The following is a 57276-nucleotide window of genomic DNA, read 5'->3' on the forward strand; positions in this document are numbered from 1 at the left end:
CCTTCGCAAAAATGTCGAAGTCCTTGAATTCATGCCCCTGGACCTTGAAGGAAAACACCCGCTGGCCGGCGCCGGTAATACCTTCGTAGGTCTCCGCAAAGTAGAGCTTCGCGAGATACTTGCCATTGGGAACCTTAGAAGAGAAAGCCGTCATCCCCCAATGCTCGCTTGTGAATAAGCCCGGCTCCTTTGTTCCCGTCGCTCCCGTGGCCGACCCAGCGCCGGCGGCGGCACCCGCAGTGGCAGAAGGCATCTTGCTCTTCCAGATCGTGTTGCCAGTCAGCTTATCGAGCGCCACGATTAATGCGTCTGGGCCGCCCGGCGTGCAGATGACGTGATCGCCATCGACGAGCGGCGATTCCCGGTAGCTCCACATCGGAACCGCTCCACCAAAATCCTCGGTCAAACTGCGCTGCCAGACGATTTCCCCGTCCTTGGCCTTCAGGCAAGCCAAGCGTCCTCCCAAGCCGAGGACATAGAGCCGGTCGCCGTCGACTGTTGGCGTGCAACCGGGGCCTTCCTTCGCCTGCGGCCAGCGCTGCTGGAACGCGGCTCCCAGAGACTGCGCCCACAGTTCCTTCCCCTCCTTTTCGGAAATCGCCCAGACGACTTCTTGATCGCCGCGGTTGCTCATGCCGAAAACATGTCCGCCGGCAATCGAGGGTGCGCTGTCGCCTCCACCTAGCCCCTTGATTCGCCAAGCAAGCGGCGGCCCTTCGGCCGGCCATTCTTGGAGCAGGTCTTTCTCCTTCGACATCGCATTCCGGTCAGGACCTTGCCATTGCGGCCAGTCGGCGGCGACAACCGCATTCCAGCGAGGGCTGGCGGCCAGCGCGGTCGCTGTTAAGACCAACACATGCAAAGATTCGCCAATACGACGGCAACGTGGACGCAACTTGAGGATCTTCATGATTGAACTCCAACGGCGTGAGGAGGATAGATGGCAAAGTCTCGAAACTGTGCTTCCAGTTCAGCGTGCGACTGGTTGCGGGAGGAGGGCCGGGTAAAGGTCACCCTTCACCGAAACCGCAGACGTGTAGAATGGAGAAAAGTCCATCGCACCAGGCCGTCATCTGAAAGAAAATCGTTCTCGACCCAGATTTTACGGGTTCGCGCGGCCAGACGATATGACAATTCTCGAAGATCCTTGAACAATCCTCCAAATCGGTCGATGCGCCGTGGATAAGGACTCAAACGGCTCTATGATGGCGAAAGAAGGATGATCAACCAATCGCAGAAAAGGCTGACCCGATGCGGCTTCAACAAGACGAACTTGCAGCGCGGATTTCGCAGGCGGTGTCAAACGACGGCGTGTTCGAGGTACAGCCCGGCCTCCATTTGAGCAGGTTTTCACAACCTACAGGACCCGTGTATGCGTCTCTCCCTCCATCGTTCTGTGTCATTGCTCAAGGCGCCAAGGATGTCCTGCTCGGCGCTAACTCGTTCCGTTACGACCCGGCTCACTATCTGATTACGACGGTGGAGTTACCACTGGCCGGGACGGTTGTCGAAGCTTCACGGCAATTCCCGTACCTGAGTTTGCGACTCGTGCTCGACTCCACGGTGGTGACGTCGATGATGGTCGAGTCGGGCGATATTAGTCAGAGCGGCGGCGATGGCGGTGTGACTGCGGTTGGCGTCAGTCCATTGGATGCGGATCTTTTGGATGCCTCGTTGCGCCTCGCACGGCTCGCTGCAGTTCCGAACGACTACCGCGTGGTGGCTCCGCTTGTGACCCGCGAGATCGTCTATCGGCTGCTAATTGGTCCTCAGTGCAACCGACTTCGCCATCTTGCAAAGTTCGGCGGCCAGGCTCACCGAATCGCGCGCGCGATTCAGACCATTCGAGAGAGTTTTAACCAGCCACTGCGAATTGAGGACTTGGCGCGGATCCTCCATATGAGCGGGTCTGGGTTCCATGCGCATTTCAAGGCCGTGACCGCAATGAGTCCGCTGCAGTTTCAGAAACAATTGCGTCTCCAAGAGGCACGACGGCTGATGATCAGTGAGCAACTCGACGCGGGGCAGGCAGGCTTCCGAGTTGGCTATGATGACGCCTCGCAATTCAATCGTGAGTACAAACGCCAATTTGGCGAGCCGCCAATGCGCGACATCGGACGCCTTCGCGAGCAAGTAGTGTTGCAATGAAACCGGTTACATCGTGTAAGGACTTAGTGCTGGCACAGAATTCGCCACGGAATCGTTGCGGCCGGCACTCAAGGGCGTAAAATGGGGAAGTTCGCCAGAATTCCTACACGCCCGGTCGACAACACCCGCCTTGGGTCGGAAAAGGGGGAAAGTCCCCGGCGGTTCTCGGATATGCTCCAAGTTGGCAAGAAACGGCAAGATCGCGCTTTTAATCGCGCCGCCGGCGCGGTCTATCCCGCCAGCCGCGCGATCCGATTGAACGGGATCACGTCCGGCACCTCGTCTTGGCATCGGTATTGCATGACATAGGCGTCTTCGGGAGTGTCGTCGTAAAACTCGCGAAGCACCGAGACGGCCTTGAAGCCGCTGTTGCGGAAAAAAAGCTGGGCCGACAGATTTGTCTCGCGGACCTCGAGCAGAATTCGGCTGCGGCGCTGCTGGGAGAGCTTGCCGACCAGCTTGCCGATCATCTGCGTGCCGACTCCCTGCCGGCGGACGTGGCCTGCCACCGCGAAATTCAGAATATGCAGCCGGTTCTTGTGCAGCTCGTAGATCATGAAACCCACGACCTGATCGTCCAGCTCGGCTACCATGCCGATGCAGTTGCGCTGCCGCAAACAACGGACAAAATCCTCTTCGGACCAGGGGAATTCGAAGCTCTCGGTTTCAATCGCCAGGGCCTCGATCATGTCGCGCCGGATCATCCAGCGGATATGGATGCGGACTTCCGATTTGGATTGGGAACTCACAGCGGCCTCCTTCCTTGTAGGCACGTTGCTTGATGCACTCCAACGGCGTCGAATCCGACGCGGGGGGATACGGTAACAAATGCCGCCCTCCCTGCCAAGACGAACTGACGACCGCGGCAAATCGCGGGTTTTTCTGGACCCGGCAACGATTGCGATCAAACTTTGGGCCGCTGGCTCGACGCCGGCGCGGTCACGACCGAGCTTCGGCCGCGAGTCATCCTCGGCGGACCAGGGGCGAAAACGTCGCGGCGCGTCCGTTTTTCCCAATATGCGAACCCCAGGCTGGCCGCGATGATCGCAATGCCCACGACGCTCGGCGCGAGCCACAGCCACCAAAGGACGCCGCCCAGCCCGGCGATCCAATAGGGCCAACGCACCAACGCCTCACGAAATCCAGGGCGACCGACAAGCCAAAACGCGGCTGCAACCGCGATAGCGCCGACGAGCGCGATCAGCAGGCGCGTCGCCAGACCGTCCACCGATTCCGCCGAATACGTGACCACCAGCAGACCGTCTGAACCGGTGACGGAAAACATGGCCGCTCCGAGATCCTCGTCTTCAACCACCTTCCAAATATCGGTTGCCTCATCGGCCACTCGCTGCTTTCCAGAGCGATCATCGAAAAGGGGTTGCGTTCCCAGCTTGCGGGCCAATTTGGCCTCTGCCTCGTCGACCGAATGGAGCACAGCATTGGCGGCTGGATCGGCCATAGCCGCAGTGTTGCGCGCCCGCTCTCGCTCGACGGCGGCGCGGGCGGCCAAATATCGCCGCGCCCAGGGCGCAAATATCTCCGCGATCGGTTGCACCGTCTCATCCGACAACACGGAGGCAGCCGAATCGAGCAGGCTTGACGCGGCTTCCAATTGAATGATTTCCCATTCGAGCGGCGAAACGGATTTAACGCGTCGTTGGCCTTCCTTTGCGACGGCGCCGGGTGACCCGGCTAGGGTCCAAAGCGTTTGATCGACCGAATAGCCGAGCAGCGATGGGGCGCGATACGTCCGTGTCGCCGACTCGAACTCGCCGGCCGGTCGATCGACGAGGAAGACAATTTCAATCCGCTGCGGCAGCTTGCCGCCGCCGGCCGAAACGCTCCATCGATTCCCTGCGATCCGTTTCAATACGGCCGGTGCGTCATTCGCTCGCACCTGGAGCAGATGATCCTCGGGCGGCATCTCGAGCAGGCAACCGGTCGCTCCTGCCGATTCCAGGTCGAACGCGGCAGTGCCAAAGCCGGTTTGGTCGCTCAACGACGTCACGCGGATGTCCGCCAATCGGACTCGTGGTCGTTCGATCGCTTTTTCGATCGATTTCAGCGTCGCCTCGAAGCTATCGCCGATCACCTGACAGGTGCGATAAACTTCCATTCGGGGCGAATTCGGGATGAAGCTTCCCGGCAAGGGTTCGACGTTCAACCCGCGCTGTTCCCAAGCGAGCTGCTGCTCGTTGGAATTCGTGGGCAGCAGAACAAATCTTCGCAATGGTCCGAGGCCGACCGGCCGAATGTCGGGCACCCGAAGACGCTGCCCCGCGGCTACGGCGACCGGCCCGCTCAAGCGAATGTGCTGGGTGCCGATGAGCGGCTCGGCCGGCCTCAGAACGAGCTGCTTGCGGCTCTCGCCCGGCACGTCCACCATTTCGCTCGCCATCGTGGGGCTGATTTCCGTCGCGGCACTCCACTGTGCTGGAAGATCGAAGCGCAGAGCGTCCAGCACTCCGCCGGAAATCTTGAGATCGAGATCGACCGCCGCTGTCCAGGTATCCCCCCCGCGGCGCATCGTTGTCCGCTCGACTCCGGCGATGTGTGGTGCATTTGGCGTGATCTGCATCGCGACCGGCGCCGCGGTCGGCTTTCCCGCAAGACAAGTCACAACCCGCTGGACTGCGAGCGCGCTGGCATCGAGCAAGCCATCACTGAGCGCGCGCTCGATGGCTTGCTGCGAATCCTTCTCGCTTTGCTCGCTGAGTCCCGAACGATTGCTCAGCGTCGCCAGCACCTCGGAGTTTCGGAACGTTAGAATCGTCCTGGCATCAAGATTGCATCCGTCGGCGCGGAGGTCGGGGAGCTGCACGATCTTTCCGATTGGATACGGCATCCAGCCGCGAACCAGCAGCCGATAGCGCTCGGCCGGGGGCCCCGGCAAAAACAACGTGACGCCGCCGAGCACGCCGCGCGACCAGCGGAGCGGGCGATCCGCGGCTCCGTCGCGAAGCAGGGCACTTTCCACGTTGAACTGCCGCGGAGCGGAAAGGTGGAGTTGATAGATCGAGCCCCCTTGGACTGTCAAATCGGTCATCCAAGTGGCGCGGATCCGGTCATGTTCGAGCGAAGCCGTTAGCTCGTCGCTCGATGTCAACTGCGGCTGGCGCGGGTGAATCGCGAGGTTGCAGCTCGTCTCGCCCTCGGGAAGCTGAAACGCCAATTGAGGTTTGCTCTCCGCCGCGCCCCACGCCGACAGAAAGTCACTGACTGGAATCGACTTGATCGCGCCGATTTGCTTTTCGTTCGTTTCGAGCGGCGATTCAATCGAAACCGCCAATCGCCGACTGAGAATTCGAGCGCCGACGACGTCGAGCTTGGGCAAACGCAGATTGCCGATGCCTGATGTGTCGGTCAACAGAAATGACACTTTGAATGCGACTTGATCCACGATCGGCGTCGCCAACCCCAAGTAGATCGTCGTGTGCAAGTCTCCGGGTTCCGATCGCACTTGTGCGATGGGAGACCCGCCCTCCAACGGCAAACGGCGGAGCCGCGGATCAGCGAGCAATTGCACCTGCAGCAACTTTCCTTCGGCGACGCGAAAACTAAACCGCGTCTCGAGCACGACGGACCCGGGCCGAATTCTCAGCCACAGAAGTTCATCCACGTCGGCCACCGGCGGCTTCGACTCCGACCGCGCGGCTTCTCCACAGCGAATACTCAGGCGATCGGCCGGCCCCAGTGATCCAGTAATCCGGCCGCTGCGAATGTCGCGCGTGAGATGCCCTTTAGCCGACGGTATCTCGACCCGCACGTCGTTCGGATAATCGAGTTCCAATCGAGAAATCGGCAAGGAAGGAATGGACAGGTCGATATCCGTCACCGAATTGACCGTGCGCGGCGAAGGTCGAAACGTCAACGCCAGATGATGTCGCCCCGGCAGCGGAACCTCGATCGCCAGGCTTCTTTCCGAATTCTTCCATTCAAACTGTATTGCGCCGTCATCCAGCCGCACGCCATCGGGCGCGAGGTTCGTGCCCTCGCCGCCGAACGGGATTTGCACGTTCGCCCGAGGACGAAATGTCTCCAAATCGAAATCGGCAGTCCAGTCCCCTGTCGGCGCCACGGTTTGCTGCGATTCACGCGCTAGTCGGCCGCGATAGGCCGCAGATGCGATTAGCCAATCTTGTTCGGGCGCGGCGGCTCGGCCCGCGCGACGAACTAGCTCGTCATAGAACGGCTCGGGGACGAGGTAGTCATTTCCTTTTGGATGCTGTTGGTCGTCGGTGGGGATCAACACGTCATAAATGGCCGCGTTGGGCGCCGCATCAACCGGCGGGATGGGCTCTGCCGACTTCACGAAGCCTGGCCCGGCGATCGACACCAGCAGCACGATCGCTGCCACTTGCGAAGCCGACGCGCCGACCCGTTGCGCGGGTCTACCGTCCGCCGATTTCAATTGCCAGCGACCGCCGATGGCGAGCAACTCGATCAGCCAGCCACACACGATCCCCATCCAGACTCCGGCGCCGATCGGCGTGAAGCTGTCGGGAACCGTCAACGCGACGACCGTGGCGACCACGAATACGGCGCCCTTGACTTTGAGGCTTAGCCCCTGTTTCCGCGACACAATCAGGGCCGAGAGCAAAAAGAATGCGCAGCCCAGAGCCACGATCGCGTCGTGCCGCACTAACCAAATTCGCTCCGGCCCCGAACCAGCCGATTCCAAGCGATACACGGTCCAGCCAACATGATCGATGGCTTGAGGGTCGATCGCGGCATCTGCCCAGGGAAGCATCAATTCGGGAAGGCCCCAGACTTCCGCCGGCACGAATCTCGATGAATTCCCCGCTGCCGCCGATCGCAATTGCTCGCGAAGAGGCCCGGGAGCAGCGCGACGGCAGACGCTTGGGATCGCAGTCGAGCCAACACCGCCCCAACGCGAGGCGACGCTCCTGGTCGTCAACAGAACGGCGTCGGTAGCGACCAGCAACGTCAAATCGGCGTCGTCCAGGATCGATGCGCCGCGATCGCCACTGGCGTCGGCGGAGGGGAGTAAAGTTTGCGGAAGGATTCCGATGTCGGCCAAAGACGGCTGGTCGATCAGAAACGGGACCGCTTGGTCCTTCTCACGACCAACAATCTCCGTTCGAACCTGTGCCAACACCTCGCCCCAGGTCATGCCGCGCGTCTCGGCGGACGACTGCGGCCGTCTTTGGAGCGCCGAGAGGCGTTCGATGATCTGCTGGGCATGAACCCAAGCTGGACCGCGCTCGGACACGGAACTCGTCAGATTTGTCCAGTCGTCAGTACTAAGCGGATCGAAAACCGCTTGTCCGGCTGGCCGTCCCAGCGGCCCGAATAGCCGCTGGCTCCAGGAAGGCGCTGGGGCGCTGGTCGCGTCGTCGTTGGAATCGCCGCGAATCAACTGAAAGTTCGGCGGCAGCCAAAGGTTTACACGGCGCGACAGTACTGGCAAATCGATCGCCTCAGGAAATTCCGCGGTTTGCGGTGAGACAATCGACAACGGTGGGCTCTCGGCCGCCCATTTCATGACGACCATTGTAAATCGCCGCCCGACCGGCAAGCGGAGTTGAATTCTTCCTGCTATGGCGTCTGATGCCGTGGTCGATGCAAGCGCTCCATCGATCCAGGCCGCGTGGAACATCGTCCCGCGCGGCATCTGAAAAGAAACGTCTGAGCGCCCGCTGTTCTCGATCCACCAGCTTGCCATGTGCTCGCTATGGCCGGCTGTCGAGTAATGCGAATCCAGCCGCGCCATCCAGACCCACGCACCGGGAAGCGATTTTCCCGGGCCGATCGTCAGACTGGGGAGCGGATCCGTCGCAGCGAGAACTGCTTCCTCTTGCGGTTCGTATTGAAACGCGGCCAAGGTCTGCGTCCAGCGATCCGCGGGCGCTGCCGGAGTTACAGCCGGTTTCAGGCGCCGGTTGTCGATCTCGGGGACATGCTCGGCGACCGAACGAATTTCGACCGTCGCATGTTGGGCCGTCGCCTGCACGAATCCGGCCAGGGAAATCGGCGTCGGAGACTCGAGCGGAATCGTCCGCGTCGCTTGAATCTTGAACGGCTGGGAGCGCGGTTGACGCCAGGTCAGTTCCCAAACTTCACCGGCTGGAAACCCCATGCCGGCTTGCGAATCGGCCGACAATCGTCGCGCCGAAATCAGTTCCGCGTTTTCTGGATCTGGATCCTGCCTGTCGCCAAGCATCGTCCAGCGAAGTGCCTCGGATCGAGCCAGTGAGAAATGCACGAGCAGGCGATCGATTGCGGCGGACTGCGGGGCGCAAGTCAGCGTATAGGATTCGGTGAGCGAATCGTCGGCAACCTTCAGGAGAATATGAATTTCCCCGGAGTGCTTCGGTGTTTCCTTTCCAACCTTGACGGCCAACGCGGCCGCCCCCCGGTCCGCGACAAAGACGGTTCCACCAATGCTCGGGCCGAGGAGCGCGGCGTCGGCAGGTTCAAGCCGATCGGGGTCCAGGCGACCCAGGTTTTCCGCTCCGGCAAGCTGCAGCCGATAGGGCGCGGCGGCGCGAATTGCCACGAGCCGCCGTCCGACTTTGACATCCTGAAAATTAAGCAACTGCAAGTCGTCGGCCTTGAGCGTCTCGCCGAGCGGCGATCGCCGCCAGCGTCCCGTCACGGTCAGTCGCAACGAACGATCGGCGCGAACTCCCCTCGTCAGGCTCACGGTCAGTCGCGCGGCGCCGCCAGCCGGCGGATCGACGCTCCAATTTGCCACGTTCCCCGACGGCGCCGATTCGACCGAGTCGATGATCCACGACGGCGGGACGGTCGCAGCCATTGAAAAGCATTCGCCGTTCCGAGCGGTCACGTCGACGTTCGAGCGACCCGTGATGGTCGTACCGCGCACTTCGATCACCGTGCCGCTTTGGATTTCAATCCGATCGGGGCGCCGGGAGAGCGTGATGTTCACGTCGGCGTCGGGCCGAAAGTATTGCAAGGTGATCGCTTCCCCTTGCTCAGGACGCGGCAACGGCTCCTGCTTTGTCTGCCGGCAGCCCGAGGTGCGAAGATCGTTCAATTCGAGCGGTGACGCCGTTAGAAGCGTTGCGGTCCCCTCCTGCCACAACATTTCAGACGTCGCCGGCTGGATCGAGGGAAGCCTCCCACCGCTGGGCAGCGGCGCCACGGCCCCCAGCCGCACGGTCCGGCCGGCGCCGCGCAGCGGCTCCGGCAATTGCAGCACGACGCGCCGGTGGCGCGCGCGCAGCGGATTGAGCAAGCCCAGATCATCAAGGACGAATTGGACCCGCTCGAAGGCCAACTGCAGCAGACCGTGGTCCGTTTCGGGGGTGGTCTCTTCGGACCAGGGAATCTCCGCATCGCCGTAGCGTGCCGTGACCAATGTGAGGGACGAGTCGAGATCAAGGGGAATCTGCCGGATCGGCTCGCCGAGCACATCCAGTTTCAAATCGGCCGATAGCTGCAACCCGCGCGGCGAAAAGTCGTAAATCAGGTTTTGGCGAACGAGCGTGAGCGGACGCCGCTCGTGGACCAGATCGCGTTTGGCAACGCGGAGCATGGACAGATTCTGCCCGCCGAATTCGATCAGCCAGCGGCCAGTCGCCGGATGGCTCGCGGCGGCGGCTTGATTTGGCCGTTCCGCGCCGACCGGCCGATCATCGATCGGAAGCGGCGTGATAATCGCCTGTTCCGTAGTCGGAACGTAGTCCTTCGGCAAGGTGAGCCGAAGCTTATTGCTGGGGCACTGTGGCAGCCGCAGCGCAAAGGCCAGCGCACCTCCAGCTTCAGCTTGGCCGCGTAACGTCCAATTGAACTGCAGCCGGCCCGATTGTCCGACGCGCATCGCCAGCTTGCCGTCAGCGCCGATCCCCCAGGAAGGCGACTTATCGTCATTAAAAGAGTCGCCGGTCGCGGAGCGTCGGGCGGTGGCTGGTGCCGCTGCCGAGGCGCCGGAAATATCATTCGCCGGCTTGGTCGCCGTTTGAAGACTCAAGGATTCCGCGGAACCATCGGCAATCCATCGGGGCGAATCGATGGCTAGGCTGCAAGGATCGAGGGACAGCAGCCCTGCTTCCTTCCGGAAGCTCCGGATTTCGAGCGTCGCGCGTCCGCCGACCAATTCATTTTCAGTCAATTCAGCCTCGTAAACCGCGCGGACGACCTGCGCTTCGGATGGCGATCGATCTTTCGTCGTGGCTCGCTTGGCGCGGTCCAACATCTTCTCGAATTCAACGGCATCGAGCGGCAGGTAGCGGAGATTTCCGCGCGGCCAATCATCGATCCGTGCTTCGGGAACGAACACACGCCGGAAACGCAGCGGTGGTTGTGGCGCGGGCTTGTTTTCATCGGGCGATCGAATCGTCGATTGGGCCGCCGTTTCGCCGAATGCCGACGCGGCCTTCTCGGCCCCCGACGCGGGCTGGTCGACGGCGAGGGCCGCGCTCGGCGATTTGTCGTCGGCATGCGAAACCCCAGTACGGCACCAGGCGACCGCGCCGACGCAAACAATACCGGCTACGGAGATAACAGGACGAAGTCTCATTCTTCCCCGATTTCGCTCTGGTGGTCGCGATACGCGGCCTCGTCGTCAGCGGAGACTTCGACGGCAATCGATGCCGTGGTCGTCGCGGCATCGCGTTCGTCCGACGCCCGATAGGCAAGCCGCTTGGAACTCCGCTCGAGCGTTGGCGAAGCGGGCGCCCGTGCCGTGCTCTCCGTTATGTCGCCGGGCCGCCCGACCAACCGTCGGAGCATAAGAGCCAGCACTGCCAGGCATAGCCCGACGCTCGCCGCCTGAGCCAACAGCACCATCGGATCAGGCCAGATGAGGACCGCGATCAGCAACATGACCGCCGCCGCCAAGATCACGCGAGGCGAGCGCAGCGGAGGAACGTACATCAACGCTAAGCCGGTGAGCAACATCCCCAACGAGGCGGTAAGCAGCAATAGCCAGCGCCGCACGATGACAACCTCGAATCGCGTCTCCGATCCGATGCTGCTGAACAAGTAACGATTCGTGCGCTTGGGGAGTTCGTCGCTAAACTTGGCGGAACCCGCGGAGTTCGCCGCGCCGGTGGAATTGTCCGCCGCCATCAATCCAACCCATTGTTCTAATTGCCGCTGCTCCTTGACGGGAAAACGCTCAAACCCCAAACCATCGTCGCGCCAGGCCCAATTGAACTCGGCAGCGAGGTCGCGCGAGGCGCTGAGCAGGTTTTCATCCACCGGCACCACCAACTGCCAATACGTCCTCCGGACTTTGACCTGATGGTCGAATCGCGGCGTATCGAACGAGAGCCAGCCGTTGGGGGCGCTGCGCGCTTCAAATTGATAGCGAAGTTGTAAAAGATGTTCGCGCCGGACCGCGTCCGTCGGCAGACCGACAACGATCGCGCCCTCCGCATCCATTGTCGGAGCGATTTCCTTTCCGTCCAATGCGGCCTCCACGCCGCTGGCCGCGATCCCCGCGGGAAGCAAGACTCGCAACTGGTCTTCGTCGCTGGTGAAGTTGTACACTGCTCGATCCTGGCGCACATTCTCGGTGAGCCAGCTTTGAATCCACGCGCGATCGATGTAGGTCGCGCCCATGGTCCGCCCTTCATCGAGGCTGAGTGCCAAACGCAGCTCGGGTGCGGCCTCGGGTGCCGCCAAATGCAATGCCGGTTGCGGCCCGGGCGTATTCTTCGCTTCCGTAACACTCCACGGGCCCTCGCGCTGCTCGAGGCGAATTCCAGCGTCCGCGACCAAGCTGGCCGTGTTCGCCGTGACTTGAGCGTCGGTCGGCGTCACCATCGGGATGGCAAGCGAAGTGCTCGATGTTGCCACAAGATTCTGCTGAGGAAGCGTGAAATGAATCTCGAGACGGATCGGACCCGTCGTGAGTTGCTTAAGCGGCAGTTGGACGCTGCGCCTCTCGACGGCCGGTTGCTCTCCCAACTCATGCGCCTCGACCGTTTCGCCGCCAATGCTGAACCTGAGTTTTCGCTCATCGAACAGGCTGCGCGGAACCTCGACCGAAAGCCGGTCCAATGGCTCGTAGCGGACTTGATAATTCAGAATCTGGGTCACTTCGATCTGATGAACCCGCAACGCCACTTCGCTATCCATCTCGACCGTCACAGACTGCGGATGCACCGTGAAGTCCGCGGCGAATTTAGCTCGAGCTTGCTCGGCGCGGTAACTGAGCGGCGCGGTTTGGAATTCAGCCGAGGAAGCAACGCCCGTCGAGCGGCTCAGACCAACGAGATTCTCGGTCTGCGGCGTCAATTCGACGTTGTCGGCCGAAATGACGGTGACTTCCGCCGGACCGAGCACGTCCGCGTGCGGCTCCGGAAGAGTCCATTCGATCGCTTTCATTCCCGAGGCATTGCGGCGGTGAGCTTTAAGCGTCAGTTCCAAATCGCCCGTAGAAGGCTGGGCGAGCGGGATTGAAATCGCGCCCGCTTGCCCCGACGATACCGAGTTGGCGTCGATCAGGTTTTCGGGCTCGATGGAGTCGATTTCCCAACCGGGCAAATCCATCTCGAGCTTGAACAACCGCGCGCCGCGAATCGCGTATTTGAACCGCGCTTCCAAATCGGTCCGCTCCGGCCCGACACGATACGTGTACTGTGGCTCGACGCTCACCCGCGTTTTGCGGGGAACGACTCGCGTCGTCAACGAACTTGGCTGACCGAAATACTCGAACCCCGCCACGACATTCTTGCGCCGCAAGCCGTCGGGCAGTTCATCCACTTGCCGCACGCGCGTCCGTTCGCCCCAGACGAGCTGCCAATCGCCGGAAACCGCCACCGCCAGATTGCCCCACTGCCGGTGCGCGATGGCTTCGGGAATTTCGAACCCGGCCAATTCCAATATCTCGAACCCCTTGGTCACGTCGTAAGCTCGCTCCGTTAGCAATCGGATATCGATCGGCCCTACCGTCTTATGGTCGAGCTTGACCTCGACCAGCGACGCGTTTTGCCCGACCGGTGTGAGCGTGTAGCCGGCCTGCTGCCCGCCGGTCAGTTGCGCCGCTGGCGGGAGTCGAACCCGAAAATGGTCGAACTCCGCTCCAAAGCTCCGCACCGTAAGCGTCGCCTCGCTGCTGACGCTGCGGCCGTCAATCTTGACGAACATTTGCCCGTTGGCTTCGAGGGCTGAAGAAAGGCGAGAGGCTGGCTGATCGGGCGCCCGCCAGGCGAGCCAGAAGTCGCCGCTCACGCCGAGGACCGAAAGCTGGCTCCCAGTTCCGTCGGCTGCGATTTCCGGCAGGGAATCACCTGGCGCGATGGAAGCCGCCACGTTGGCGGTTGGCACGCGCAGCGTGAACTTCGAGGCGGCCGCTCGCGGTAACGCTAACTCCAGGCGGGTCTCGCTTGCGGTCGAAACCAGCGGCACGAGAAACTTCAGAGTCAACGCATGCTCGCCGCGCGGACTGCCGCGCAGCCAGCAGACGTAACCGTCGCCGTTCTGCTCGTACTGTAAGAACTCGTCTCCCGATCCCTTATAGCCGGCCGGCTCGCGCAATGCGCACTTGTTCATCCGCAGTGGGATTCGCACCCATTCGGAATCGAGCAGCAAGATTTTTAGCGCTACGGTCAACTCGGCTCGATCGCCAACCGTCGCGCCGCTGATGCTCATCTGTTCCAAGTTGTAGCGCGGTTTGATCTCAGGGCGATCGAGCTGCTCCTTGAGGCGGTAATACTTGATGAAGTCGTCGTAGGAAAACCCGGGGACCGGAATCAGCCGGTTGTCTTTGTCGCGAATGTAGAAAACTTCCGGTTTGACCTCGCCTACCGAGGCTGGAGCAGCCGGTTCGGCCGGCGGCGGCTGGCTCGCGGCCGGCTTCGCCAGGGGAACCGGCGGCGGTTCGTCGGCCCGAGCTGCGCAACTGGCCGCCAACAGACCAAAGAGCAGAAATACCCAGTTTTTTTTCAAGCAAGATCGCAAAACTGCCGTCCTCTGCTTGGCGCCGATCCGAAAACGGCCGGGGACTGCCTCCCGATTGTTGGGCCCCGTCGAAACCACGGACCACCGCCCATCGGGCGCGCTAATCGAGTCGCCAGAATAGGCGCTGTTCCAACCCTCTAGTCTACCCAGACCGACGCAGTCACGGAAGCGTTATCCCGCTCCATGAAAGATGCGGACAGCAAAGGACTTTCATGCCCACGGCCAGAGTGCGCCGAGCGTCTCACGCTGAATAGCGGTGAGCCGCTCGATTCCTTGGCGGCCGAGCGCGATGAGTTGGGCCAATTCGTATTCGGAGAACGTGGCTTCTTCGCCGGTACCTTGGATTTCGATGAATTGGCCCGCGCCGGTTAGGACGAGGTTCATGTCGAACGCCGCGGCGGAATCTTCGCTATAGTCGAGATCGAGGAGCGGTTCGCCGGCGACGAGGCCGATGCTGACGGCCGCGACGCTCGAGGTCAGGACGCGGGAGAGGAGCGGCGGCGCGTTCGCGGCGAGTGACGAAACTGCCGCGATGCTCGGCGCGGCACCCTCACCCCGGACCTCTCCCAGGGGGAGAGGGAGACGTCGCGCGGCTTCGCCGCTGAAAGAGGATTGCTCCGGCGCGTTGGGCCCTGCCGGCGCTTCGAGGGACACTAGGGCATCGACCAGGGCGATGAACGCGCCGGTGATGCTGGCAGTGCGGGTGCCGCCATCGGCTTCCAGAACGTCGCAGTCGACGAGGATCGAGCGCTCGCCGAGCGCATCGAGATCGGCGACCGCTCGCAGGCTTCGGCCGATGAGCCGCTGGATTTCGGTCGTGCGGCCATCGAGCCGGCCATCGCGCTCGCGCTTTTTTCGCGGGCGGGTGCTGCCGGGGAGCATGTTGTATTCGGCGGTGAGCCAGCCGCGCCCCTTGCCGGCCATCCACTCGGGCACTTTCGGATCGATCGAAGCCGTGCAGAGCACTGTTGTCCCTCCGGCTTGAATTAGCACGCTTCCCGGTGAGGATCGCGTGAAACCGCGCGTGATGCGGATGGGGCGAAGTTCGCCAGGTTGGCGGTTGTCTTTGCGCATGTTGCTCCGGCTTGATGAGTGGTCGTAGTCCTAGGGTGCGTCAAGTCCGCGCTGACGCACCGACGCACCGGTTGTTCATGGTGCGTCAGCGCTGCGCTGGACGCATCCTACGCTTAAACGCCGATCCCGGCTTGCCGTCCCAGGAGCCAGGCCAGGATTCCCTTCTGCACGTGCAAACGGTTGGCGGCTTGCTGCACGACGATGCTTTGTGGGCCGTCGATCACTTCGTCGGTCACCTCCTCGCCGCGGTGGGCGGGAAGGCAGTGCATGAAATAGGTTTCAGGCACTTCGGCCATGAGCGCGGCATTCACTTGATAACCCAAGAAATCGCGGCGCCGCTTGGCGCTCTCCGCCTCCTGCCCCATACTGGCCCAGACGTCGGTGTATACGGCGATCGCCCCGCGGACCGCCTCGGCGGGACTGTCGGTCACGTGAAAATCAAGCCGCGGAATCTGCTTCTTCAACTGCTTGAGATAAGCGGCGTCGAGGCGATATCCGACCGGTGTGGCCATGACGAACCGCATGCCGACTAGCCCGCAGCCTTCAAGCAAGCTGCGGCTCACGTTGTTGCCGTCGCCGATGAAGGCGAGTGTGTGCCCGTTGAGCGATCCGATCAATTCTTTCAGCGTGTAGAGGTCGGCGAGCGCCTGGCAGGGATGCGCGAAATCCGTGAGGCCATTAATTACCGAGCAGGTGCAATACTGTGCCAGCTCGACTACCGTCTCATGCCGCTTCGCCCGCACGACGATCGTATCGACATATTGGCTGAGCACGCGGCCGAAATCGGCGATGCTCTCGCGCGAGCCGAAGCCCGTGTCGTTTCCCAACAGCAAGCTTTGCCCGCCGAGATTGATCATCCCGGCCTCGAAGCTCACGCGGGTGCGCATCGACGGCTTCTCGAAGAGCAGGGCCATCACCCGGCCCGGCAACAGCGGCTCGCGCAGCCCCTGGGCATACTTCGTCTTGAGGTCCTCCGTAATCGCGAAGATTCGCTCGATTTCGCCGGAGGAGAGATCGGTGACGGATATCAGATGACGCATTTTTGTCGAGGTCTAAGGAGTATCTCGAAAGTGAACTCTCGAATCCGAGTTGGTCGTAAAATCAGCGACGATTACTCCCTCTCCCTCTGGGAGAGGGCCGGGGTGAGGGGAAGTTTCAGTCGACTCGCGATTCCCCTCACCCTAACCCTCTCCCAAAGGGAGAGGGAACCAAATCTCACCGCCCGCGGCTTGCTAATTGCCGCTCGCCACTCGTTACTTCCCACTCGACACTTGCTGAAGAACTTCGGCGAGGATGTCACAACCCTCGTGGGCTTGCTCGATGGAAAGGTTCATCGCGGGCAACAGCCGCAGCACCGTCCCTTGCGTACAGTTGATCAACAGCCGGCGCTCCATGCAGGCCTTCACGACCGGCGCCCCTTCGACGGCCAGCTCGATGCCGATCATCACTCCCAACACGCGCACGTCGCGGATGACATCGCACTTCCCGCGGAGCGATTCGAGCCGCGCGCCGAATACTTCGCCAAGCTGCCGAGCATGTTCGAGCAGATTCTCCTGCTCAATCATCTCGATCGCCGCGATGCCGGCCCGAGCCGCGATCGGATTGCCGCCGAAGGTGGCCGCGTGCATTCCCGGGCGGAGGCTGGGAGCGATTTCGGCTGTCGTGAGCAGCGCGCCCCCGGCGATGCCGCCGCAGAGCGCTTTGGCGAGCGTCATGATATCGGGTGTCACGCCGAAATGCTGATAGGCAAACCATTGCCCCGTCCGGCCGCAGCCGGTCTGCACCTCGTCGAAGATCAGCAGCAGGCCATTGTCGGTCGCCAGTTGCCGCAGCCCGGCCAAAAAGCCTTCCGGCGCGATTTGCACGCCTCCCTCACCTTGCACCGGCTCGACCATGATCGCGGTTGTTTCCTTGTCGATCAACCGGCGGACGGCTTCGAGATCGCCAAACGGAGCATACATGAATCCGGCCATCAGCGGGCCGATTCCTTCGTGGTATTTCGGCTGGGCGGTGGCGGAAGTGGCGGCGAGCGTCCGCCCGTGAAAGCCTCCGCGAAAGGTGATGATCTTGTAGCGTTCCTTCGGCGTGTGCAAACGAGCGAGCTTGATGGCCGCTTCGTTCGCTTCGGCTCCGGAGTTGCAGAAGAACGCCTGCCCGCCAAAGCTCCGCTCGGCCAGCGCCTGCGCCCATTGCCCCTGGGCCTCGGTGTACCACGTGTTCGGCACGTGGATCAGCGTGGCCACTTGCTGCTGCACGGCCCGCACGACCGGCTCGGGGCAATGCCCTAGCAAATTGCAGCCCCAGCCGGGAAAGAAATCGAGGTAGCGATTGCCGTCGCTATCCCAGACGTGCGACCCCTCGCCGCGCACCAGCACGACAGGGAACCGCGCGTAATTAGGGACTACGTACTTCCGAAACTGCTCAATCGTTTCTTCACGAACCGATGTGCCGGCGGTAGCCATGGTTTTCTCCGTTCAACTGTCTCTAACCATTTCGGTCCCCACGCCTTGGGTCGTGAAGATCTCCAGCATCAAAGAGTGCCGGAGGCGGCCGTCGATGATGTGAATCTTGCGGACGCCTTTGTCCAGCGTTTCGAGCATCGCCTCGACCTTTGGAATCATCCCCGACTCGATCGCCCCGCCGCGGATCAGTTCGCGAGCCTGAGAAGCTGTAAGTGAATCGATCAGCGTTTCGGGTTCATCCTTTTTTCGCCGCACTCCGTTCACGTCGCTCAGAAAGACGAGCTTTTCGGCACCGAGCGCCTGGGCGACCGCCGTAGCGGCCGTGTCGGCATTGACATTCAGCTTCTCGCCGTCGGCGCTAAGGCACATCGACGGAATCACAGGCACCGTTCCAGCGTAACACAAATTGTCGATTGTCGTGCGGTCTACGCGGGTCACGCGGCCAACGTGCCCCAGATCGATCCGCCGCCCCTCGGGATCCTCAAGCTGAATCCGCTCGCCGAATAGGACGTTCGTCGAGCGAAAATTGAGCGGCATCGCCCGGCCGTTGAACTCCTCGATGCGCGCGGCGATCGTTTCGTTAGTCTCATAGGCCAGCACCTGCTCGACGATGTCGCGGGTGGCGTCGTCGGTGTATCGCCGCCCTTGAATGAACCGGGGCTGCAACCCGGCAGCATCCATCGCACGGCTGATCTTTGCCCCGCCGCCATGGACTACGACCACGCGCATCCCCACCGTCTCCATGAACACCACGTCGAGGAGGAGATGTTGCAGGGCGGTTTCGTTTTCCATGACGCTGCCGCCGAGCTTGATCACGGTGACCTTGTCGCGGAAGCGGCGGATCCAGCCCAGGGCCTCGATCAGCACGTCGGCCTTTTGAATGGCCTTTTTTTGGGTCGTTTCCGGCAAGAATCGGCTCTCCAGGCGTTGCCGGCTGAACCGGCGAGAAAAATCGGGCGTATTAGCGTATGATTGCCGTGGCCCTGAGCGCAGCGTGCGAAGGACAGTGGAAAACATGTCATTCTAAGACCGGCATTTGGTGTGTCAACGCAGAGAGGTCTATTGCAACTGGTTTGCATTTAGGCTAGCCTGGGCTTTATGAGACTTCGCGACCAATCATTACTGCCGAGCCGACGCGGCTTTACGCTCGTCGAGTTGCTGGTCGTCATCGCCATCATCGGCATTCTCATCGCGCTTTTGCTCCCAGCGATCCAGGCCGCCCGCGAGTCGGCTCGCCGGATGCAGTGCAGCAACAATCTGAAGCAGATTGGCCTGTCGATGCACAACCACGAGACGGCGTTACGAGTGTTTCCCTCCGCGTACCAAACCCTTCCCGGCGGCGTAATGGGAATGCCCGATGCGAACGGCGACGCCGGCCCCGGATGGACCGGCCTCTTCCAACTTCTTCCTTATATTGAAGGCGCGAGCACGGAGAAGCAATTCAACCGGAGTCGGCCCTCGTGGGACGCGAGCAATGCCGCCGCGGCCAAGACGGTCATTGCTGCGTACCGCTGCCCTTCGGTGGGCGATCCGTCGCTCACGTACCTTGTGAAAGACAGCGGCGGAAAGCAATTGGCTGAGTTCTCCCGATCGCACTATGTGCTCTGCGCCGGCCGGCACGATATTTGGACTGATCCTCGCCCCGATCTAAGCGGTATCGCCGACGGCGTGTTCTTCCGCAATAGCCGCATTCGGGTCAAGGACATCACCGACGGCACTAGCCACACGATGTTTGCCGCCGAGCAAACTCCGACGCATAGCGATTCAACGTCGGTCGGAATCGTTCCGGGGGCGGCGACTTGTCCGACGCCGCGATACGTGGCCGCCGGTTGCGACGTCGCGGCGCCGCAAATCAATTACCATAGTGGGCCGGGGCTCTTCGAAACTCCGCCGACGATCAAGCCGCCGAACGACGTCTTTCCCGGCTACGTGGACGAGACGCACTCGGATCATCCTGGAGGTTGCAATGTTTTGCTGGGAGACGGCAGCGTGCGGTGGGTCTCCGACTTGATCAATCAATTGGTCTGGGAAGCGATGGCGACTCGCGCTGGTGGGGAGCCGGTCTATGAAACCGAATGAACGACGAAACCGCGGTCGCGCGCTATTGGTTTTTTCATTGCTGCTTTTTGCGCCGCTCGTCTCCGGCTGTGGCAAGCCGCCGCAAGTTCCTGCTGACGCCGGCCAGCTCATCGGATCACTTCGCACGGCCATTTCTGCGCAGAAGAAGGATTGGCTCGACGCCAATGCTAAGCTCGTCGATGAAAAGCACAAGCAAAACAAGCTCACCGACGAGCAGTACGCCGAATTCGAGTCCATCATCGTGCTAGCCCGCGATGGCAATTGGTCGGCCGCCGAGAAGGAAGTGCTCCGGTTCGCCCAGGCGCAACAGCCCGGAAGTTGAGATCAGACGACGCGAATCTTCGACGGCCTACATCTGCCGCCCGCTCGCCCGTCTGCTATAATCCGAGTTTCGCATCCCCTTAAGAACCCGCGCAAAACCGCCGGGGACTGTCCCCATTTTGCGCAGTCCGCGGAGCAAAACTGGGGACTGTCCCCTTCTCCCAGGCGGTTTTCCGCGGGTACTAGACGAAACTCAGCGGATTCCATGTTTCCGACAGTGGCAGTCGTGCTCGCGGCAGGCAAGGGAACTCGGATGAAATCCGAGTTGCCGAAGGTTTTGGTCCGCGTCGCGGGACGGCCGATGATCGAGTATGTGCTCGACGCGCTCGCGGCGGCCGGAGTGCAGAACACGATCGTCGTGATCGGCTACCGCGGCGATCTGGTCCGCGAGGCGCTGGCCCGCCGGCGAGGGATCACGTTCGTCGAGCAGAAGGAACAACTGGGCACCGGCCATGCCGTGATGGCCTGCCGCGAGGCGCTTGAGCCTCACGATGGCGCGGTGCTCGTGGTGACGGGGGACTCGCCGCTGATGCAAAGCACATCGATTGCCGCGTTGCTCGAGGAATTCGAGCGCACGCAGCCGGCCTGCTTGCTCGGCACGGCCCGTCGCTCCGATCCGGCCGGGTTGGGACGAATCGTGCGCGACGCCGCGGGCCAATTCCGCGGCATTGTCGAGGAGCGCGACGCCACGCCCGACGAGCGCCGCATCAATGAAGTGAACATGAGCTGCTATGTTTTCGATTGCCGTGAACTGCTGCATGCTCTTGGCAAAATCGGCCGGCACAACGCCCAGGGGGAATACTACCTTACCGATTGCCCCGGCGTTTTGCTGACCGAAGGAAAGCTGGTCGAGGCACTGCCGGTGCTGCAACCGTGCGAGGCGTTGAGCATTAACACAGTAGACGAGCTGGCGGTCGTCGAGCGAGAATTGATGAAGCATTGCGAAGGAAGAATGATGAAACACGAATGACGAAAACGTAGGGTGCGTCAAGTCCGCGCAGACGCACCGAAACCACTCCCGGCGGTGCGTCTTCGCAAAGCCTTGACGCACCCTAAGGTTACCGCTTGCGACTAATCCATGAATGACCTCAAGATTTTCTCCGGCCGTGCGAATTCCGAGCTGGCGCAGCGCATTTGCGAGTATCTCGGATTGTCGCTCGGCAAAATCTCGACGGGGAATTTCCCGGACGGCGAAATCTCCTGCAAGATCGACGAGGACGTTCGCGGCCGCGACGTGTTCTTGCTCCAGCCCACCTGCCCACCGGTCAACGAGAACCTGATGGAGCTGTTGATCATGATCGACAGCTTCAAGCGGGCCAGCGCCTTCCGCGTCACCGCCGTCGTGCCGTATTACGGCTATGCCCGGCAGGACCGCAAAGACGCCGGCCGCGTGCCGATCACGGCCAAGCTGGTGGCAAACATCATCACCCGGGCCGGGGCCGATCGCGTGCTGGCGATGGACCTGCACGCCGCCCAGATCCAGGGCTTTTTCGACGTTCCCGTGGACCATCTCTATGCCGCCCCGGTGCTCAGCGATTATTTCCAATCGCTCGGCTTCAAGCGCGACGAGATCGTCGTGGTCAGCGCCGACGAAGGAGGCATCAAGCGGGCCCTCGGCCATGCCACTCGGATGGGCGTGCCCCTGGCCGTCGTCGACAAGCGCCGCACGAGCGCCGACGTCACCCGGCAGGAAAACATCATGGGCGCCCCGGTCCGTGGAAAAGTCATCTTTATGTTCGACGACATGATCAGCACGGCCAGCTCGATCTGCGGGGCGGCCAAGGCGCTCGATCTGGCCGGCGCCCGCGAGATTCACGTCGCCGCGACGCACGGTCTCTTGGTCGGCCCGGCAATCGAGCGACTCGAGGAAGCGCCGATCTCCTCGGTGGCCATCACCGACACCATTCCCCTGCGACTCAAGACCGTGCTCCCCAAGATCAAGGTCCTCAGCGTCGCCGCCCTGCTCGGCCAGGCGATCAAGCGCATCCACCGCAACGAATCGGTGAGCGGGCTGTTCGTGTGAGCCGCCGCGTGGCACTGGCCAGCAACGTCGGCCAGTGTCGGCGCCATCACCGCGGCGAGCCGCATGTCGCTTCCTACTATCTTTGCATTCCTACGGTTCTCGCGAACATGACGAACGTGATCCAATGTCCGGGTTGCAGCCAACGTTACCAGGTGGGCATCGAAATGGCCGGCAAACGGCTCAAATGCAAGAAATGCGGAACGATCCTTACGATTCCCGCCGCCGGAACGAAAGAACCCAACGACTCCGAACTTCGCGTCGCCGATCTTCTTGAAGACGATTTGCCGTCGCCCATTTCATCGCCTTCGGCATCCGCGCCGACGGCGCCACCTCGGTCTTCCGAAAACCCCTACGAACCACCGGCCTCCGCAACGCCGGCGCGGCGGCGCAGGTATCGATTGTACGAAAACGTGCCGTGGTATCGAATGAGTTCCACCAATACGATCTTCGTGTTAGTCGGATGGTTCCTATTCCCGCCGCTGCTCTGGTGGACCTGCATCAATCTTGTCACCGGAGACGTGTACTACAATGAAACGCAGGATGGTGAGCTGAAGAAGTGGTCGAAGGCGAATAAAGTGGTCGCCGTGATCCTCCTTTTGCTCAATATTCTGTTTTACGTTCCGTTATTAATTGGACTCGCGTCGCTCGTGATCAGAGGACATCGTTAGGCATCGTTAGTGGATCAGGCAAAGAGCACTCTGTGGGAACGGTGGAAGGAACCCGTAAGCCCAAGCGTTAGAGCATGCTCGGTGATGGATTGAAGTCCACTGCGGCGGGGTCGTCGTCGGTTTGCGGTTGGTCGGAGTGGCTCCATCCCTGGTAGCCCGCGAGCGGGCTTCCTTGCTCGAATTTGTGAACTCCGTCATGCACGGACAACGTGGCCCAGTTCACGTAGGCAAGCAATTGCTGCTCCGAGCCGAAGGTGGCCACAAGTTTTCGCGGCACTCCCGATTTCGATCCGTAGAGGTAGTGCATCTGAATCGGGGAGGTCGAGAAGGTCGGTCAAACGAGGATACTACGTCGGCTCTCGCTAATCGAGGCGAGCCGCTACTGCAAGTCTCGCCAAAGAACCGCTAAAATGCAATCGACATTCCGCACCGCGATCAGAGACGCGTGATCACGAGTCGTGGTGCGACAGCTTGAACCAATCGAAAAATCCCCATGTTGGCCCACCTGCGACTCACGAAACGAGAACGAATCCCCGAACTCATGGACGATCCCGCGCTCGATGAACGCCGCCACATCCAGGCGCTCGACGGGCTCTCGTGACTGAACCGCTTGAGCGCCAGTGCCCACATCGTTTGGCCGTCGCTTGAACGGCTGAGCCGTCGGACCAGTGAGCCGATTCGCGTGCTCGACATCGCGACCGGCGGCGGCGATATCCCGATCGCGCTATGGCGTCGCGCCAAGCGAAGCCGACTGCCAATTGAAATCTCCGCGTGCGATTTCAGTCGCCGGGCGATTGAGGTTGCCAGACGGAGAGCCGAGAAATCGGGCGCCGAGATCGAGTTCTTCTCGCGCGACGTGCTGGCCGAGCCGCTGCCTGATGGATTCGACGCCATCATTTGTTCGCTGTTCCTGCATCATTTGTCCGACGACGACGCGGCCAGTTTGCTCGGCCGCATGGCCGAAGCGAGCCGGCGACTCGTGCTGGTGAACGACCTGCGGCGTTCGACCCCGGGCTTGCTGCTGGCCTACGGTGCGACGAAGCTCGTCACACGATCCGACGTCGTTCGCGTCGATGGCCCGCTTTCGGTGCGGGCCGCATTCACGATCGCCGAAGCGAAAGCAATCGCTTGCCGCGCCGGGCTCGACGATTGCGATATTCGCCCACGCTGGCCGTTCCGATTTCTGTTATCCTGGTGGCGTCATGATCGCTCCTGAGACACTGCCGAGAGACCACGCTTGCGTAAATGGCCGGGGAGATACCTTCTCTCTCCGGGCGTCGTCCCCAGGAATGCCGTTGGAAAAACGTGGGGACGTCCCGTTCGCCGTCGGCCGATTAGACGATGCGTCTCGCCGAACCTGGGACGTGATCGTAATTGGAGCGGGACCGGCCGGCGCCGTGGCGGCACGGCAACTCGCGCGGCTCGGGAAATCGGTGCTGCTCGTCGATAAGGCGTCGTTTCCGCGCTATAAAGTGTGCGGTTGTTGTTTGAATGCGACTGCCGCGGAAGTGTTCGAGCGGATTGGCCTGGGACATCTTCTTCGAGGATTGGGCGCGCGGCCGATCGATCAATTCGCACTGGCATCCGGCGGCCGAGTCGTTTCGTTGCCGCTTGTCGACGGCGGCTTCTCCGTCTCGCGCGAAGCACTTGATGCCGCACTAGTTCGAGAAGCGATTGTCTGCGGCGTCGAGTTCATCGACGGAGTTCAGGCCCGATTGAGCGGCGAAACGGCCAACGGACGCACCGTGCAACTGTCCCGCGATGGACGGGCGGTGCAGATTGCGACAAAGGTCGTAATTGCCGCGGACGGCTTGCGCGGGAGCCTCTTGGACGCTTCCCCTGATTTTCACCGAATCGCCACGCCCGATTCGCTCGTCGGGATTGGAACGACGCTGGAAGCGGCGCCTCAGTATTTCCGCGCCGGCACCATCTACATGGCTGTTGCCCAGGGTGGTTACGTCGGGCAAGTCCGTCTGGAAGATGGGCGGCTCGACGTGGCGGGGGCAGTCGATCGACGATTGCTAGCAGATGCCAACGGTCCCGCGCAAGCGGCGAAGCAAATCGTGGAAGCGGCCGGCTTCCCCTGGCCCAGCGAACTGTCCGCGCTAAAATGGCACGGAACTCCGCCGCTCACGCGAAGGCTAGCTCGCGTCGCCGGCCGGCGGCTGTTCGTCATCGGAGACGCGGCGGCATACGTTGAACCATTTACGGGAGAAGGCATGGCTTGGGCGATGCTCTCAGCTTGCGCAGTCGCGCCGATTGTCTCCCAATCGGTCGAGCACGATTCGCCGCGGCGCTTGGCGGACCGGTGGGAAGCCGCGCACCGGCAACTGCTAGTGAGGCGAATGCTCGTTTGCCGTGGAATTGGCAAATTGCTTCGCTCGCCGCGATTAGCGCGCGCGGCGATTGTCGCGCTACATCATTTTCCGTCGCTCGCCGCTCCGCTGGTCCGCTATTTCTCCGCTCCGCCACCGCGATTCGCAGTCCGTGCGCTCGATCGCCTCGACGTGATGACCATCGTTTGAATCTTGCACCGTATGACGCTCGCCATCCTCGGAATTGGCACCGCTGAACCGGCCTACTCGATCGCCCAGACAGAGGCGGCCGATCTGGCGAACACGTTCTGCCTCGCGACGCCGGAGCAGGCCCACACGCTGCAAGCCCTGTATCGGCGCACTCGAATCGAGCGACGCGGCAGCGTGCTCCTGGAGCAGCCCGATGGAGCGCTGCCGCGACAGACGTTCATGGCGCCGGCCGTCAGCGAGGAAGATCTGGGACCGACGACGGCCGCACGGATGGAGAGATTCTCCGAGGAAGCGCCGCCACTGGCGCTGGCCGCCGCCCGCGCGGCGCTTGCCCGCTCGGCTGTCGCAGCCCAAGACATCACGCATTTGATTACGCTCTGCTGCACCGGGTTCGTCGCGCCGGGCTTCGACGTGCGGCTGATCAAGGGGCTGAAGCTCTCGCCGGAAACTGCCCGAACGCACGTCGGTTTCATGGGCTGCCACGGAGCGCTTAACGCCGTGCGCGTGGCGTCGGCATTTGCCGGTGCCGATCCCCAGGCGCGGATTCTGATTTGCGCCACCGAATTGTGCAGCTTGCACTATCAATATGGCCACGGCTCCGAAAAACTGGTGGCCAACGCGATCTTCGCCGACGGGGCCGCGGCCCTCGTCTGCCGAGCGGCGGATTCATCGCCCGCGTCCGGTTGGCGACTGGCCCGCAGCGGCTCGCATCTTTTCGCCGGCTCGGAAGACGCGATGTCGTGGCGGATCGGCGATCATGGTTTCGAAATGACCCTTTCACCGCGGGTGCCGGAACTGATCGCATCGCAATTGCGCCCCTGGATCGAATCGTGGCTCGCCCGCGATGGCATGACGCTGTCGGACGTGCAATCCTGGGCCGTGCATCCGGGCGGCCCGCGGATCGTCAGTCAAGTGGCCTCAGGTCTTGGACTGCCCGATGACGCAACCTTCATCTCTCAACAAGTTCTCAAAGACTGCGGCAACATGTCGTCCGCGACGATCCTCTTCATCCTCGAGCGGCTCATGGCGCAAGACGCGCCACGACCGTGCGTGGCGCTCGCGTTCGGACCGGGACTCGTCGTCGAAGCGGCGCTGTTCGGCTAGCGCGTCGAACAACTCCGATCGCGCGCATCAACCCGCCAAGTTCCCGTCGCTCGTCCATCGCGAGCGACGATTGCTTCGGCGTGGAGCGCGCAGGTGGGGCAGATGTGCCAGGGGATGCCGTAAAGTACAGCGCCGATCGGACGGCTGTCGGCCTGCGGCGTTTCGAGCACGAGATGCTCTTCGCTGTGCATGATCACCGTCGCGTCGGGCAGATCGGACCACACGACGCGCGTGCCGACTGGATCGGCGGCGACGGATTTGTGACCGAGGTCGAGGCAGAGCCGGTTCTTGCCCGGCTTGCTCACCACGCGGCTGAGCACGACCGCCGCTTCAAGGAATTCGAGATCGGGGAGCGATAGCCTGGAACCGGCGTCGAAGAACACGCACGTGCCGGGGCTGCACTGGCGGTCGGGATGGCGGGCGTGGAAGGGGAACGTCGGAGTGCCCCCCGCAACAAATCGCGGCACCGGCAGGCCTTCGGCGACCAGTTGATCGCGCAGCGCGATCGCCGGCGTCATTGCGGCGTCACAGGCTACTTCACGCTGGGCCGCGTCGCGATCGCGAATCTGACCGTCATAAGCGTGCAACCCGCCGGGGACGAGATTCGGCATTCGCGAGATCGCGCGATATAACTTGACCGCCTCCGCGCCCTGTCGCAGGCCGCTTCGGCCCATGCCAACATCCAAGTCGAGCAGCACGTCGAGGCTACAACCTGACTCGTGGCAAGTCGCGGAGAGTTGCCGCGCGATACCGGCGTCGTCGACGATGGTCGAGAATCGGGTGCGCCGAAATCGCTTGGCAAGTGCGGCGAGCTTGCCGATCTTTGGCCCAACCGGTTGATGTGCGAGCAAGATGTCCGTCGCCCCGGCGCGGGCCGCCATTTCGGCCTCGGCCAGCGTCGCACATTTGCACTTGGTGATGCCGGCCTCCACTTGCATCCGCACGACCGCCGACATCTTGTGCGTCTTGATGTGCGGGCGCAGTCGATCGGCGCCTCCGGCGATTGCGATCATCCGGCGAAGATTCTCGGCGACCCGCTCGGGATAGACTACCAGCGCCGGTGAATCCACCTCGGCCGCGTTTTCGAGTTCGTACCACCGGTCGGACATGTTCAGCACCTTTACCGCCACGCGTCTTGCAAGAAGCGAACCCAGTTACCGTGCATGATTAAGGAAACGTCGGCGACGTGATAACCGCGGGCGGCGAGGAGTTGCGGCAGGCGGGCCAGGTCGGCGATCGTGTCGAAATCGGCCGGCGTTTGCTCGCGGCCGAAGGCGCCGTCGAGATCGGAGCCGATGCCGACGTGCCGCGCGTTGCCAGCGAGTTGGCAGATATGGTCGAGGTGGTCGATCAGCCGCTCGAGCTTGAGACCGGCGGATTCCGGCGTGGTCTGACCGCGTATCCAGCCGGGAACCAGCATCCAGGCGTCGAGGACCGCGCCGATCACTGCCCCGCGCTCAATCAAGGCGCGAATCTGCTCATCGCTGAATTGCCGCGTGTCGGGCACCAGCGCTCGAACATTGTTGTGGCTCGCCCAGACCGGTCCCGGGAATACGTCGAGCGCTTCCCAAAATGAATCGTCGCAAAGATGGGTCGCGTCGAGGATGATGCCGAGGCGCTGCATCTCGGCGAGCAACTCTCGGCCGCGCTGTCCGATGCCGCCCGTGGCGTGAGTTCCTTGCGCATAAACTCCGGGACCATAGTGGGCCGGCCCGACCGCGCTCAGGCCCTGAGCATAGGCGCGCTCCAGATGACCGAGCGTGACGAGCGAATCGGCCCCTTCAAGGCTAAGGATGTAGCCGATCGGCGCGCCGTCCGATGGGGCACTGCTCCAAAGCGCGGCGTGCCGCGCGAGGCTGGCAGAATCGACGATCGGCACCATCTCTCCGGCCTCTTCCATGGCCCGATACCAGGCGAGCTGTCCCTGTGTTTGTGCCCAGGCCTGGGCCGGGCTGTGCCAACCAGGAAGCGGATTGCCGGGCTTCACGTAGCGGGCAATCATCGTCGCCACGCACAGGCCGACCCCGCCCCGGCGCATCTCGGGCAGCGAGACCGTCCCGTGGCCGCGATCGGGCTTGTCGGATCGGCCCCGTTCGCGGTCGCGAATCTCCGCGACCGGGCGCGTCAGGTCGCGGTTCCATTCCAAGGCGTTCATCGCCAGATCGAGATGGGCGTCGAAGATCAGCATGGGATAAACATCGCTGGGTTGAACGTCATAAAAAACGGCTTAAGGAGCTGTGAACTGAGAGGTCGGAGGTCCGAGGTCGGAGGTCGGACGAGTCCAGTGCGAATCCACCATGACATCTTGACCAGCTCCGTGCGCCAATCGCCAATTACTCCGGTTCGCCCTTCGGTCTGAGCGTCAGGGTCGAAGACAAGCGAACCGGCTAACGACCAACCTCTCAACTATGATCTCTATCTCACCGCGTGGAGCACTGCCGCGAGCAGAAGTACGAAGCCGAGCGCAACCGCCGAGATGATTGTGTCCATAATCGTCCAAGTTCGCAAAGTCTGCGGCACAGTCAAGCGCACGTATTTCTGCACGAGCCAGAACCCACCATCGTTCACGTGCGAAAGCACTAGCGAGCCGGCCCCCATCGCCAATATGAGCAGCTCCGGGCTAAGGGCAGTGTTTCCAACGGCCAGTGGCACGACAAGCCCTGCCGAGGTAATGATCGCGACGGTCGCCGAGCCGGTGGCCACGCGAACCGCGGCGGCCAGCAGCCATCCCAAGACCAGCGGCGAGACCGGCAGCCGCAGCGCCAACTCTTTGACCGCTTCATTGACGCCGCTGTCTCGAAGCACCTGGCTGAATCCGCCGCCGGCGCCCACGATCAGCAAGACGCCACCGATTTCCAGAAGAGAAGTATTGCAGAATCCAAGGATTTGTCTCCGGCTGAATCCCCGGGCCAAACCGAGGGAATAGAAGGAGACCAACACGGCAATCAGCATCGCGACCGCCGGGTCGCCCAATAACAACAGCCAGCGGCGCACTTTGGTTCCGTCGGCGAGGACCAGTTCGGCGCACGCCCCGAGCATCATTAGCCCCACTGGCAACAAGACCGACATCAGCGCCGTGCAAAAGTTTGGCGCACCGTTGGGCGGCGGCGGTCGGTCTGGCGGTTGTTTCAATGTCTCCGCCGCGTCGCTGCCGCAGTTCACGCGAGCGAACGCCAGTCCCGCGATGATCGCGGTCGGCGCACCGACCAATAGCCCGTAGAGAATCGTCTTGCCGACGTTTGCATGCAGAATCGCTAACGCGGCCATCGGACCGGGATGCGGCGGGATCAAGCCATGCGAGACCGACAGACCCGCTACCAACGGCAAGCCGAACCGCGACAAGCGAACTCCGATTTTTCCAGCAGACGTCTCCGCGATCGGAATCAGCAACACCAGACCGACCTGAAAGAAGACTGGCAATCCGATCAAGAACCCTGCCGCGACGAACGCGAGCGCCAGCCATCGCGGTCCGAATGAATTGACCAGCGCGGTGGCAATCCGTTCGGCGCCGCCAGATTCGGCAAGCATTTGCCCGAGGATGGCGCCGAGGCCAATGACGACGGCGATCTTGCCGAGAATCCCACCCACGCCATCCGCAAACGAGCCCGCCACCTTGCTCGGATCCATCGGCGCCGCCAAGCCGGCGGCGAGCGAGACGAGCGCCAGCGCGACGAACGAATTCAGCTTCAGCCAGGCGATCAGCACCACGAGGGCCGCGACCGCCAGCGCCGTGTCGAGAAGCAGCCAGGTGTTGTGGTTCACCTTATCGCCTATCCGAAAACGGCCTGGGAAGAGGGGGACAGTCCCCTTTGGTTCCGAAGACTCCACAAAAGGGGACAGTCCCCGGCCGTATTCGGATCGGCTTTTATTTGATCTTCACCTGATACGGCATCATGAGCACTGCCGGCCGCGAGAGCAGGCGGCGGAGCGTTTCGGCGCGCGCGAGTTGCGCGGCAATTTCGGCCGGGATCGGCAGCCGAGATTCCATTCCCGAGCTGCCGAAAAGCTGCTCGAAGATGCTCTTCGGCTTCGGCAGTTCGAGGCGGTCGATCGGTTCGTCGGCCTTGAGCCCGGCAAGCGATTTGGCCTCGGCCACCGCGTCGTCGAGCGTGCCCAGCCGATCGATGAGCTTGTTGTCCGCGGCCATCTTTCCGGTGAAGACGCGGCCGCCGGCCAGATCATCGCGCAGGTGGCTCACGTCGATCTTCCTCCCCGCCGCGGCTTTTGCCGTGAACTGGCGATACATATCTTGCATCGACTTCATCCACGCTTCGCGCTCGGCGGTCGTGAACGGCGTGTCCATCGATTCCCAGCCGCTGTTCTTCCCGCGGCTGATCGCTTCGGTCTTGATCCCGATCTTGTCGAACAGGCCCTGGAGCGCGACCTTGCCGCCCACCACGCCGATCGAGCCGGTGAGCGTGCCCGGCTCGGCGATGATCTTCTTGGTTCCCATCGCGATGTAGTATCCGCCGCTGGCCGCCGTGTCGCCCATGCTGGCCACGATCGGCTTCTTGCAGCGGACGACTTCTCGCCAGACGAGATCGCTGGCCAGCGCCGATCCGCCGGGGCTATCGATCCGCAGCACGATCGCCGCGACCTTCGCATTCGCATCGGCGTCGCGAATGGCCTTGGCCAGCGTGTCGCCGCCGAGCTTGACCTCCTCGAACATTCCGCCGCCGCTCTCGCCGTCGGTGATGACCCCCACGGCATAAACCACGGCGATCTTCTTGTTCTTCCCATCCTTCTCTTCCGATTCGCCGCCGGTGATCATCTGCATCATCTTCATGAATCCGCCGATACCGGAGAAATCGGTGTCGAGTTGCTTCTTGCCGTAATCCTCGACGAGCGTGATCTCTTCGACTTTGAGCTTCTCGCCCAAGTCATTGCGAAACTCGTCGAGATAGGCCACGCGGTCGATCAGGCCGGCCTCCTTGGCTGCCGCGGCCGTGAAGATTCCTTCGTCGATCAGGTCCTTCACCTTGCCGCGATCGAGCTTGCGATCGGCGGCGATCGTGTCGATCATTTGGTCGTAGTAGTTGTCAATCACCAATTCGAATTGCTTGCGGAACTCGGGGCTCATGCCGCTGCGGGTGAGCGGCTCGGCGGCTCCCTTGTAGGCCCCGATCTGCATCATTTCCGCCTTGACGCCCAGCTTGTCGAGCAGGTCTTTGTAAAAGGTCAATTCGGCCCGCACGCCGGTGACGGCCAGCGTTCCGCTTTCGGGCATGATGATTTCATCGCAGGCCGAGGCGAGCAGATAGGGCTTCGAGTCGGCCATGCGGACGTCGGCGTAGACTTTTTTGCCCGCCTTGCGGAGTCGATCGATGGCGGCGCGGAATTCGTCAAGCTTGCCGCGGCCGATTTCGGGATCGCGAATTTGCAGCACGACGCCGGCGATCTTGCTGTCGTTCTTGGCCTGGTCCATCCGCTCGAAGACCTTGTTCAAGCCGACGGAGATTTCGCCAAACAGCCCGTCCTGCTCCGGCCCTTCCGGAAATGCACCGCTGATCTCGATGACCGCCAGCTTAGCGGTCGATTTCTCCTTCTTCTTTTCCTTCGCAGGGGACTTTTCCTTGGCAGGGGAGTCGTCATCCGCTCGGAGAGGACTGGCGGCGGTGGCGGCAAATGCCAAAGCCAAGGCGCAGATCAGGCAAGTTTCGCAGGATGACCGGATAAAACGCCGCATGGCAAAAGACCTCCTCGACGAACATGGGAAAGACAATTTGGATCGCGCCTCGGACTACGCCCGGAAGCGGGCGGGCCGCGGAACCGCACTTCAATCTTGCGCTTGCGCCCGGCGGAGAGTCAAGCCAAAGCGCGCGCCGCCGCCGTGGCAGTCCTTCCCGCAAATCGGCATTTCATGCCCCACTTGTGGGTTATCCGGAGAGAAAAACTGTACAAACGCTATTGACTGTGAACACCCGTATATTATATTTGGCGCAGGCGGGCACAGAGGCCGTCCTACGGAACAAATATCCACTCATCACGCGAGGTGCGGCGATGCTCGACTTGAAGATTCTTACCAAGCGGCAAAAAGCCGTCTACGAATTCATCCGCGACAAAATTCGCAACCGGGGCTACGGCCCGACCGTCCGCGAGATCGGCGAGAACTTCGACATCAGTTCGCCCAATGGCGTCATGTGCCATCTCAAGGCGCTCGAGAAGAAAGGGTTGATCACGCGCGAGCCGAACATGTCGCGGGCCATTCAGTTGGTTGCCGAACCGATCGAAGAGCGCGGCTTGCCGCTGGCCGGGCGGATCGCCGCGGGCGTGTTGCACGAAGCGATCGAGCAGACGGAGCGCGTCGATTTCGAGGCGATGTTCAATAAAAAGAACCTGTACGTGCTGAAGGTGAGCGGCGATTCGATGATCGACGCACAAATTGCCGACGGCGACTACGTCGTCGTCCGCAAGCAATCGAAGGCCTTCCCCGGCCAAATCGTCGTCGCCGAAACGGACGAAGGGGAAGCGACGCTCAAGCGCTGGTATCCCGAGCCGAGCAAGCACCGCATCCGCCTCGAGCCGGCCAATTCCTCGATGCAGTCGATCTACGTCAAAGATGCGCGAGTCTCCGGCGTCGTCTGCGGCGTCGTGCGAAAGGTGGATTAATCGCGTTGTAGAGCCGATCCGAGAACCGCCGGGGACTATTCTCCTCTCCTCAGGCGGATCTCGGATTGGCTCTCAACCCGGATTATTCATCGCGACACCGACTCTATATGCGGTGCGACACACTAGCCCGCTGCGCAAGCAAGGGAAAGCGATAACGCTCCCTCGCTTGCGCTTCGGGCTAGTGCTTTGTCACCTCTTGATTTTCGGGTTCAACACTTTTCGTAGCTGCGGCTTCTCTTCGAGCCTGAGCCTCAGAGCCGAAGGCCAGCCGCAGTCCACGGGCGCAAGATGCTCCCGCTACGACTACGCTGGCAGACTTTGCCGGCTTGCGAAGCTCTACCGAGGCTGCCGCTAAAAGCGGTGCCGTAAGCGTTGGCGGCGCACCGTCGGTCATTCATGCGGCCGCGCGTCAACGTCCGAAATTCTTCAGTAGTGCGACCCCTGCCGAAACGTCCCACGTTTCCTCCGTCCCGCCCGATTGCAATGAATCCCAGATCCCTCCGACGCGAGGTCCCGAAAGTTCGGGCCACTCTTTATCTGTCTACTGACGTGCTCGAAGAGGCCCGCAATGCGGCCGTGCATCTGGCCGGATTTCCGGCTCGAATGACGCTGGCCAAGCTGGCCGATAGCGCCCTGAGAGCGGAACTCCGGCGCTTGAAAGATCAATTCAACAACGGACAGGACTTTCCTCCGCGCGACGCCGACCTGCAAGGAGGCCGACCGATCGCCGCTTAGGTATCACGATGCAAGAGACACCCAAACCTCAACCTGCTCGCGTCGATTCGGAGAAGGAGCGCCTGCGGCAGCAATTGCTGCGGATGATCGTCAAGAGCGAAGCCCAACGCCGTGCCTCACCTCAGGTCAAGAACCGAATCGGCGAGTAGAAACAGTTTCAAAACCGCCTCGGAGAAGGGGACAGTCCCCATTTTTCTCCGCGACAATCCCGGCGATGCTGCCCGGCGCAAAATGGGGACAGTCCCCGGCGGTTTTCAAACTGTTTCTAGCCCTTCGAGGATCGTCTTTGCCGCGGTTCTGTTCGCTCTGACGATCCCCGCGCGCCTCGCCGCGCAATCTGAACTCTTTCCCGAGCCAACTCCTCCGGTTCGCGCGCAGCCAGTGTCCGCCCGCTTCGGGTTCGCTCCGCAGACGCCCCATCCGGCCGTGGTGCGCGTGATTTCGCCCGAGCGAAACGGCGCCTCGCTCGGCTCCGGCACGCTCGTCGATGTGAGCGAGAAGCACGGGCTGGTGATTACAAATTGGCACGTCGTCAAAGACGCGGCAGGAAACGTGATCGTCTCGTTTCCCGACGGTTTTCAAACTCCCGGCTACGTGATCAAGATGGATCGCGACTGGGACCTGGCGGCCGTGGCCATCTGGCGGCCGCGCGTGCAAGCGGTCCAAATCGCGGCAGCAATCCCGCAGCGCGGCGATCCGCTGGCCATCGCCGGCTACGGCAGCGGCAACTATCGAGCCCAGGCAGGGCGCTGCACGCAATATCTCTCGCCCGGCGCCGGCATGCCTTACGACATCGTCGAAGTCTCCGCCGCCGCGCGGCACGGCGATTCGGGCGGCCCGATCTTCAACGCCCGCGGCGAATTGGCCGGCGTGCTGTTCGGCGAAGGGGGCGGGATGACCTCGGGAAGCGCCTCGGTCCGCGTCCGCTGGTTCCTGGCCTCGATCGGCGCTGGCAAGCCGAATACGCTCCCCACTACCGAATTCGCCAAAGCGCCGGACGCGCCTATGGGGTCAACTACAAGTCTCCCCTCGCCCCTTGCGGGAGCGGGGCCGGGGGTGAGGGGACAAAACCGTCTCAATTCTTCGGATCCGCCGCCATCCCCCAGCGGCGACCTCCTCGTCGCAGTTCCCGCGCCTCAATCGGTATACCCACCGACAACCAGCTATCCAACAACAAACGCGCCCGCGCCAACTTGGCCACCGTCGCAACCGGCGTCGAGCCATCCGTCGGCCGATCCCTTCGCACAACCGCCGCGCCCAGTCCCGGCCGCGATCTCGTCCGCGGAGCCAAACCCTCAACCCGCGACCGAGCAAGTTAGTTGGGAAGACATCGCCGGCCATACCGCTGGCCAGCAAGTCAAAACCCTGCTGGCAGTCCTCGGCGTTTTGATGCTGCTTTACCAGGCGACTCGCCGATTGGGATAGACGGCAGTGGGTGCCGCCACTGAGAGCACGCCGTCATTCATTTCTGGATGGTTATTTCGTAACGACGGTTGTAATCGGTGTCCGTTGCTTCCTTATCGCGCTCGCGAGTTGGAGTACCGTGGAGGATTGCTGTTGTCCCTTCAAGCCGATAACTGAACGACTTGCCCGTCACTGGATCGAAGGGCACGGGAACCGTCAGGTCGGCAAGTCGCGCGGGAAGGTTGCCGTCATGGTCGGCCGCGAATAGTCGCAGCGCTTCGACGCAGCGCAAGAGAGCGATTCGCTGCTGCCGCCATGTTTGCACCATCCGCGTCACGCTGACGGCAGAGTCCGCAGTTATCCAATCGAAAAGTGGCCGCTCGTTCGTTGTGGAAGACTTGTCGCTGTCACCTTGCGCGGATTCCGTCTGCCAATATGGGAGCGGCGTTAGCTTAAGCATGTCATCACGGCGTATCTCGTACTCGCGCTTCGCATCCAGGAGAACCACCTGTACGGCTCCAAACTGCTCGACGATCTTTGATTTCACGCCAGCGTCGATCAGTCGCTTGCGCGCTGCCGCGACATGAGGTTTACTCTCAGCACGCGCGTTCAACCGACTTGTAAACTCTTTCGTTTTCGTTTCCCAGTCGGGGCCATCCTTGATTAATTTTGTGAAGCCGTCAATTGCCCTCTGGACTCTCGATTCGTTCATCGGCGCCGTTTCCTCGATCAGTGAAAAAACAGGGGCGAATAACATCCTCTCCGACTGTGCTCCCTTTTCCAAGTCGATCAACGGGTTCGGCAGGTTGGTGAGCGCCCAATAGAGATTCGGACAGCCCGGCTGCTGAATCATTTCCTCCAAGCGATCGAGCGCGCGATGAGCGACATCGTAACCGTACAAAGCGCCGACGAGCGAAGGATGCTCCCCAAGGTGTCGCGAAATCGCGAACATTGTCTTGGCGGTGACCATTGCATTGTCGAACCTTCGGCCAGCGATCTCGCATCGGAGTCTCACCGCGAGGGCATCCACAAGCGTATAGCCGATTTCTTGAACGTCTGGAACCGCAAGGTCGGCGACGCTCTTCATTCGCAGCAGGATCTGCCAGTCGGGTACGTCGAGCCGGGCCGAGTAGTCGGCGTCCGCCAGACGATCGCCGCCGTAGTAGGCGTTCAGCTTCTCGATCGGGATATCCTTGAGCGGCATGGTCAGTAATTCCCTGCGCTCTTCAACGGACTGCTTGCCGAAGAGGAAACCATTTCGTCCCGATAGGGAGCGCAAGTATCCCTGCACGGGATTACCGGGATTCATCTCCGACATTTCCGGGAGCAGTTGGTATTTGAGGGCCGGGATCGGGGCCGCCATCGGCTCGACCGTCATCTTCACCACGGTCTCGGCCGGCGCGGATGGCTCCGCGGCAGAGCACCGCAGCGCGAGGACAAGGGATAGAGCGAGAAACGTGATGATTCGAAGCATGAAACTTCTCCCAAACGGGTCTGACGAAATGCACCTCCAACGGAACCCGGCAGGGTTCCAAGCCATTAGCCGGGGGTCGAGGCCGTTAGGCCGACACCCCCGGTTGCGAGAAAACCAAACGACCTTCGCATCCCAGAGGGATGCCAGCGCGCTGCGACCCCTGCCAGGGTCGGTGATTCGTGCGCGTCACTGACCCGGCGGTATCGGCCGGACGGCCTCGACCGCCGGCTAATGGCTGGCATCCTTCCAGGATGCGGTTCGACGGCGATCCCCACCGAATATGTTCCGTCGGCGCTCGACGCCGGACCGGGCAACCACCTCAATTCAAAAGTCTTGATTTCGGCAAGGGGAAAACTCGCAACGGCGACTCGTCGGGCACTAATGGTTCGTTCGTCGCTGGAACGCGGAACGTGCCGCCGTCAGAAATCATCCGCGCGCGCATGATCCCTAATTCGTATGGTGAATCGGCGACTGCCGCGGGCGGCGTGTCAACAGCGGCTAACTCGGTTGTCGCTGACGGCGTTGGCGGAGATGGTCTTGGCCAGAGCACTGCCAAATTCAACAGTTGACAAGCTGCCAACGCGCCGGCTAGCGCCTGCCACCGCCGGCTGGGCCGCGCCGAAGCGCGCCCCGCGGCGAACAACAGCGCATCGCGGTCGAGTCCGGCCGGGTCCGGCGTGAATCGGAGAAACTGCTCGACAATCGGATCGTTCCGTTCGTCCGCCCCCTCATCACTCGCCCCTCTCCCCTCGCCCCCGCCTTCGCGATCGCTCACGTCGATTTCAACTCCTTCCGCAGGGCCTCGATCCCCGCGGTAAAGCGGCGGAAGGCCGTGCTCGGCGAGCAACCGGCGATTTCCGCGATCTGTTCGAAATTCAGGCCGCCCCACAGTCGAGCTACAATCACCTCGCGCTGGTCAACCGGCAACCGCTGAAGGGCCGCTACCGCTTCATCCGCCGTCAGACCGTCCGCCTCGACCTCCACAAACCACCGGACCGGCAGGGCCGCGATCGCCTCGCGGCGCTGCCGTCGCCGCGCGATCCGGCTGGCATCAATGGCTCCGTTTCGCACGACTCGATACAGCCACGGCACAACCTGATCAGGCGACTTCCGGAGCGCGACCAACTTGAGAAACGCATCCTGAACCACGTCCTCCGAATTGCCGCACCACTGCCGCGCATACAGAACGAGCGGCGGACCGTGGTCGTCCAGCAGGCGCGCAAAGTCGTGCGGTGTCATCTACCCATTATGACGACACGCTAGCCGAGATATTCCGCAAGAAATGGTGGGGCGTGAATAGGTCTCGCAGTAGACACGCGGATTGGGATGGAGGCCCGCGCGTGCCGCGCCCATTCAGCCCATTCGGTTTGCTGAGGGGTGGAGAGGGCAGGATTCGCGCGACGCCTCAGTCTGTCGTCGCGTCGTCGCGAGCGGCCGGGGAAGATTTCGCCTTCGGCGCTTTGCTGAAGCGGGGGTCAAAGGAGTCGTCGATGTTGCGGACGAACTCGAAATCCTTCTTGTAATCGACGGCTAAGAAATGTGTCGGCTTGCCGGTTTCCTCGGCCACGCCCCCTTCGTTCTTGAAGTCGAGCACGGCCGCAGTGATCTTGGCCGCCAACTCCGGCTTGAGGTTGTAAACGTAGCCGATCGTCAGTCGCGGAATCACCTGCGACTCGTAAATCAAGTGGTAGTCAGACGGCCTAACGGCGCCGTCCTTGAGCATCTTTTGCACCGTGTCGTCCGACAGCGCGGCAACCTCGAAATCGCCGCCAGCAAGTCCTTCGACCGATCGCTTTTGACCGAGCGAGAATATGACGAAGTAGTCTACGTCCGGGCGCATTGCGGCCTCTTGCGAGAGCACGGCCACCGCCGCTCGGTAGCCGGTGATGGAATCGGGGGCCGTACAGGTCAGTGTGTGCCCGCGAATATCGGCGAGAGTTTGAATCTTGCTCTTCGGGCTGACAGCGAGGTCCAAATGGTTGCCATGGGCGCCGGCGGCGTCGCCGAGAACGGCCACCGGAACGAACCCGGCGTTATTCACGATATACGGCGTGTCGGCGGCGTGCGGAGCGACGAGCTGAATCTTGCCGGCCTTGATCGCCGCAATCTCGTCGGCGCCGTTAAGATACTCTTGGGCGACAATCTTCTTGCCCGTCGCCTTTTCGAGAACCGCTTGCAAGGCGTTCCAGTCGACCGCCTGTCTCTTGGCCTTGGCATCCTGGTAATGGGCCAAAGTGAGCGTGTCGGGATCGAGCAATTGCTGGGGATCAGTCGGCGGATCGGCCACCAGGCGGCCATCCTTGTCGGAATACTCTGGGGCTAAATGTTTTCGCGCGGGCTGGATCAGGCCGTGCTTTGTCACCAGAATATCTTGCGCTTCCTTCAAAGCGGCTTGGTCCTGTCGGGCGCGGTATTCATTGTAGGCGACGATCACCATTGCGCCCGCGAGGCAGAGGTAGAGAACAGTTCGAAGTATGATTCGGTTGCCGCTGCCCGAACCGGAACTGCCGGAACCAGAACTGCTGGAAGCGCCATCGCCGCTGCCGGCGGATGACGATTCAGAACTCGCCCGAGATGCATCGCTCATAGTCCGATCCCTTGCTGCATGGATTCCCGTGAACCAGCGTCGGCATCCACAGATTAGGCGTTCGCCAGGGGATGCGCAAAAACGCCATGGTGAAGATTTTTGCAAGCTATGGATCGTAGTAGTGCCGCGTTTGGATTTTGTGAGCGATTTACGAGAATTGATCGAGGAAATCGGTTTCCGAACCTATGATATGCTCGGTTTTTGGCTTATTGTTGAATTCCGATAGAGTCATTTCAAGTGCATCGCATGTCACGACCGGCCCGGCGTCAAAATCGAACCGACTTTTCGATGCGCTGCGGCGTGGCGGCGAGCGCGATCGTCGTCGCGGCGCTGGCGGCTTGGGCCGACGAGCCAACTGCACGGAAGACGTTGACGGATGCCGATCGATCGCAATTGGCGGAGGCCGCCCGATTGAATGACGAGGTGATGGGCCTCATTCGCCAGGGCAAAGCTCGCGAGGCGCTCGAGCCGGCCCGCCGGGCGCTGGAAGTCCGCAGCAAGATCGAAGGGGAGCAACATGCCGGTTTTGCCCTCGGCCTGAGCACGCTCGCGCAGGTGCGGTATGAGTTGGGCGAATACGCGACCGCGAAACCACTTTTCGAGCAAGCCCTGGAAATCCGCCGCAAGACGGTCGGCGAAAGGCACGCGGTCTATCTCGGCAACTTGAATGACCTGGCTGCGACGGACGAAGCCTTGGGGGATTTTGCCGCAGCGGAAAAGCTGTATCAGCGGGCTCTCGATCTGCGGCGAGACGTGCTCGGCCGAAAGCATCCCGACTACGCCACGAGCCTCAACAATCTTGGACTGCTGTATGTCGAGACGGGCAGCTACGACAAAGCCGCTCCGCTGCTGCGCGAAGCGCTCGAGCTGACCAAAATAGCTCTCGGCGAAAAACACCCCGACTACGCCGGCAGCTTGAACAGCCTGGGCGGCGTTTACTTGGAGACCGGCGACTACGCCCGAGCGGAGCCGCTCTTCCGCCAAGCCGTCGAATTGTACAAGCAAGTTCTCGGCGAAAAACACCCGCAGTATGCCGAGAGCCTCGGCAATCTCGCCGGACTCTATCGGGCCACGGGTGATTGCGCCGCGGCCGAGCCGCTCTACCGGCAATCCGCGGAGATCCTGAAACAAACGCTTGGCGAGAATCATCCGCTGTGCGCGACTGCTCTACACAATCTGGCAGGGCTCTATCAACAGAAAGGCGAGTTCGCCAAGGCCGCGCCGATTTATCAACAAGCGCTAGATATTACGGCGCGCACCGTGGGCGAAAATCACCCCGATTACGCCAACACGCTGGACGCCCTGGCGGGCGTGACCATGTCGCTCGGCGAGCGAACCAAAGCCGAGGCGATGTTTCGGCGTGCGCTGGAAATCCGCCGCAAAGCGCTCGGCGACTCGCACGCCGACTACGCTCTGAGCTTGAACAATCTGGCCGACGTCTATCGCGAATCGGGCCAATTCGCCGCCGCCGAGCCGCTCTTGAAACAAGCCATCGAGATTTATCGCCGGGCCGTCGGCCCGAAGCACCCACTCTATGTCCTCAGCTTGAGCAATCTCGCGGCGCTCTATCGACAGCAAGGCCAGTTTGCCAAGGCGGCGCCGTTGGCTCGCGAGGCCTTGCAGACTTCACGGCAACTGCTCGACCTGACTGCGGCCGTGCAATCCGAACGGCAGCAGTTGAAGATGATCGAGCAGGTTCGTTATCGGCTCGACAATTATCTCGCGATCGCGACGGCGGTGCAAAGTCCGCCCGACGAGTCGTATGCCGAAGTGTTGGCTTGGAAGGGGTCCGTCTCGGCGCGGCAGCAGCGAATCCGTGCCATGCAGAACGATCTGGATCACAACCGCTCGCCGGAAGTCGCGAAACTGTATTCCGAATTGGACGACGCCAGCCGGGCGTTCGCAAATCTCTCGATGGCCGTTCCGTCGCCGGAAGACCGCGACGAATATCTGCGAAAGCTGGCCGAATCGAGTTCCCGCGTCGAGCGTTTGGAGCAATCGCTGGCGGCGGCCAGCCGAGAATTTCGTGGGCAATTGGTCGAGCGCCGTCAATCGGCCGACGATGTGCGCCGGGCGCTCCCGTCCGGCGCTGCGCTGGTGGACCTGTTGGAATATTGGTCGCTCGCGCCGCCGGGTGATCGCCGCCGTGAATCGTGGCAGCGCTGTCTGGTTGCCTTCGTGGTCCGTCCGGGATTGCCGGTTGCGCGGATCGAACTGGGATCGATGGCGCCCATTACGTCGGCGATTGAATCCTGGCGAAAAAGCGTTGGCGCCCCGGCGCGCGATCGGTTGCCCGATCCGGCCACCGAGCTGCGGCGCCTGGTGTGGGCAAAGTTGGAGCCGGCGATCGGCGACGCCAAGCTTGTGTTGCTTTCGCCCGACGGCGCAACGGCCCGATTCCCTTGGCCGGCCTTGCCGGGGCGGCAACCCGGAAGCTATCTGCTGGAAGAGACGGCGATCGTGATCCTTCCGATTCCGCGGCTATTGCCCGAGTTGGTCTCGAATTCGGACCTATCTGATTCCGCAAAGCGGAATGCGCTTGAGCCGCCGTCACTGTTGCTTGTCGGCGACGTGGATTTCGACGCCGCGCCGGTTCGAGCGCCGGCCGAGGCAATCGTTCAAATGGCCCCGCGTGGCAGTCGCGGGGCGGAGCTTCCGCGCTGGGCCCCATTGCCGGGGACGCGCACGGAGATCGTCGCCATTGCCGATTCATTCTCGGAGCGGTTTCCGCAAGGCGACCTAACCAAGCTCCGCAACGATCAAGCGACAAAGCGCGCGGTTGAAGCACAGTTGACCAAGCATCGCTACGTCCATTTCGCGACGCACGGCTTCTTCGCCCCGGCTCAGCCTCGTCCCGCCGGACTCGATCCCGCACGGCGCACCGAGTCGGAACGCTTCGATCCGTTTGGTAGCGAAGGAGTCTCCGGCTTCCATCCGGGCCTGCTCTCCGGGCTAGTGCTGGCCGGCGCGAATCAGCCGATCTCGGAGGGAAACGACGACGGTATCTTGACCGCGCTGGAAGTCTCGCAGCTCGACTTGAGCCATGTCGAGTTGGCCGCGCTGTCGGCCTGCGAAACCGGTTTGGGAACTTCGGCCGGTGGCGAAGGCTTGCTGGGCCTGGAGCGGGCTTTTCAAGTTTCAGGCGCGAAAGCGGTTGTCGCCACGCTGTGGACGATCAACGACGACGCCAGCCGCGCGCTGATGATCGACTTCTACGACAATCTCTGGCACAAGAAGATGTCAAAGGTGGAATCGCTGCGGCAAGCCCAGTTGAAAATGCTGCGCGAAGGAATCAGCCGCGGGCTGAAATTCGCCGACGACCGCCCGCCTGACAAGGATCGCCGCTTGCCGCCGTATTACTGGGGCGCGTTCACGCTGAGCGGCGATTGGCGGTAAGCGAAATCCTTTGCATTTCCGCGGATTCAGGGTAGGCTACGTGGAAAATCTCGTATTTCCTCACGATAGGACTCCGGCGTGCTCGAACCGCTGACGGACGAACAACTCCTCTCCGCCTACCGGGCCGGCGACGACGAGGCCGCCACCGCCCTGTTCGAGCGCTATTACCAAAGGCTCTTGAGCTTGATCCGGCGGCAGGCGGGCTGGCGGCTCAAGCAGGCCGAGGGTTCGATGGACGTGGCCCAAAGCGTGCTGCGGAGCTTCTTCGGCCAGCTTCGCAAGCAACAGGTTGCGGTCGGTGACGACGCGAGCCTCTGGCCGCTGTTGGTGACGATTACGCTCAACAAGGTCCGCAACCGCGGCAAGTTCTGGCAGCGTGCCCGCCGCGATCCGAGTCGCGCGCAGCCGCTCGATTCCGAGCGCGATCCGCTGGAATCCGGGCCTTCGCCGGACGACGTGGTTGCCCTGGGCGACCTCGTCGAGCAACTCCTGGAGCCTTTTTCCGATCGCCGCCGGCGGATCATCGAGTTGATCCTGGCCGGGCAGCCGGTGCGCGAAATCGCCGCCGAGGTCGGAGCCACCGAGCGAACGGTCTTCAACACCCGCCTGGCCGCCGCCCGGATTCTCGAGCAGGTCTTGGGGGAGGAATGAGTAAGAGGCCCGTACAAAACGTGGCACTGCTTGACGGCTGCCGCCACTCGGTGCGGAATTCGCGCCAAGACATGGCAGCCGTCAAGCAGTGGCACGCGGGGACGATCTTCTCAGACAAGGGTTATGTTCGGGCTTCTCAGGAAAAATCATATGTTGAACGTGACCAAATCCTCATTGAACTCATTTCATCTCGGCCGGCTAATCACTTTGTTGGCTCCGCTGCTGGTACTGCTGGCGACCGCGACTGCGGCAGCCGATATCGTCCGCCTGGAAGACCTGGGATTCAATCATCTTCATCAAGATTGGGGTAAACCCGGCAAGGGCAAGAGCGTCGATGGGCATCCGCTCACCATCGCCGGCAAGGTTTTTGAGCACGGATTGGGAAGCCATGCGTCGTCAAGCTGGTGGATCGACTTGGCGGGCAAGGCCGATCGGTTCACAGCATCCGTCGGAGTCGATGACGAAGTGAAGGATCGGCCAGAAGCGAGCAACTTCCCGATCGAATTCAGAGTCATCGCCGATGGTAAGGCCCTCTATCATGCCGGCAAGATGAAGCTCGGCGATCGGGCTAAAGAGATCGACCTCGATCTGCACGGCATCCACACACTCGTGCTGTTGATCGAGCCGATGGGACCGAGCATCAATTTCGGTCACGGCGACTGGACCAACGCGATCATCACTTACACGGGCCGTCGGCCGACGACGATCGAAGCGCCGCGAGAAACCGCCGAAATCCTGACTCCCAAGCCTTCGGCCGCGCCGCGGATCAACGGCGCCACCGTGCTGGGCGTGCGCCCCGGTCATCCGGTTCTATACACCATCGCCGCCACCGGCGAGCGGCCGATGACCTTCGCCGCCGAGGGCTTGCCGGCCGGACTTTCCGTGAACTCGAAGACGGGGCGGATCACCGGCGCCGCGCGCGAGCGCGGCGAATCCGTCGTAACCCTGAACGCGACCAACTCGCACGGCAGCGCCGAACGCAAGCTGCGGATCAAGGTCGGCGACGCCGTCGCATTGACGCCGCCGATGGGCTGGAACAGTTGGAACTGCTTTGCCACAAGCGTGAGCGACAAGAAAGTCCGCGCCGCGGCCGACGCGATGGTCAGCTCGGGACTGGTGGATCACGGCTGGACCTACATCAACATCGACGATTGCTGGGAGGTCTCGAACAACCGTCCCCCCGAAGCCCGCCGCAACGCCGACGGCCGCATCAAGACCAACGATAAATTCCCTGGCATGAAACCTCTGGCCGACTACATCCATGCCAAGGGGTTGCGGGCCGGCATCTATTCTTCGCCCGGCCCGACGACCTGCGGCAACTTCACCGCCAGCTACAATCATGAAGAGCAGGATGCCGAACAATACGCCCGCTGGGGATTCGACTATTTGAAATACGATTGGTGCTCCTACGATCAAATCGCGGGGAGGGAGACGAAGGTCCGCCCGTACCCGCAAAACGTGCTCGAGCGCCCGTATGCGATGATGCGCGACGCGCTGGCGAAGCAAGACCGCGACATCGTAGTCAGCCTTTGCCAATACGGGATGGGCGACGTTTGGCGATGGGGTGCATCGGTCGGCGGCAATTGTTGGCGAGTGACCGGAGATATTTCCGACAACTGGGCGAGCATGGCGGGGATCGGCTTCGGTCAAACGCGCACCGCGGCGTTCGCCGGGCCCGGGCATTGGAACGACCCCGATATGCTCGTGGTCGGCTCTGTCGGCTGGGGCAATAATCTGCACCCGACCCATCTCACGCCGAACGAACAATACACGCACATCTCGCTCTGGTGCCTCCAAGCCGCTCCGCTCTTGATCGGCTGCGACATGACGCAGCTCGACGAATTCACTCTCGGCCTCTTGACCAACGACGAAGTGCTCGCCATCGATCAAGACCCGCTCGGCAAACAAGCGGTTCGCATCCTCACCAACGACGACGGCCTCGAAATCTGGGCCAAGTCGCTGGAAGACGGCGCCAAGGCCGTCGGGCTATTCAACCGCGGCGAAATGCCCAGCCGCGTCACCGCCCGTTGGTCCGACCTCGGCCTCTCAGGCAACCAGCCCGTCCGCGATCTCTGGCGCCAGAAGAATCTAGGAGAATTCGACGGTCAATTCAGCGCCGATGTCGCCCGTCACGGCGTCGTGTTGGTTCGCGTCGGGGCGGCGAAGTGATCGGCTTGCTCTGCGGAGAAAATACTCGGATTAATCCAAGGAATACTTGCTCGATCACAAACAAATCTGTTGCCATCGCGGAATCTCGTGTTCTAATGGCGGCAGTTTCTCGAACAGGTCGTCCGAGGCGATATGTGCCGGTTCTGCTATTTCGGCCGCGCGTCTAATCCGGAGGCCATTTCCCCACCCCAGTTTTTTCTCCCTAAAAGCCCTAACATAACCGTTGACTGGAAAGATCGTCGCCGGGTGCCACTGCTTGACGGCTGCCATGTCTTGGGGGAATTCCGCACCGGATGGTGGCAGCCGTCAAGCAGTGCCACGTTTTGCGAGTGCTCCTGAGTTTCACCCCGCATCGGTATCCGAGGAGGAACGCTAATGATCCATGACTTGTCTCGATTCGCTTTTCGCTGGTGCGCAACCGTCGTCACGTGCGGATTGGCGTTTCTGGCGCTGGTCCTGAGTGCAGCTCGGCACGCGTCGGCGGGGCAGTTGCTCTACGTTACTTCAACGTCGGGCCAGCAGATACTCACCGCCGACACCGGAACGAACGTCGTGACTCCGGTCTTCAACACCGTTGGTCAACCGGATAGCCTGCTCTTCGATAACAACCAAAACATCATTTATAGCAACCTCCAAACGGGGCAAGTCCGGCGGATCAACAAGACGACCCACAGCGATACCCTCATCGCGGGCGGCTTTAGTGACCCCGCTGACATCGCCCTGGAACCGGGGGGTGGGAGCCTTTTGCTGAGCGACTTCGCGGGCGGTCAGATTTTTAGGATCAACCTGACCACGAACGCCGTAACCACACTCGGCGTTTACGGCGGCAACCCGCAGGGCCTCGCCTACGACAACCTCGGTCGCCTGTTCGCCAACCTCGGCACGCGCAGCGGCGGGGCAACGTCGTTCCTAGCCCAGCTCAACCCGGTGACAGGCGCCATCCTTCGCCAATCCATCGGTCTGGTCAGCTTGGATGGGCTGACCTTCGATAGCTTCTCGGGCAAACTGTTCGACCCGTCGCTCTCGGGCGCCGGGATTTACCAAATCGACCCGGCCACACTGGCCGTCACACTACTTCCCGGCTCGAGCGGGGTCGCTTTCGATGGGATCACCAACGACGCGGCCGGCAATCTCTACATCGCGAATTCAGGTAATCGAATCTACCAATACAACCTGCCGACTCTAACCCTCACTCCAGAAACTGTGGTCGGCGGCCTCGACGACCTGGCGCCGGCCGCCGGACTCGGCTCCACTCCCGAGCCCGCCGGCCTGACCCTGCTCTGCATCGGTGCAGCGGGATTGGGTGGCTATACTTGGCGCCGCTCAAGACGGATCGAAACAGGCTGAATGTCGAGGAGGAATAGGGGGGCGCGACTCGAATTGCAAATCAACCGCGTCCTCGTATTCTTTCCACTCGCGGCGAGACGCCGAGCCGCGTCACCGCGCGGTGATCCGACCTGGGCCTCTCGGACAACCAGCCCGTCGGCGATCTCTGGCGGTGGCAGAATCTGGTAGAATTCGACAGCCGATTCAGCACGGATGCCGCTCACCGCGGAGTCGTGCTGCTCCGCATCGGGCCGGGAGAATTAGCGGCTTGGTTAACGGATACACACAAAGGCGGCTTGAGTCGTTGTTGACCGATTCGACTCGCGTCCCTTTTGTTTCGTCATGCTCCGTTTTGTATCGACGCCGGGCTGCGCGGCCGGAGACGCCGCAGAACTACCTGCCAAAAACAAATGGCCATTAACTGGAACAGTCTACGATCCTGGAATGGTTCTCAAGCGCATAGCTTTGAGGAGATTTGCTGCCAATTGGCCGCGGATGAATCCGTGCCGGAAGGTTCTCGATTCTTTCGAAAGGGCGCGCCAGACGCTGGTGTCGAGTGCTTTTGGCGATTGCCCAATGCCGACGAATGGGCTTGGCAGGCGAAGTTTTTTTTGACATCGCCGGGGCAGAGCCAGTGGCACCAAGTCCACGCATCCGTCAAGGCGGCCCTTCACAAGCATCCCCACTTAACGAAGTACACCGTTTGCATGCCGGTCGACTTACCAGACGATCGAAGCGGCGGACGGAAGAGCGCCCACGAGAAATGGGCAGATTCGGTGGCAGGCTGGGAGAAGCTTGCTAGTACAAATGGGATGTCGGTATCGTTCGAGTTTTGGGGGCAAAGCGAAATTGGGGGACGTTTGAGCAACGAGAAGCACCGCGGGCGGCATTGGTTTTGGTTCAACGAGGAGCAGTTGAGCAATTCGTGGTTTGCCAGCCGGGTCAACGAAGCAGTCGAGAATGCGCGCGACCGATACTCACCCGAACTCAATGTGGATCTACCGATTCGCTCTAGCTTTGATGCACTTGGCCGCACGGCCGAATTCTTCTCGCGGCTCACCGAACTTTATACGAAAGCACGAATCGCGTTCAACAGGCTACGCCCAACGAGCGAGCCAGAGCCACTCAAACAGGCTTATGATCGCATCGTGACGATGGCACCGCAATTGTTCGCATTGATCGAACCCTGGGTCTTGCTTGAAGCGAGTTATCTCGAATGGACAACGACAAGACCGATTCCGTGGAACGAAATCACATTGCGATCGCAAGAGCTATCGGAATTGGTAGATGGCTGTTTATCCGCCGTGCGTGACCTGAAGGGTAGCCGCGGCACGAGCGACAAGCCACAAATTCGCAATTCGACTGACGATCTGGATTCGCGATACTATTATTTGCGCGAGTTCGAACACACGCTTTATGAAATCACGGGGTTTTCCAGTAGCAAAGAATGCCTACTCTCGAATTGTCCTGCCATGTTGCTCGTAGGCGCGGCGGGTCAGGGCAAGACGCACCTCCTATGTGACGTGGCGAAGCGCGAGACGGAGGACTCTCGACCACGACTCATCTTTCACGGAGAGCATTTTCACGACGACGAACCTTGGTCCCAGATGATTCGCTTGGTTGGCTTGAATTGCTCTCGAGACGAACTGATTGGCGCTATCGAGGCGGCCGCGCAGGCAAACAATTGCCGTGTGCTGCTCCTAATCGACGCACTGAACGAAGGCGACGGAAACCGTCTTTGGTGGAAATTCCTGCCCGGAATTCTGACGACCCTAGCGCGATCGCAGTGGCTCGGCATTTGCGTCAGTATCCGCAATACCTACGAGCCGCATATTATTCCTCCAACGCTTGATGAGACACGAATTGTTCGAGTCGAGCATTACGGCTTCGGTGAGTTCGCTTACCGAGCTGCCGCAAAGTTCTTTGCCCATTTTGGCCTTGAGCCGTCAGCGCCTGTCTTGTTTCCTGAGTTCGACAACCCATTGTTCCTCAAGCTATTCTGCCAGAGTATTCACAACGCTGGTTTAACGAGGGTTCCCTCTGGGTTACGTGGGGTTACGAAAATCTTTCGTTTCTTCGTGGAGTCGATCGACAAGAAGCTCGCGCGCGCTGATAGCCTTAATTACGACGATCGCGATTGCCTCGTCGCAAAGGCTGTCGATAATCTGTCGGACGAAATGGCCATACGGAAGAGCGATCGCCTGCCGCTCGACAAAGCCAAAGCTATCGTCAACGCACTGCTGCCGCGAGATGAACATCAGCGATCTCTGTTTCACTCCCTCGAATCGGAAGGCGTCCTCACCGTTGTTCCGGAATCACGAAGTGACAGTGACGAATGGTCGGAATCGGTGCGTTTCACCTATCAACGGTTTTCAGACCATCTGATCACCCAGCGATTGCTGAAAAGGTATCTTGACAAACGCGAACCAAAGAAATCGTTTTCGAGGCGCCGCGCCTTGGGCCAACTCGTCAAAGACGAGCGAACGTGCTGGATGAATTCGGGGATTCTCGAATCGCTTGCGATTCAAATCCCTGAAATAACAAAGAAGGAATTGCCGAATCTCGCACCTCATCTCGCCGGTTACTTGCCGATGCGCGAGGCGTTTGTCGCGAGCATTGTTTGGCGTGACGCGGAAAGCTTTAGCGTCGCGTCCGACCGGTACATTAACAAACATGTACTTGCATTTCGCGGCACGTTTGCCAGCTTTTGGGATGCGATGATTTCCCTTGCTACCGCTCCGAATCATCCAATGAACGCCGACCGTCTGCACCAGATATTGATCCGAGGTGAGCTAGCCACGAGAGATGCGTGGTGGTCTATTTTCCTGCACGATCAGTACGGCAGTCAGCGATCTGTTGATCGCCTCGTAGAATGGGCGCTCGACGAGAGCGACAAATCGACGTTTGACGACGAGGTAGTCCGTCTTTCAGCGATCGCGCTTGCTTGGTTTTTCACGACGGCAAATCGCTTTCTTCGTGACCGAGCCACCAAGGCAATGGTCAGGCTATGCGAGGAACGTATCCAAGTTCTTCGACACGTCCTCAAGACGTTCAAGAGTGTAGACGATCCGTACGTCAGCGAGCGCCTTCATGCGGTTGCCTACGGCTGTGCGATGCGGACGAACGATGTTGCGGCATTGGCGGGTCTGGCCCAGGACGTCTATCGTGCTGTGTTCGAATCGGGAATGCCCCCGCCGCACGCTCTGCTGCGGGATTACGCTCGTGGAGTGATTGAAGTAGCAATTCATCGCGGTGCAATTGCGGAGCTAGATGTCGCGAAAACTATGCCTCCCTATCGCAGCGAATGGCCGTTGATCGATATTCCTGAACCGATCGAACTCGAAACGTGGGGACAGTCGCGAGTTGATATGCCCGACAGAGAGTGGGCGAGGGTGCATTTATATCACTCGGTTATGGATGATGATTTCTCGCGCTACGTCATCGGTGGTCTGGATGAGTGGTCGTCCTGTCGAAGTGACGAACCGAAGACTCCCACGCACAAGGAGTTATACGAGGAATTCGTCGACTCGCTTACAAACCGCCAGCGGCGCGCCTTCGACGCGTACGCAACTCTACGAAGTAATATCGACCTTTATCGGCGGTTGGGACCGGACGCGGCGGCCGAGCGATTTGGACATCGCTTTACCGACGGGGAGTTGAATGCCGCGCTGACAACAAGTCGGCAAGCGGTCCTCCGATCGCTTGGGACGAACTTTCAGAAGCGAGACTTATTCAACGGGTCCGTGGAGGCCTTTATGGCGGAGCCGCACACGTACTCAGAAGAAAACAGATTCGACGGCCAACTGGCGCGTCGGTGGCTGATTAAGCGGATCATCGACATGGGGTGGACGGTTGAGCGGTTTGGCGACTTCGATCGAAATGTCAACCGGTATAGTCGGCATGGACGCGAACCGAATAAGCCGGAACGGATCGGAAAGAAGTATCAATGGATTGCATATTATGAATTGCTTGCGAGGCTATCCGATAATTTCAGAATGCGCGATGATGAATGGTCGCCGCGCGGGGCGCAAGGTCAGGAACCTTGCACACATTCATTTCGCCGCGATATTGACCCTTCGAATCTCGTTCGGAGCACGCAATGCGAAGAGTGGCGTGCGCACACTAATTCCTGGTGGTTTCCAGCAAGATTCGAATCCTGGGATGTGCCGCCGGACGAGGTGCGGTGGCTGAAGAACCACGATGTGCCACGCGTCGAGGATGCGATTGTCGTTACGCATCCTGGCAATGGTGCTCGGTGGTGTACCCTACATGGCTACTATCGATGGGCGCAACGTACACCCACCGGCGAGGAGCAATTTGAAGCAAAGCGGCGCGAAGTATGGTGCATGCTCAAGTCGTACTTCATAAGAAGATCGGAGTCCCAAAAGCTCCTCCGGTGGGCTCTCAAACAAAGCTGGATGGGCCGATGGATGCCCGAGTCACACGAGGCGTACGGAGTTCTGCTTGGTGAATTCTTTTGGTCTCCGGCATTCAGGGAGATGGACTGCAGCTACTATGGACGGAACGGATGGTCGCGCCAGGCGCGGATGAATGGGCGCGAGCTTCCGGCCGAGATTCTTATCGCGAACGATGGCTACGCGTGGGAGTCTGGAGGATTTGATTGCTCCGTTGACGGGACGATTTTCATTGAGCTGCCTTGTCGATTCTTAGCCGATGGCATGCAACTCTCCTGGCGCGGGGTCGAGGGAGAATGGGTCAATCAAAAAAATGAGTTGTGCGCGGTTGACCCATCGGTCCGATCTAAGGGGCCACGCGTTTTGCTGGTCCGCCACGACGCACTTTCGGATTTTCTGACATCAAATGGCCTTACTTTGTTCTGGACGCTGCTCGGTGAGAAACGAACAATCGGTGGTTCGATGTCGGGCGCGGACTACAACGGATACCTAGAAATAAACGGAGCGTACGTCCTAAAGGACGGCGCAGTTTCCGGGCAAAAGCATGTACGGTACGTGCCTCCGAGGGCCCGATAGGCCCTTCTCTGCGGCAGCGGCTTGCCTGGTCGGTTCGTACGGCGCGGTGGTGGACATGAAAAAGAGGGAATTCTGCCTTCTTAGAAAAGTAGAAGCTCCGTTTTCTCCCTCACATCCGCTGGCCCAATTCCGCCCCTTGCGATAACTGTACATTTGTGATCTAATCGTGCTCAGCCAACCTGGCGGGAGGCGGCCATATTGTAAGTCCCGCGGTCACACGCGGGCAAAGGTAAGACGAGCGTCAAAACGGGATTGCCGGGCGAGGTTCTTGTTTGCCCGGCGGTTTTTCGAAAGGACACGGCGGGTTCGCCCGTGCAAAGCCTTGGCTCGCGCCAAGCCTCGTTCGGTCGCTTGGGCCTTGGAATTGATGAGAAATGGGCGCCCGTTTCTCGCCGATTCCGGGGCTCGAGCGGCCGGGTAGCTTGCCAGGTTGTGAGAGTTCGCAAGTCTCGATTAACGGCCGCCTGGGGGCGTCAGGCGGCCGCTGAGAGGAAAGGAAGAAGAGGATGAGGGATGAAGGATGAAGGATGAGTTGAACCGGCGGCGTAAGCCGCCGGATTTTGCCGAGTTCCCAGCCCCCAGTCCCCAGCCCCTTCCTTCCTCTCCCCGAGGCTTTGATACCGGACAACGTCCCAGTGCGTGGCTGAAAGAGCTTCCGTGGAGGTTCCTTAACAGTTGCGTTCGGTCTCATGACCGTGCCGACTGGCCCTGTGATCGAGGGCGGGACCAAGGCGGGGAGCCGGATCGATTAACCCTTGCGGTGAGACACGAGCCCCAGTGCTCACCCCTCGCCGCACCCTTAAATCAAGAACGCCGGCTCCTCAAGCCAGCCACAAGTCACAAACAGGATCGGGAATCGAGCGCTCGATTTTCTTCGGAAATCGAGCGATCGATTTCACGAGACGCGGCCTCGCTGCGCAATCAGCGAGGCCGCGTTGTTTTGCATTCTGGCGCGGACGATGGACCATCACACGGCCGTGGCCTGAAGGGCCGCGAGGAGTATTCGCGACGCAGCCCTCACTCTCCGTCGGCCCTTCAGGCCGCAATCCCTTCCGAGAAGCCGCCCCGACCCGAATTGAAAATGGTCCCGTCCCTCATGTTTTCCTCTCCGCCGCCGTTCAATTCTTCCGGACGGTCACTTGGTAACGCTGGCCGTTGCCGGCCGACGGGGCGCCGGGAATCTGGCTGACGAGCGTTGCCGTGTCGCCCGTGCAATGGTAATCGAACGGCTGGCCCGTTCCGGGGTCGTCGGGAATTGGAACTTCGGTGACGTCCGCAAGCTTGTTGGGCAATTGGCCATCATGCGCTGCGCAGTGCATTCGCAAGGCCTCGATCACGCGCAAAGCGGTTAATCGGCGCTCAATCGCAATTTGGCGCGATATGACGTTGTTCAAACTCGGAAGGAACAGGCGCGCCGGCACGTGACCCTCGGTGATCGCCACATCATGGAGCCGCTTGATCGATTCGGCGAGTAAGGGGCGGGCCTGCGGGTAGGGTAAGTATGAGGCACGATACCAATCGTCGCGATCGTCCTGATACGTGCCCATCATACATAGGAGAAGCACTTGAGCCGGTGGCATCATCTCGACTTTGTCGGCCGCCAGGCCTCGAGTGCGGGCGACGTACTTGCGGGCCAGCGAAAGATCGGGCGACTTTGAGGCAGGATCGCCGGGAGCACAATCCTTGGGGAACCAGTCGGGAAGTTTTTCCGGGCTCCCTTCCGCGGGCTCGAGGGCGACTTCGCGCATCTCTGTTCGAGTGCGCTGCAAGAGACTGTCCCATTGCTCCGCCGTACGTTCTCGATCCAGATCGCTTAACTCAGGGAATTGTTTCTCAAATGTTTGATACTCGAACCCGAAGCCTGGCCGTAAGTCAATCAGGGGACGAGGCAGAGCCGTCAGCGCCCAATAAAGGTTCGGAGCATCCGGTCGCTCGATGAATTCGGTGGCGGCGCCGACGAACTCAGAGGCGATGGCGTAGCCGACGAGGCTGTTGATCAGGGTGGGTCCCTCCGCCACATGTTGGCTGAAAGCAAAGCCCGTTTCCAAGTGGTGGGCAGCCGCGCTGAAATCCCCTTGTGCCAGCGCGACGCGCGCTTGCAGGATCAGCATGGGAGTGTAATTGCGCATCCACTGCATGTCGGGCAACAAGAGGCCGATGGGATTGGGCTCGTCGAGTGTGTAATTCCATTCGGCGGTTCGCCGTCGAGCGCCGACTTCGAGCTGTCGGAGAAGGTAGTGATGGTCCTGGAGAAACTTGCGAGCCTCCTCCGTCGGGATCTTGTCCAACGGCAGCGCGTTCCATTGTTTGGGCGTTTCGGTGAAGTATTTTCGCGACGCATCGCTCTGCTCGTGAGTTAGTCGCAGATAAATCGGCACGGCGTTGCCGTCCTTCAACTCCCAACTGCCGGGCAGCAATCGATATTTCAACGCTGGGATCGGCGCGGCCTGTGGCGAGATGGTTAATGACTGGTCGATGGCCCAGGGCGAGGCGGATTTGTCCGCCGCCGGCGGTTTGTCCTCGGCACGAAGGACCGATGTCAGCGCGAGGGTGAAGACGAGTACTGAGTATTGGCGCAAGCGGGCCATGGTTTCAGCCTCCTGAAATGAGCGGAAGAGGTTGGCTAGACGCGGATTACTGATTGAACAGGGCTTCATATTGGGAAGCCTTGAGGATCGCAGGCTCGGGCGGAGCGGGCCCGGGCGGCGCCGACCCGGTGGATTCTCGTGAAGCAAGCCAACGGCTCGGATCTTGCTCCATTCGGCGGCGCAGGTTGAAATAGCCATCCGGCGATGGTCTGAACGAGGTAACTGCGGCAACGGCAAAACTGGTTATTGGAGGGAGGCCGGCTGGCCGCGTGCGTTCCTGAAGCCTGCTGACAAGGAACTGGCACTCGGCACATTCCTTGAGCCCCCAGATGCCCGAAGCCGCCGTCAAGACCGCCAGCAAACCGCACAGTGCCGGCCAAAGCAGCCGGCCGCGTCCTTCCTTGCCGACCGCGAGCCCGGCGGCAAAAAGCATCGCGTCGCGATTCAAGCCCGCTGCGTCCGGGCGCCAGCCTGACAACAGGCGCTCGACACCGCTCAGGTCGTCTTGGTCGGGGGAGTGTGTATCCATCGGCCTTCCATGTTTTCTCGTAATGCGGCCAGCCCCGCCTGGTAACGGCGATGCGCCGTCGGCAGCGAGCAGCCGGTAAGTTCGGCCACGTCCTCAAATGTCAGCCCGCCCCAAATGCGGGCCACCACCACCTCACGCTGCTCCAGGGGCAGCTCCGTCAGCAGCAGGGTTGCATGCTGGCCGTCAATTCGGTCGTCTGTCGCGGCAAACCAGGCTTCCTTGGCGCTTGACTGGTTCTCGCGCCGGCGCCGGCGCATCCAGCCGCGCCCCGCCGCCCAGGCCGCATTGCGGACCACCCGATACAACCACGGCAGCACCTTCGCCGGCAAAGGTGACTGTCGCGCTAGCCTGATGAACGCGTCCTGCACCAGGTCTTCATCGCCGGTCGGCCATTGCCGAGCGTAGAGCCGCAATGCGGGCGCATGCTGGCGATATAAGCGGCCCAACTCCTCCGGCGCAATTCGCGGCATATTCGGCCTTTGTCGTTGCTCTCTAATATACTAGATGCCATGCTCGCGCAGATTTCTCGCACTTCCGCGAAAAGAATATCTGAACTCGCTGTCGTTCACGGCCGGACAATTGCGCTTGGATGGAAAGAATTCGCTGAATCGCGCATTCGACTCGAGCAGCTTCACGGTCGCGCGGACTTCGCCGACCGACTTCGCCGGTCAGACCGGCAGCGTGCCCGAGCCGTTGATGTGGCTCTTGGCGCTCATTGGCGTGGGCGCTTTAGCCGCTAGAACGGTCAGAACACGAACCGCGCCTCGACGAGCACCGAGGCGTCGTACCAGCGGTTGGTCGTGATGCCGAACGCCGCGCTGACGCCCCATTCGAAGAGGCCCAGATCGCCCCCCGTGTCGCGAACGAAGCGGATGCCGGGGCGGACGTTGAAGATGCCCATCGTATCGACCGGCTGGGGCAAACCGGTGGGGAAGGTCGTTTGCGCGCCGTTGAACACCGTCCAGCCGATGAACTCGAGCGTCGGGATCGCGGCGAACGTGTCGTTCTCATAGAGCAAGTGGCTGACGCCGAAGCCGTATTTCAGCACTTGCCCATCGTAGACCGGATTTCCGCCGAGTGGAAACCAATAGGTCAGCTCGCCGTGGAAATACGTTTGGGGACTCCATTTCAATTGAAACAAGAATCCGGGTTCGAGCGAGACGTGCCCGGTGCCCGTTCCGTGGCCGGGATCGCCCGTGGGCAAATCGGTGCGGAAGATTTGCGTGATCTGCCAATCGGCGCCGTTGAGGAGGACGGTTTTGGTCGTCAGGCTCATATCTCCCAGCCCGGCCGTCGGCGGATTGATTTCGGGCGCGACCAACCGGATCGGAATGTCGGTCGTGAGCGAAAAGGCTTTGCCCGAGGCCACTTCCCACGAGGCGATAACGTCTTGATAGTCGACCAACCTCTCGGGCAACTTCGGCCCGCGGCCGCCGATCTGAGCCCAAAAGTATTCGGCCCGATCGGGATTGTGCTCGTCGTAGGCGGCGTTGAATCGAAACCGCAAATTGCTCGACGGCTGCGAGGCATCGATCTCGAACAGGGCGAACATCACCCGTTCTTGCCCGATCCCTGGATCGCCGGTGCCTTCTTCGATGCCGCCGAGTCCGTAGAAAGTGCCGCCGTGACTGCCATGATGTCCTCCACCGCCGGGTCCGCAACCGCAGTCGCCGCCCAGGGGTTGAGTGAAGAGCGGTTCGGCGCGGGGCGCGGCGGGGCTGGTGCCCGGAGGCAACTGCTCCGCACCGGAGGAGAACGGATCGGGGAGCGGCATATTCGCTGGTGGTGGCGGGGCGGTAGCTTGATCGACAAGCTGGCCGCGCAATGGAGGCATCGTTGCACCGGCAGGCACGACACGGCTTGGTGCGAGGGGCGGAGCCGTCGGCGGCTCGGCAAACGCAATGGGTTGCACCCCGTTCATCCCGTGCAATTCAGAATAAGGGCCGTTCGCCGGCGGCGGAGTGCCGTTGACCACGACATTTGGCTGCAAGGCGATCTCCCCCGACTGCGCCGGCAGTGCTACGGGCAGACCGACGATAATCGGCCTCCGTCGCGGCGGCGGATCGCCGGTCAAATCCTGCGCAGCCGCGATCCGCAATCCGCTGACGATCATCAGCAGTGCTAGCAAGCCGGTCGACAAAACCCGTCGCTCGAAACTCCGCACGAAATATCCTCGATCGCGGTAAAGATAGGCGGACCTCGGCGATGGTATCGGCTTTAGCGGTTGCTTGAATTGATTCGGTTGGCAAAGATTTTCGGAATCACGACGCCAGTCCACCTAATGTTTACAAGTTTCCCCGACAGTGCTACCATGCCAGGGTTGGATTGGGTTTTCGACTGATCGACGCTATCAGTGCGTTTGGTAAGGGTTTACATGCGTAATTTGCCGGTGCATTGGTACGAGGGCTTGTTCCTTCGTCCTCAACATTTCCAGGCCGCCGATCGCTTCTGGAGCGAGTTGATCCAGACCAGCGAGCAGTGGGACCATCCATATAACTACGGTCTCCAGGCGATGGAA

At 61.3% G+C, this 57276-nt stretch carries 40 protein-coding genes; 19 read left to right on the forward strand and 21 right to left on the reverse strand.

What is annotated here, in order from left to right; translation table 11 throughout:
• The coding region (locus VGY55_16715; GenBank protein HEV2971621.1) for a PQQ-binding-like beta-propeller repeat protein at positions 1–856 on the reverse strand (856 nt) is incomplete at its 3' end.
• A gap of 395 nt (positions 857–1251) precedes the next feature.
• Between VGY55_16715 and VGY55_16720 the strand changes: the two genes are divergently transcribed.
• Positions 1252–2148: an AraC family transcriptional regulator gene (locus VGY55_16720; protein HEV2971622.1), complete on the forward strand. Its 897-nt coding sequence runs from the start codon at positions 1252–1254 to the stop codon at positions 2146–2148.
• A 230-nt stretch (positions 2149–2378) separates the two neighbouring features.
• Here VGY55_16720 and rimI read toward each other — a convergent pair whose 3' ends face one another.
• The 7 genes from rimI to argB all read right to left on the reverse strand — a co-directional run bounded on the left by rimI (position 2379) and on the right by argB (position 18488).
• Entirely contained in the window at positions 2379–2897 is a 519-nt protein-coding gene (gene rimI, locus VGY55_16725) for a ribosomal protein S18-alanine N-acetyltransferase (protein ID HEV2971623.1), read from the reverse strand.
• Between the two features lie 155 nt (positions 2898–3052).
• Positions 3053–10654 (reverse strand): hypothetical protein, encoded by a 7602-nt coding sequence (locus VGY55_16730; protein HEV2971624.1) that lies wholly within the window; start codon positions 10652–10654, stop codon positions 3053–3055.
• Positions 10651–14031, reverse strand: coding sequence for a hypothetical protein (locus VGY55_16735; protein HEV2971625.1), 3381 nt, complete (start codon positions 14029–14031; stop codon positions 10651–10653). The genes VGY55_16730 and VGY55_16735 overlap by 4 nt, the downstream gene beginning before the upstream one ends.
• A gap of 222 nt (positions 14032–14253) precedes the next feature.
• A complete protein-coding gene (rph, locus tag VGY55_16740; GenBank protein HEV2971626.1) occupies positions 14254–15117 on the reverse strand; it encodes a ribonuclease PH in 864 nt (287 codons plus the stop codon).
• Positions 15118–15230: 113 nt separating this feature from the next.
• Positions 15231–16157: an ornithine carbamoyltransferase gene (gene argF / locus VGY55_16745; GenBank protein HEV2971627.1), complete on the reverse strand. Its 927-nt coding sequence runs from the start codon at positions 16155–16157 to the stop codon at positions 15231–15233.
• 213 nt (positions 16158–16370) lie between these two features.
• A complete protein-coding gene (locus VGY55_16750) occupies positions 16371–17579 on the reverse strand; it encodes an aspartate aminotransferase family protein (GenBank protein ID HEV2971628.1) in 1209 nt (402 codons plus the stop codon).
• Between the two features lie 12 nt (positions 17580–17591).
• Positions 17592–18488 (reverse strand): acetylglutamate kinase, encoded by an 897-nt coding sequence (gene argB, locus VGY55_16755; protein HEV2971629.1) that lies wholly within the window; start codon positions 18486–18488, stop codon positions 17592–17594.
• Positions 18489–18677: 189 nt separating this feature from the next.
• Between argB and VGY55_16760 the strand changes: the two genes are divergently transcribed.
• The 5 genes from VGY55_16760 (at position 18678) to VGY55_16780 (ending at position 22670) form a co-directional block, all read left to right on the forward strand.
• Positions 18678–19658, forward strand: coding sequence for a DUF1559 domain-containing protein (locus VGY55_16760; protein HEV2971630.1), 981 nt, complete (start codon positions 18678–18680; stop codon positions 19656–19658).
• The gene (locus VGY55_16765) at positions 19645–19980 is read left to right on the forward strand and encodes a hypothetical protein (GenBank protein HEV2971631.1); all 336 of its coding nucleotides are present in this window, start codon (positions 19645–19647) and stop codon (positions 19978–19980) included. The genes VGY55_16760 and VGY55_16765 overlap by 14 nt, the downstream gene beginning before the upstream one ends.
• 204 nt (positions 19981–20184) lie before the next feature.
• Positions 20185–20949 (forward strand): NTP transferase domain-containing protein, encoded by a 765-nt coding sequence (locus tag VGY55_16770; protein HEV2971632.1) that lies wholly within the window; start codon positions 20185–20187, stop codon positions 20947–20949.
• A gap of 108 nt (positions 20950–21057) precedes the next feature.
• On the forward strand, positions 21058–22002 hold the full coding sequence (locus VGY55_16775) for a ribose-phosphate pyrophosphokinase (GenBank protein HEV2971633.1): 945 nt from the start codon (positions 21058–21060) through the stop codon (positions 22000–22002).
• A gap of 107 nt (positions 22003–22109) precedes the next feature.
• A complete protein-coding gene (locus VGY55_16780) occupies positions 22110–22670 on the forward strand; it encodes a hypothetical protein (protein ID HEV2971634.1) in 561 nt (186 codons plus the stop codon).
• Positions 22671–22737: 67 nt separating this feature from the next.
• Here the strand turns inward: VGY55_16780 and VGY55_16785 are convergent, their stop codons facing one another.
• A complete protein-coding gene (locus tag VGY55_16785; GenBank protein ID HEV2971635.1) occupies positions 22738–22977 on the reverse strand; it encodes a hypothetical protein in 240 nt (79 codons plus the stop codon).
• Between the two features lie 303 nt (positions 22978–23280).
• On the opposite strand from VGY55_16785, the gene VGY55_16790 reads away from it, so the two are divergent.
• The 3 genes from VGY55_16790 to VGY55_16800 all read left to right on the forward strand — a co-directional run bounded on the left by VGY55_16790 (position 23281) and on the right by VGY55_16800 (position 26299).
• Positions 23281–23886, forward strand: a complete 606-nt coding sequence (locus VGY55_16790) for a methyltransferase domain-containing protein (GenBank protein HEV2971636.1) — start codon at positions 23281–23283, stop codon at positions 23884–23886.
• A 148-nt stretch (positions 23887–24034) separates the two neighbouring features.
• On the forward strand, positions 24035–25195 hold the full coding sequence (locus VGY55_16795; protein HEV2971637.1) for an FAD-dependent monooxygenase: 1161 nt from the start codon (positions 24035–24037) through the stop codon (positions 25193–25195).
• A 12-nt stretch (positions 25196–25207) separates the two neighbouring features.
• A complete protein-coding gene (locus tag VGY55_16800; protein HEV2971638.1) occupies positions 25208–26299 on the forward strand; it encodes a type III polyketide synthase in 1092 nt (363 codons plus the stop codon).
• Here the strand turns inward: VGY55_16800 and VGY55_16805 are convergent.
• The 4 genes from VGY55_16805 to sppA form a co-directional block, all read right to left on the reverse strand.
• Complete coding sequence (locus VGY55_16805; GenBank protein HEV2971639.1) at positions 26296–27408, reverse strand: D-TA family PLP-dependent enzyme; 1113 nt, start codon at positions 27406–27408, stop codon at positions 26296–26298. The genes VGY55_16800 and VGY55_16805 overlap by 4 nt on opposite strands.
• Before the next feature lie 11 nt (positions 27409–27419).
• The gene (locus tag VGY55_16810) at positions 27420–28487 is read right to left on the reverse strand and encodes a membrane dipeptidase (protein HEV2971640.1); all 1068 of its coding nucleotides are present in this window, start codon (positions 28485–28487) and stop codon (positions 27420–27422) included.
• Positions 28488–28714: 227 nt separating this feature from the next.
• Positions 28715–30061, reverse strand: a complete 1347-nt coding sequence (locus tag VGY55_16815) for a gluconate:H+ symporter (GenBank protein ID HEV2971641.1) — start codon at positions 30059–30061, stop codon at positions 28715–28717.
• A 103-nt stretch (positions 30062–30164) separates the two neighbouring features.
• Positions 30165–31985, reverse strand: a complete 1821-nt coding sequence (gene sppA, locus VGY55_16820; protein HEV2971642.1) for a signal peptide peptidase SppA — start codon at positions 31983–31985, stop codon at positions 30165–30167.
• Between the two features lie 314 nt (positions 31986–32299).
• On the opposite strand from sppA, the gene lexA reads away from it, so the two are divergent.
• The 4 genes from lexA (at position 32300) to VGY55_16840 (ending at position 35068) form a co-directional block, all read left to right on the forward strand.
• Positions 32300–32908 (forward strand): transcriptional repressor LexA, encoded by a 609-nt coding sequence (gene lexA / locus VGY55_16825; GenBank protein HEV2971643.1) that lies wholly within the window; start codon positions 32300–32302, stop codon positions 32906–32908.
• A 483-nt stretch (positions 32909–33391) separates the two neighbouring features.
• Positions 33392–33643 carry a hypothetical protein gene (locus VGY55_16830; GenBank protein ID HEV2971644.1) on the forward strand — a complete coding sequence of 84 codons (252 nt, stop codon included), beginning with the start codon at positions 33392–33394 and terminating at the stop codon, positions 33641–33643.
• Between the two features lie 8 nt (positions 33644–33651).
• Entirely contained in the window at positions 33652–33792 is a 141-nt protein-coding gene (locus VGY55_16835) for a hypothetical protein (protein HEV2971645.1), read from the forward strand.
• A 232-nt stretch (positions 33793–34024) separates the two neighbouring features.
• Positions 34025–35068, forward strand: a complete 1044-nt coding sequence (locus tag VGY55_16840; protein ID HEV2971646.1) for a trypsin-like peptidase domain-containing protein — start codon at positions 34025–34027, stop codon at positions 35066–35068.
• Positions 35069–35105: 37 nt separating this feature from the next.
• Here VGY55_16840 and VGY55_16845 read toward each other — a convergent pair whose 3' ends face one another.
• From VGY55_16845 to VGY55_16860, 4 genes are all read right to left on the reverse strand, one after another.
• The gene (locus VGY55_16845) at positions 35106–36521 is read right to left on the reverse strand and encodes a hypothetical protein (protein ID HEV2971647.1); all 1416 of its coding nucleotides are present in this window, start codon (positions 36519–36521) and stop codon (positions 35106–35108) included.
• Positions 36522–36840: 319 nt separating this feature from the next.
• On the reverse strand, positions 36841–37296 hold the full coding sequence (locus tag VGY55_16850; protein HEV2971648.1) for a hypothetical protein: 456 nt from the start codon (positions 37294–37296) through the stop codon (positions 36841–36843).
• Positions 37293–37760, reverse strand: coding sequence for a sigma-70 family RNA polymerase sigma factor (locus VGY55_16855; protein HEV2971649.1), 468 nt, complete (start codon positions 37758–37760; stop codon positions 37293–37295). The genes VGY55_16850 and VGY55_16855 overlap by 4 nt, the downstream gene beginning before the upstream one ends.
• A 166-nt stretch (positions 37761–37926) precedes the next feature.
• Positions 37927–38958 (reverse strand): PhnD/SsuA/transferrin family substrate-binding protein, encoded by a 1032-nt coding sequence (locus VGY55_16860; protein ID HEV2971650.1) that lies wholly within the window; start codon positions 38956–38958, stop codon positions 37927–37929.
• 37 nt (positions 38959–38995) lie between these two features.
• Between VGY55_16860 and VGY55_16865 the strand changes: the two genes are divergently transcribed.
• The 6 genes from VGY55_16865 to avs2 all read left to right on the forward strand — a co-directional run bounded on the left by VGY55_16865 (position 38996) and on the right by avs2 (position 51641).
• Complete coding sequence (locus tag VGY55_16865; GenBank protein ID HEV2971651.1) at positions 38996–39334, forward strand: hypothetical protein; 339 nt, start codon at positions 38996–38998, stop codon at positions 39332–39334.
• A 20-nt stretch (positions 39335–39354) separates the two neighbouring features.
• Entirely contained in the window at positions 39355–42504 is a 3150-nt protein-coding gene (locus tag VGY55_16870; protein HEV2971652.1) for a tetratricopeptide repeat protein, read from the forward strand.
• A gap of 78 nt (positions 42505–42582) precedes the next feature.
• The gene (locus tag VGY55_16875; protein HEV2971653.1) at positions 42583–43155 is read left to right on the forward strand and encodes an ECF-type sigma factor; all 573 of its coding nucleotides are present in this window, start codon (positions 42583–42585) and stop codon (positions 43153–43155) included.
• A 150-nt stretch (positions 43156–43305) separates the two neighbouring features.
• A complete protein-coding gene (locus VGY55_16880) occupies positions 43306–45324 on the forward strand; it encodes an NPCBM/NEW2 domain-containing protein (GenBank protein HEV2971654.1) in 2019 nt (672 codons plus the stop codon).
• A 375-nt stretch (positions 45325–45699) separates the two neighbouring features.
• On the forward strand, positions 45700–46671 hold the full coding sequence (locus VGY55_16885; protein ID HEV2971655.1) for a hypothetical protein: 972 nt from the start codon (positions 45700–45702) through the stop codon (positions 46669–46671).
• 482 nt (positions 46672–47153) lie between these two features.
• On the forward strand, positions 47154–51641 hold the full coding sequence (avs2, locus tag VGY55_16890) for an AVAST type 2 anti-phage system protein Avs2 (protein HEV2971656.1): 4488 nt from the start codon (positions 47154–47156) through the stop codon (positions 51639–51641).
• 1118 nt (positions 51642–52759) lie between these two features.
• Here the strand turns inward: avs2 and VGY55_16895 are convergent.
• From VGY55_16895 to VGY55_16910, 4 genes are all read right to left on the reverse strand, one after another.
• Entirely contained in the window at positions 52760–54229 is a 1470-nt protein-coding gene (locus VGY55_16895; GenBank protein HEV2971657.1) for a hypothetical protein, read from the reverse strand.
• A gap of 46 nt (positions 54230–54275) precedes the next feature.
• Positions 54276–54758, reverse strand: coding sequence for a hypothetical protein (locus VGY55_16900; GenBank protein ID HEV2971658.1), 483 nt, complete (start codon positions 54756–54758; stop codon positions 54276–54278).
• Entirely contained in the window at positions 54725–55228 is a 504-nt protein-coding gene (locus VGY55_16905) for an RNA polymerase sigma factor (GenBank protein ID HEV2971659.1), read from the reverse strand. The genes VGY55_16900 and VGY55_16905 overlap by 34 nt, the downstream gene beginning before the upstream one ends.
• A gap of 275 nt (positions 55229–55503) precedes the next feature.
• Positions 55504–56898, reverse strand: a complete 1395-nt coding sequence (locus tag VGY55_16910; protein ID HEV2971660.1) for a hypothetical protein — start codon at positions 56896–56898, stop codon at positions 55504–55506.
• Between the last annotated feature and the right edge of the window lie 378 nt (positions 56899–57276).

It is taken from the genome of Pirellulales bacterium, assembly GCA_035939775.1.
Taxonomy (GTDB): domain Bacteria; phylum Planctomycetota; class Planctomycetia; order Pirellulales; family DATAWG01; genus DASZFO01.

Excerpts from the sequence above, each read along its gene's own strand:
- VGY55_16720 (HEV2971622.1), top strand. The coding sequence starts at position 1,252 with ATGCGGCTTCAACAAGACGAACTTGCAGCGCGGATTTCGCAGGCGGTG.
- VGY55_16730 (HEV2971624.1), bottom strand. The coding sequence starts at position 10,654 with ATGAGACTTCGTCCTGTTATCTCCGTAGCCGGTATTGTTTGCGTCGGC.
- rph (HEV2971626.1), bottom strand. The coding sequence starts at position 15,117 with ATGCGCAAAGACAACCGCCAACCTGGCGAACTTCGCCCCATCCGCATC.
- argF (HEV2971627.1), bottom strand. The coding sequence starts at position 16,157 with ATGCGTCATCTGATATCCGTCACCGATCTCTCCTCCGGCGAAATCGAG.
- VGY55_16750 (HEV2971628.1), bottom strand. The coding sequence starts at position 17,579 with ATGGCTACCGCCGGCACATCGGTTCGTGAAGAAACGATTGAGCAGTTT.
- VGY55_16760 (HEV2971630.1), top strand. The coding sequence starts at position 18,678 with ATGAGACTTCGCGACCAATCATTACTGCCGAGCCGACGCGGCTTTACG.
- VGY55_16765 (HEV2971631.1), top strand. The coding sequence starts at position 19,645 with ATGAAACCGAATGAACGACGAAACCGCGGTCGCGCGCTATTGGTTTTT.
- VGY55_16770 (HEV2971632.1), top strand. The coding sequence starts at position 20,185 with ATGTTTCCGACAGTGGCAGTCGTGCTCGCGGCAGGCAAGGGAACTCGG.
- VGY55_16775 (HEV2971633.1), top strand. The coding sequence starts at position 21,058 with ATGAATGACCTCAAGATTTTCTCCGGCCGTGCGAATTCCGAGCTGGCG.
- VGY55_16780 (HEV2971634.1), top strand. The coding sequence starts at position 22,110 with ATGACGAACGTGATCCAATGTCCGGGTTGCAGCCAACGTTACCAGGTG.
- VGY55_16785 (HEV2971635.1), bottom strand. The coding sequence starts at position 22,977 with ATGCACTACCTCTACGGATCGAAATCGGGAGTGCCGCGAAAACTTGTG.
- VGY55_16800 (HEV2971638.1), top strand. The coding sequence starts at position 25,208 with ATGACGCTCGCCATCCTCGGAATTGGCACCGCTGAACCGGCCTACTCG.
- VGY55_16805 (HEV2971639.1), bottom strand. The coding sequence starts at position 27,408 with ATGTCCGACCGGTGGTACGAACTCGAAAACGCGGCCGAGGTGGATTCA.
- VGY55_16810 (HEV2971640.1), bottom strand. The coding sequence starts at position 28,487 with ATGCTGATCTTCGACGCCCATCTCGATCTGGCGATGAACGCCTTGGAA.
- sppA (HEV2971642.1), bottom strand. The coding sequence starts at position 31,985 with ATGCGGCGTTTTATCCGGTCATCCTGCGAAACTTGCCTGATCTGCGCC.
- lexA (HEV2971643.1), top strand. The coding sequence starts at position 32,300 with ATGCTCGACTTGAAGATTCTTACCAAGCGGCAAAAAGCCGTCTACGAA.
- VGY55_16830 (HEV2971644.1), top strand. The coding sequence starts at position 33,392 with ATGAATCCCAGATCCCTCCGACGCGAGGTCCCGAAAGTTCGGGCCACT.
- VGY55_16835 (HEV2971645.1), top strand. The coding sequence starts at position 33,652 with ATGCAAGAGACACCCAAACCTCAACCTGCTCGCGTCGATTCGGAGAAG.
- VGY55_16845 (HEV2971647.1), bottom strand. The coding sequence starts at position 36,521 with ATGCTTCGAATCATCACGTTTCTCGCTCTATCCCTTGTCCTCGCGCTG.
- VGY55_16855 (HEV2971649.1), bottom strand. The coding sequence starts at position 37,760 with ATGACACCGCACGACTTTGCGCGCCTGCTGGACGACCACGGTCCGCCG.
- VGY55_16860 (HEV2971650.1), bottom strand. The coding sequence starts at position 38,958 with ATGGTGATCGTCGCCTACAATGAATACCGCGCCCGACAGGACCAAGCC.
- VGY55_16865 (HEV2971651.1), top strand. The coding sequence starts at position 38,996 with ATGATTCGGTTGCCGCTGCCCGAACCGGAACTGCCGGAACCAGAACTG.
- VGY55_16870 (HEV2971652.1), top strand. The coding sequence starts at position 39,355 with ATGTCACGACCGGCCCGGCGTCAAAATCGAACCGACTTTTCGATGCGC.
- VGY55_16880 (HEV2971654.1), top strand. The coding sequence starts at position 43,306 with ATGTTGAACGTGACCAAATCCTCATTGAACTCATTTCATCTCGGCCGG.
- VGY55_16885 (HEV2971655.1), top strand. The coding sequence starts at position 45,700 with ATGATCCATGACTTGTCTCGATTCGCTTTTCGCTGGTGCGCAACCGTC.
- VGY55_16895 (HEV2971657.1), bottom strand. The coding sequence starts at position 54,229 with ATGGCCCGCTTGCGCCAATACTCAGTACTCGTCTTCACCCTCGCGCTG.
- VGY55_16900 (HEV2971658.1), bottom strand. The coding sequence starts at position 54,758 with ATGGATACACACTCCCCCGACCAAGACGACCTGAGCGGTGTCGAGCGC.
- VGY55_16905 (HEV2971659.1), bottom strand. The coding sequence starts at position 55,228 with ATGCCGCGAATTGCGCCGGAGGAGTTGGGCCGCTTATATCGCCAGCAT.